Genomic DNA, 53,953 nt, shown 5'->3' on the forward strand with positions numbered 1-53,953 from the left:
CTCGCCCTGGCCTGCCGGGACGCCGACGCGGTGCAGTTCGGCTACCGCACCCGCGCCGGTGAGACCGCGGACCGGACGGTCCACCCGCACCACATCGTCCGGGTCGAGAACCGCCTGTACCTCATCGCGTGGGACCTCGACCGGGCCGACTGGCGCACGTTCCGCGTCGACCGCCTCGGGGAGGTGAGCCGTACCGGCACGACGTTCGCCCGCCGTCCCCTCCCGGCCGACGACCCCGTCGAGTACGTGCGCGGCCGGATCAGGGCGATGCCGGTCAGGTACTCCGTGCGCGCCACCGTCTGGGCCCCCGTCGAACGGGTGCGGGCGGAGCTCGCGCACTACGGGACGGCCGAACCGATCGACGACACCTCGTGCCGGGTGGAGATCGCCACCGACACCCTGGACTGGGCCACCTTCTGCCTCGGCGCGATCGAGGCCCCCGTGGTGATCCACGGCCCGCCGGAAGCCATCGCGTACATGCGGGCCTGGGGCCGGCGCCTCATCACCGGAACCCAGGACCCGGCGGCGTCAGCGCCCGGCGAGGGGCTGCATGGCCGGTGAGGGGTAGACGGCGAACACCCGCTGGCCGTCGAGCCACGCGGTGAGCCGTCGCGCCTCGGCCGCCAACGCCTCGCGAGCCTGCGGGGCGATGTCGTCTTCGAGCAGGCGCAGCTCGACCACCCCGCCGGGATCCTGCACCCACACCCCCACCACGCGGCCGTCGACCCAGACGGTGGTCCCGGCGTTGCCGGCGCTGTCGAACAACTGGGGCGCGTGCGCGCCGAGGAAGAAGCCGCGCGCCTTCCAGCCCATCACGGTGGGATCGAGCAACGGCAGGAGCGCGACCCACGGCTCGGTGGCGACGACCGGGTCGAGATCGTCCGCGCGCAGCCACGCGGCCGAGCCGTCCTCCAGCGACACCCGCTGCGCGCCGAGGTCCTCCAGCGCGGTGCGGACCGCGGTCTTGGTGCCGCCGAGCCACCAGGCGAGGTCGTCGACGGTGCCGGGGCCGTAGGACCACAGCCACCGGGACACCAGCTCGGCGTAACCCTCCCGCGAGGTGAGCGCCTTCGGCACCTCGTCCCTCCACCACGCCCGAGTAGTCGTCCAGGTCGGGCGGCTGGTGTACCAGGGTCCGGCGTTGGCTGCGCGCGCCACCACGGCGTCCAGGCTGAGCTGCGTGAGCACGCGCGGCGCGATCGCGGCCCGTCCGCCCCAGGGCTTGTCCGGGGCCGTCTCGATGACGCCGGCGGCCTCGGGCACCTCCTGGCGGATCTGCTTCGACGTGCGCGGCACGCCGTCGGCCAGGCAGGCCAGCACCGCCTCCTCCGCGTGCGCGAGCCAGGCGCCTCCCTGCCCCTCGGCCGCCGGCCCCCAGCGTTCGAGGTCCTTGACCAGCCGGTTGCGATGGACCGCGGCCACCCGCGCCGAGGCGCTGCCCCACACCGCCGGCACGAGATCGCGGGGGAAGACGAACAGGGTCTCGCGCATCGACTGCTGCCGGACGAGGGAGCGGGTGTCGTAGAGCGCCCGCTCGACGTCCGCGGCGGTCAGCGCGCCGGCCCGGGCCCAGCAGGACAGATGCACGCTCGGCGGGTCGGTGGCGTGCAGGCACACCACCGCGCGGGCGGCCTCCTCGGCGGAGGCCGCCTTGGCCGTGGGCGTGAGCGCGTGCCGTACGCCCAGGCGGGCGCGGCGCTCCTCATCGGTTACCAGGCGCATGGGGATCATCCTGGCGCAGGGCACCGACAGTTCGAGCCGCGTCCCCGAAGGCGCCTCCCGCACCCGGGGGACGTTGTGTGAGACAACGGTGTATACGGGATTGGTGTTACAGAGGGGGCATGCCATGGCCTGGCTGGTACTGATCGCTTCGGGTCTGCTGGAGGCCGTCTGGGCCACCGCGCTCAGCGCCTCGAAGGGGTTCCGGCGCATCGTGCCCACCGTGGTGTTCGTCGTCGCCATGGCGTTGAGCATGCTGGGGCTGGCCTTCGCGATGACCGAGGTGCCGGTGGGCACGGCCTACGCCGTGTGGGTCGGCATCGGCGCGGCGCTCACCGTGCTCATCGCCGTGGCGCGCGGCCAGGAGAAGCTGTCGGTGGTGCGGGCCGCACTGCTGGCGGGGCTGATCGCCTGCGTCGTGGGCCTGAAGGCGGTGAGCTGAGATGGCGTGGGTGGTTCTCCTGCTCAGCGCGGTGCTGGAAGCGGTCTGGGCCACCGCCCTGGGCGCGAGCGAGGGGTTCACCCGGCCGGTCGCGACCGCGGTGTTCCTGGTCGCGGTCACGCTGAGCATGCTCGGGCTGGGATGGGCCGCCAAGAAGATCCCGATCAGCACCGCCTACGCCGTCTGGACCGGCGTGGGCGCCGCGCTGACCGTCGCCTGGGCGATGCTCACCGGCGGCGAGGCCGTGTCCGCGCTCAAGGTGCTCTTCCTCGCCGGGATCGTGGGGTGCGTGATCGGCCTCAAGCTCATCGAGCCGAAGCCGGCTCCCTGACCGCCCGTCCTCGTGTCGGCGAGCTCGATGCTGAGCCGGCGCGGCCCGTGTCTTCTTCCGGGGCAGGCCGCCGCGGCGTGTCGTCGGGCTTTACGGCTGGCCGGGGCCGCTGCGGATGCGGGCGAGGAGGGCGTCGTGGTCCATGCGGCGTTCGTGCAGGTGCTCCAGCCACCAGTCCACGCCCGCCTCGGCGTAGGCGGCCAGCGACTGGCCGGGGTCGGAGGTGCCGATGAGGGCCAGGCAGCCGGAATGGCCGGGCACCCGGTCGGGCGTCATCGTCATGCCGCCGTCCTCGCCGTCGCCGGCGATGATCCAGCCGTCCCAGCGTTCTGCCCGGCGGACCGCGGCAGGACTCGTGCCGCCGATCCAGATCGGGACCCGCGGCCGTTGCACCGGAAGCGGCGCCAGCCGTACCCCGTCGATGGCGTAGTGGGCCCCGGCATGCCGCACCTCCTCCCCCGCCAGCAGCGCGCCCAGCACGTCGAGGGCCTCGTCGAACTGGGCACCGGAGGGGTACGGCGTGCCGAAGGCGGTGAACTCGGCCTGCACCCCACCCAGCCCCGCGCCGAGGACGACGCGGCCCCCGCTGAGCCGGTCGAGCGTGGCGACGGTCTGGGCGAGCTGCTCGGGCCGGTGCCGGGCGATCGGCGTGACCGCGGTGCCGAGCCGGATCCGGGACGTGGCCCGCGCCGCCCCCGCCAGCACGACGAACGGGTCGGCCGAGGGCACACCCCAGGCGAAGGCGAGGTGGTCCCAGACGAACATGGCCTCCCAGCCGGCCCGCTCGGCCTCCTGCGCGAACTCGATCACGCGTCCGGGCTCCGCGAGGCCACCGAGGATGGCGACATTGATTCCGTAGCGCATGCTTCCACCCTGTCACGCGCCACCGACATTCCCGCCGGCTCCCGCACGGTCTGGCCCGCGGTGAAACCTGCTCGCGGTCAGCCGGGGTGGACGAGGCGCGACTCGTAGGCGAACACCACCGCCTGCACCCGGTCACGAAGCTGCAGCTTGTCCAGGACCCGCCCCAGGTGGGTCTTCACCGTCGCCTCGGCCAGGTGCAGCGCCGTGGCGATCTCCGCGTTGGACAGCCCGCGCCCCACCAGCATCAGCACCTCCCGCTCCCGCGCGGTCAGCAGGTCCAGCCGTCCGTCCCCTCCCCCGCCGCTTCCGTTGAGCAGTTGCGGGGCGAAGGTGTCCAGCAGCCGGCGGGTGATCCGCGGCGACACCACCGCGTCATCGGCCGCGATGGTGCGGATCGCGGCGAGCAGGTCGTCCGGCCGGGAGTTCTTCAGCAGGAAGCCCGACGCGCCCGCCTTGAGCGCGGCGAAGGCGTACTCGTCCAGGTCGAAGGTGGTCAGGATGAGCACTCTCGTCCCCGGGCAGTCCCGGACGATGCGCCGGGTGGCCTCGATCCCGTCCGTCACGGGCATCCGGACGTCCATCAGGACCACGTCGGGGCGCAACCGCCCGGCCAGCACCGCCGCCTCGGCCCCGTCCGCCGCCTCGCCGACGACGGACAGGCCGGGCTGGGTGTCCAGGATCATCGTGAAGGCCATGCGCAGCAGCGCCTCGTCATCGGCCAGCACGACCCGGATGGTCACGCCCGCCCCGCCCTCGCTGAAACACCCGCGTCGTCGGGACGGCCCACGTCTTCCGGGTCGCCCGTGCGGAGGTCCAGCCGGGCCGTCACCTGCCACCCGCCTGCCGCGCGCGGACCGGCCCGGAACGTCCCGCCATAGGCGGCCACCCGATCACGCATCCCCTTGAGCCCGTATCCCCCACCAGCCCCCGGTCTTTGCCCAGCCGGCCCGTCGTCCACGATGTCGACGGTCACCGCTCCCGGGCTCAGCCCGATCCGGATCTCGGCCCGGGTCTGCGGCGGGGCGTGCTTGAGGGTGTTCGTGAGCGCCTCCTGGACCAGCCGATAGACGGTCAGCTGCGCACCTGCCGGAACCTGCCCCGCCGGACCGCGCACCTGAAGATCGACAGCCAGCCCGGCGCCCCGCACCCGATCGGCCAGACCGGGAAGCTCGGCCAGTCCAGGCGCCGGCCGCAGCTCCTCCCGCCCCGGTCCACTCGCGCCCGCCCGCTCCCCGGCTTCCCCGGGTGCGAGGCTGCGGCGCATGTCGGCGAGGGCCTGCCGGCCGGTCTCCGCGATCTGGCTGACCGCCGCGGCCGCCCGTTGGGGAGCACTGTCCCGGACATAGTGCGCGCTGTCCGCCAAGGCCACCATGACCGACAGGTTGTGCGTGACGATGTCGTGCAGGTCCCGCGCCATCCGCGCCCGGTCCTCGGCCACCGCCAGCCGCGCCCGCTGGTCGCGGTCACGTTCCAGGGCGGTCAAGTAGCCCCGCCTGGTCCGCTGGTGCAGCCCGGCGGCCACCGCCGCCCCGGCCATCGCCGCCAGCGCCACCACCGACAGGAGCACCCGCCCCTCCGGCGCCCACCGCACCGAGGCCAGGACCACCCCCACCCCGGTCACCGCCGACGCCACGAGCGGGTACGGCCAGGCGGCCGTCGCCGCGACCGTGTAGAGCGCGACCAGCAAAGCCACGTCGGCCGGCAGTCGCACCCCGGCCAGCCACTGCACCGCCGCCACCGCCGCGATCACCCCGAACACCGCGACCGGCGCCCGCCGCCGCCACGCCAGCGGCACGGTCAGCCCGGCCTGCAGCGCCAGCACGCCCGGCCCGCCGGGCAGCACCTGTCCGGGACCGAGGGTGAGCAGGCAGATCGCGGCGGCCAGCAGGGCGTCCACCGCCCAGGACCGAGCGTTCATGCCGCCACCCTAGGTCACCCGCCTGCGGCGATCGGCTCCTCCTCTAGGAGGAGGGTCAGCTCCAAGTCGTACGGGCGGCTCAGTCCGTGGCCGCTCGTACGAACCTCGTCGCCGCTGCGAGGCTCCGTTTTCACCGACCAGAACGGAGCCCACCCATGCCGACTTCCACCCACACCCACCGCACGGCTGCCCCGTTGGTTGCCGGCCGTACCGGCGCCCCTGTTCTTGCTCGCCGTACGGCTGCCGCCGCCCTCGGCCTGGCAGCCGCGCTCCTCCCCTTGGCAGCGACCTCCGCCACCGCGACGACCGGCGCGACGACCGGCGTGACCGCCAAGCCCCGCGAGCTCACCCTGCCCGCCCCCACCGGTGCCCACCGGATCGGCACCCGCTCGGTCCGCCTGGTGGACGCCTCCCGCCGCGACCCCCTGGTCAAGGCCAAGCCGTACCGTGAACTGATGGTGAGCCTCTGGTACCCCGCCGCCGACTCCCCCGACCCCCTCGCCCCGCACATGGCCCCGAAGGCGGCGGCCGACTGGGACACCCGCTCGGCCCCCGGCATGGGGATCAGGCCGGGCACCCTGGACTGGTCCGGCACCCGGACCCACGCCCGCCGGAACGCCCCCTTCGACCCCACCGCCGGCCGCCTCCCGGTCGTGCTGTTCACCCCCGGCGACGGCGGCCCCCGCACGCTGGGCACCGCCCTGGTCGAGGACCTCGCCAGCCGCGGCTACCTGGTGGTCACCGTGGACCACACCTACGAGGCCGACCAGGTCGAGTTCCCCGGCGGCCGGGTCGAGCGCGCGGTCCCGCTGCCGGACAAGCTCACCCCGGCCGTGATCGCGAAGCTGCTCCGCAGCCATGCCAGGATCCGCCTCGCCGACCTGCGCTTCGTCCTCGACCGGCTCCCGGCCGTCGAGGGGCTGAGCGGGGCGGCGGACCTGTCGAAGGTCGGCGTCCTCGGCCAGTCCATCGGCGGCTCGGTCGCCGCCCACCTCACCCGCGCCGACGACCGCGTGGACGCCGCCGTCAACCTGGACGGCTCCTACGTCGGCCCCGTGGCCCGCACCGGCGCGCGCAAGCCCTTCCTCCAGTTCACCGCGCAGGACCACACCCGGGCCGGCGACCCGACCTGGAAGACCTTCTGGTCCGCCACCACCGGCTGGAAGCGTGAGGTACGGCTGGCCGGTGCGGCCCACGGTTCCTTCACCGACCTCCAGGCGCTCGTCCCCGAGCTGACCGACTTCGTCGGCACCATCGACCCGTCCCGTTCGGTGGCCGCGCAACGGGCTTACGTGGGGGCCTTCTTCGACCTGCACCTCAAGGGCCGGACGACCACGCTGTTCGACGGCCCGGACCCGCGCTACCCGGAGGCCACCGTGTCCCGCTGACCAGCTCTTCGCGGTGCTGGCTCACCCAGTCGTGGTCCGCCTTGACCTGCTCGGCTCACCTACGCCCGAGATCGTGGTGGACGACGGCGCCCGGCCACAGATCGTTGTGACACACGACCTCGCTCGCTCCGGCGAGAGCCGTACCGGCGGTGAGGTCATGAGGCGCCGGGCGAGACCAGGCCGCTCTCGTAGGCCAGGACGACGGCCTGGACACGGTCGCGCAGGCCGAGCTTGGCCAGGATGCGGGCCACGTGGGTCTTGACCGTGGTGGAGCTGAGGGTGAGCCGTTCGGCCAGCTCGGCGTTGCTGAGGCCGGTGGCGAGCAGGCGCAGCACCTCCAGTTCGCGCGGCGTCAGCTCGGCCAGGTCGCGGTGCAGCCCTGACCGGGCGTCGTCGCGGAGGGCGAAGCGTTCGACCAGGCGGCGGGTGATGGCCGGGGCGAGCAGGGCGTCGCCGGTGCGGACCAGGCGGACCGCGCTGACCAGGTGCTCGGGTCTGACGTCCTTGAGCAGGAACCCGCTGGCCCCGGCGCGGAGGGCGGCGTAGACGTAGCGGTCGAGGTCGTAGGTGGTCAGGATCAGCACCTTGGTCTCCTGCGACCCGGCCTCGGTGATCCGGCGGGTGGCTTCGATGCCGTCCATGCGCGGCATCCGGATGTCCATCAGCACCACGTCCGGGCGGGTACGGCGGACGGCGGCGATCGCTTCCTCGCCGTCGGCCGCCTCGGCGACCACGTCGATGCCGTCGGCGCCGAGGATCATGCTGAAGCCGGTCCTGACCAGCGCCTGGTCGTCGGCGATGACGGCACGTAGGGTCTCGCTCACGCGCTCCTCCACGGGATGCGGGCGAGGAGCCGGAAGCCGCCGCCGTGGCGGGCCGCCTCCAGGGTCCCGCCGTAGAGCGCGAGCCGCTCGCGCAGCCCGATGAGGCCTCTGCCGTTCCCGCTCACGGCCCGCGCCGGATCGCCGCCGGTGTCGGTGACCTCGATCCGCAGGTGCTCGCCGTCGTGGCCGACCACCACCGCCGCCGCGGCCCCGGCGGCGTGCTTCATGGTGTTGGTCAGTGCCTCCTGCACCACCCGGTAGGCGGCCAGGCCCACCCCGTCGGGCAGGGGTTCGCGGGGTGGCGTGAGGCTCAGCTCGACGTCGGTTCCCGCGGCGCGCACCCGTTCGACCAGGTCCTCGATCTCGCCCAGGCCCGGTTGCGGTTCCAGCCCGTCGGGCCGCGCCCGGTCCTCGTCGCCGGCCAGCAGGCCCATGACGTTGCGCAGTTCGGCCATGGCCGCCCGGCCGCTGGCCTCGATCGCCTCCAGTGCCCGGCGCGTCTGTTCCGGGTGCGCGTCCATCACCTTGCGCGCCGCCCCGGCCTGGATCACCATCACGCTCACATTGTGGGTCACCACGTCGTGCAGCTCGCCGGCGATCCTGGAGCGCTCGGCCTGGACGGCCTCGCGCATCGCGCTCTCCCGCTCCCGGCCGAGCGCGGCCAGCCGCTCGCGGTTCTGCCGCCACACCTGCACGAGCCCGGCCAGGGCGCCGGCGCTGATCAGGATGACGTACGGCCCCAGCCAGACGGGCAGGCTCGGCACGAGGTCGCGCTCCAGCGCCCCGGCGACGATCGCGCCGGCCAGCAGCGCGGCCACCGCCACGGCCCGGCTGCGGCTGTGCGCGACGGCGCTGTAGGCGGCGATCGCCGCGGCCAGCACGGTGATCCAGGTCTCGCCGCCGTCCATGATGAGCACCGCGAGCAGGACGACGCCGAAGGCGCCCACCGGGTGGCGGCGCCGGTAGGCCAGGGGCAGCGTGGTCAGCGCGACCAGGGGGAGCGGCGCTTCGCTCTGATCCGCCGGAAGGGTGATCGGCCCGGTGCCGGTGGACGGCAAGGACGGCAGGGGTGGCGGCGGGGGCGCCAGCCGTACTAGCTCGGCGACGGGGCTCGGCTGCTCGCCGCCGGGGTGGCGAGGCCCGGAGCCGTCGGCCGTCAGCAGCGCGAGGGCGGTCAGGACGAGGGCGAGCACCAGGTCGGCGCGGTGCGAGGGGCGCAGCAGGCCGGCCAGGCGCTGCCATCGGGATCGAGGTGCCGCGAGCATCAGGACATTGTGCCGTTCGGGCGATATGTCGTGCATCGTGCTCGATGACCGTCCGGAGTACATCGCAGGGATGACCCGGCGGCGGGTCGTCCTCCAGGACGACCCGATTTCGGCGCAGCGACCGACGTGCCCGGACCGCGGGTTCTCTTAGCGTCGGGCCGGCCAGAACGTCTGCTGAGAGGACCGATATCCGTGCGCCGAATGGCCATCGTCACCGGGGTGCTCACCCTCACGGCCGCCCTCACGGCCCAGCCCGCCTCGGCGGAGGGACGCCTGCCGTACCTGGAGAGACCGACGGGAGCGCGCAGCGTCGGCACCACCGCCCTGCACCTGACCGACACCTCCCGCCCCGATCCGTGGAAGGCCGGAGCCGACACGCGTGAGCTGATGGTGTCCCTGTGGTACCCGGCGAAGGGGAAGGGGCGCGAGCGGGCGCGCTACATGACGCCGAAGGAGTCCGAGCTGCTGCTGAAGGACGAGAAGGTGCCCGGCGTGGCCCCCGACCTGCTGAGCCGGACGCGCACCAACGCCTTCACCGACGTACGGCCCGCAGGCCGCGGCCTGCCGCTCGTGGTGCTCTCCCCCGGCTTCTCCAAGCCGCGCAGCACGCTGACCGCGCTGGCCGAGGACCTGGCCAGCAAGGGGTACGTGGTCGCCGCCATCGACCACACCTACGAGAGCGTCGCCACGACCTTCCCCGACGGCCGGGTCACCACCTGCATCCCGTGCGAGGGCCCGCGCACCCCCGCGCTCTTCGTCAAGCTGCAGCGGGGCCGCGCGGCCGACGTCTCCTTCGTGCTCGACGAGCTGACCAGGCGCTACCCCACCCTGATCGACCCCGCCAGGATGGCCATGGCCGGGCACTCGGTCGGCGGCGCCAGCACCATCGCCGCCCTGGTCAAGGACTCCCGGCTGCGCGCCGGGATCGACCTCGACGGCACCACCGACGCCGAGATCCTGACCGGCGCCCTGGCGCGTCCCTTCCTGTTCCTCGGCAAGCCGTCCACCTACACCCCCGGCACCGGGCCCGAGGCGGCGAGCTGGGAGCGCGACTGGAAGCTGATGACCGGCTGGAAGCGGTGGCTGCTGGTGGACGGCACTGTGCACGCGTCGTTCAACGACATCGGGCCGCTGGCCGAGCAGCTCGGGCTCGACGTGGGCGCGAAGCTGCCCGGCAAGCGCGCGCTGGCGATCACCCGCGCCTACGTGAGCGCCTTCTTCGACACCCACCTGCGCGGCAAGAAGCGGCCGCTGCTCGACCAGCCGTCCGCGCGCTACCCCGAGGTGCGCTTCTGCGCGCCGGACCGCGGGCGCTGCTGAGCGGGTGGCGGGAATCGGGCGGACCTTGACCGGACCGGCCCTGTCCGCGGCGGGCGGTTCGCGGCGAGAATCACCCGAGTACGGCTGTGGCGTTCCATTCGTTCTGGAGGGTGCACCGTGGTGCTGCGTGATCTGCCGGGGACGGCAGCGGGAGCTCGCGTATGAGGGCCGCGTTCGAGGTGGCGCGGGTGTTCGACGGCGAGCGCCTGCTCGACGGGCCGCACGTGGTGCTCGTCGAGGAGGGGCGGATCGTCTCGGTCGAGCCGGGCGTCCGGGCTCCGGACGGCTGGCCGGCCCACCGCCACGACGGCACGTTGCTGCCGGGGCTGATCGACGCCCACGTGCACCTGTGCGCGGACAGCGGTCCCGGCGCGCTCGACCGGCTGGCGGACAGCGACGCCGAGCAGGTGGCGGCGACCATCGAGGCGTCGCTCCGCACGCACCTCGCGGCCGGCGTCACCACCGTCCGCGACCTCGGCGACCTGCGTGACGCGGTGCTGCACTGGCGAGGCGGCGGCGCGCCCGGCCTGCCGTACGTCGTGGCCTCGGGCCGGCCGCTCACCAGCGCCGGAGGGCACTGCTGGACGCTCGGCGGCGCGGTGAACGGCGTGGACGAGCTGCTTCAGGCGGTGCGGGAGCGGGCCGCGCTCGGCGCCGACGTGATCAAGATCATGGCCAGCGGCGGCGTGCTCACGCCGGGGACCGACACCACCAAGGCGCAGTTCAGCGGGCACGAGCTGCGCCAGGCCGTGGACGAGGCGCACCGCCTCGGCGTCCCGGTCACCGCGCACGCGCACGCCCTGGAGGCGGTACGGCTGGCCACCGACGCGGGCGTGGACGGCATCGAGCACTGCACCTGCCTCACCGCCGACGGCGTCCGCCTCGACGACGAGCTCGTGGACCGCCTGGCCGGTTCGGGGATCGCGGTCTGCGCGACGCTGGGCTCCGACCCCGCCATCGTCGTCCCGCCCGAGGTCATCGCCTACGCGGCCCGGGCCGGCATCACCGAGGCGGCGCTCCAGGAGACGGCCGCCCGGCTGCGGGCGGGCGGAGTGCGCATGGTGGCCGGGTCCGACGGCGGCATCGGCCCGGCCAAGCCGCACGGCCTGCTCCCCCGCACTTTGGAGGAGTACGTGCGCTCCGGCTGGCCGGCGGAGGCCGCGCTGGCGGCGGCCACCTCCGTGGCGGCGCACGCCCTCGGGCTGGCCGGACGGAAGGGCCGCATCCAGCCCGGCCGGGACGCCGATCTCCTGATCGTCGCCGGGGATCCGACGCGCGACATCACGACCCTCCTGGAACCGGTCGCGGTCCACCTCGGCGGGGCGTGACCGTCAGTCGAGCAGGTCGCGCCGGGCGGCGCGGTCGCGGAAGACGTGGCGGTAGGTCTTCGGGGACTGCCCGGTGAGGCGGCGGAAGTGGTGCCGGAAGTTGGCGGCGGCGCCGAACCCGGTCCGCCTGGCGATCCGGTCGATCGTCTCGTCGGAGGTCTCCAGCAGCTCCTGCGCCAGCCGTACCCGCTGCTGCAGGAGCCACTGCTTCGGGGTGAGGCCGACGACGTCGCGGAAGCGGCGGGCGAGGGTGCGCTCGCTCATCCGGGCCGCCTGGGCGAAGTCGGCGACGGTGAGCGGCTGGTCGAGGTGCTCCCTCGCCCAGTTCAGCACCGGCGCGAGGGCGTCACCGGTGCCGGGCCGTACCAGCAGCCTGGCCACCTGCGCCTCGGCCGCCTCGCGCGGCGGCGGGACGACCATCCGGCGGGCGACCTCGGCGGCCACCGCGGCGCCGTGGTCGAGCCGGACGAGATGAAGGCACAGATCGATGGCCGCGGCCGTCCCGGCCGAGGTCAGGACGTCGCCGTCGTCGGTGTAGAGCGCTCGGGGATCGACCTCGACCGCCGGGAAGCGGCGGGCGAAGTCGCCGGCGTTCATCCAGTGGGTGGTGACCTTGCGCCCGTCGAGCAGCCCGGCGGCGGCGAGCACGTACGCGCCGGTGCACAGCGAGACGACCCGGCGGCCGTGCTCGTGCGCCGCCCGGACCGCCTTGACCAGGAGCTGGGGCGGGTTGAGCTGGATGCCGCGCGCGAGCGCCGGGACGATGACCGTGTCGGCCTCGACCAGGTCGTCGAGGCCGTGTCCGGAGGCGATCCGGAGCCCGGCCGCGGTCCGCACCTCGCCCGGCTCCACCGCGCACAGGCGCAGGTCGTACCACGGGTCGGCGAGGTCGGCGCGGTCCACGCCGAACACCTCGCACGGCACCGCGAGCTCGAAGGCCGGCACGAGGTCGGTCACGGCGACCGCGACCACGTGCGGGCGGCGGCGGCCGGAGGAACTGGGCATGACGCCATCCTCCCCTTCCGCGGCCGGTCCGGGATCAGCCCGCCTGGACGAACTGGCAGAGGATCGGGCCGCCGGGCGTCCACCCCGGCTCGTTCGCCAGGATCCTCTCCGTGTGCGCCTCGATCGCCGGCCGCCACCGCCCGTTCCCGGTCGGCCGGAAGACCTTCACGACGTCCGGCGACCTGACCGGGGATGCGTAGCCGCCCCGGCGAACGGCACGGCCGACCGGTGGTCCAGCCAGGCCGTGAAGGTGAGCGTGCGGGCTGTTCACCATTCGCGGTTCTCGGTCCCTCCACCGGTGATGCGCACGCTGTCGGCCGAGCTCGGCAGCGCGGTGACGGTGGCGAGACCGGCGGCCAGGGTTCCGGCGGTCAGCAGGATCGTGATGAGGCGTCGCATGATTCCTCCGCTCGTTGGGCGATGACGGATTCATGCTGGCAGCCGTGCCTGGGCGGCGATGAGACCGAGAACTGCCGTTCTGCGACGACTATCCGCCACTCCGATGTGCTTGCCGGGAACGAGCATGAATGTTCAAGCCTCACCGGCACCCGGCTTCCCAGACTGGAGCACGTAAGCACCGCTCGACATGGGAAGAGGCGATGGACATGCGGATCACGCGCGACTCCACCTGGCACACCGCGGAAGTGATCTGGGGTGCTCCCGACGTCATCTGGGGGTAGGCCGGTAGGGCGCGGCTCCGTGAGCCGCGCCCTAGCGGGTGGCGGCGCAGAGGCTGCGGACCCGCTGGTCCAGTTCGACGACCACCGGCTTCCGCCACCCGTCCGGGTAGCTCTCGAGGTTCACCGCCCCCAACGCCTCGGCCAGCGCCTCGTAGCGGGCGTCGGCCTCGGCCGCCGCGTCCGCGAGCCGCTCGGCGCCGATGCGCCGGGGCGCGTCACCGTTGTCGGTGCGCCAGCTCGGCGACCGGTGCAGGCTCTCGCACGCGGTCCCGGCCAGGGAGTCGAGCGGGCGGGCCGCCCCGCAGTGGCCGGTGACCGCGGCCAGGGCCTCGTTGATCGCTGGAGCGTCCGGGGCCGAGGAGCCGGTGACCGCCTTGGCCAGCCGTACGAAGGCCTCGGCCAGCGGGCGGTGCTCCGGGTCGGTCGCCGCGGCGGCGGAGGCGAACTCCATCCCGGCCAGGATGCGGTTGGCCGAACCCGAGGTGCCGGCGACGAGGCCGCACGCGATCTCGGCGTCCCGATCCACAACGGACGTGCGGCCGACGGCGAACCACGCCGCCAGCGCGGCGGCGACGACGAGCGCCGCGATGACGGCCTTCTTCGGCGCTGACAAACCGGCCTCCGCAGGACGAGGGAAAGGGGCTACGTCATGGTCGGCCGTCGAGGGTGGCGCCGGCTTGAAGATTCATGCTCAGTTCCCGCCGCAACTCGCTGGGCGTACGGCCGGCGTACTGCTTGACCACCCGGCACAGGTGGGCCTGGTCGGCGAAGCCGTACGCCGCCGCGAGCGTGCTGAGCCCGGCCGTGCACCCCTCGGACAGGTCCTGCAGCACCCGCCGGACCCGCAGCTCGTTGCGGTAGTCGGTGAGCGTGCGGCCGGTGACCTGCCGGAAGACCCGGCTGAGGTGGTGCGCCGACGCGCCCACCCGAGCGGCCAGCTCGTCCAGTCCGGCGGACAGGTGCTCCGTCGCGAGCGCCTCCTGCACCGAGGCGACGAGCCGGCCGTGCGCCTCCCGCGTGGCCGGACGCCGGGACGCGGCGGCCTCGGGGGCCGGGCCCAGCGAGCCCAGCAGGCGCAGCACCCGTTCTGCGGCCTCGAAGCCGTCCACGCCCCGCGTCGTGGCGGCCAGCAGGCTCCGGTGGCGCAGGTCGAACCGGGTCGGCGGCGCGAGCAACCAGTCCGAGGCCGCGGCCAGCGCGTGCGCGTCGTACAGTTCGGCGGTCAGCCCGATCACGGTGCAACGCTGGCCGCCGCCGGCGGTGAAGGCGAACCGCTCCTCCGTGCCTTCCCTGCTGAGGTAGCCCCGGCTGGGGTCGAGGAAGGCCGCGCGGCCGTCCGCTTCGCGGCGGAAGGCCCCCGCCCGGACCAGAACCACGGCCCAGCCCTCGTCGGGCTCGACCGGCGACCACCGGGCCGAACCGCCGACGCAGGTGACATCGTCCAGGACCAGGTCACCGATCCGGGCCAGCCGTCGCCGCCGCAGGATCCGCTGCCACTCCATCAGACCCGCCTCCAGCCCACCTCGCCGCCGGTGCCCGGCCGACGGCAAGGATAGGCGGACGGAGAGGGGCTAGTCCCAGGGCGGGTCCACCCGGTCGTGCGTGCGCAGGTTGTCCGCCCTGGCCAGCGCCCGGGTCTCGGGCGTCACGCAGACCTTGTCGCCGATGAACGCCTCCCGCCACACGTACCCAGGGACGCAGGTCTGCGGGCCGTACGGTCCGTCGACCCAGCGGGAGGCGGCGAGGCCGTTGTCGACGAGGATCTGCTCCCGGGTCGAGACCGGCACGCAGACCTGGTCGCTCTCGTCGGCGCCCCGCCAGACGAACCCGGCCTTGCAGGCGTTCGGCCCCCACAGGTTCTTGATCGGGTTCCGCCGGCTCTCCGCGGCCTTGTTGTCGTTGGCCACCTGGCCCCGGGTGAGCGGCGTCACGCAGACGAGGTCGCCGGGGACCGCGAGCCGCCGGACCCGGCCGAAGGTGCAGTTGCCGTACTCGTCCACGTACTCCGCCGCGTTGCGGTTGTCCATGGCGGTCTGGTCGCGGACCGCGGTGCTGACGCAGGTCACGTCGTGGGGCATGGCCTTGCGGTGCACCCAGTCGCCCAGGCAGGTCTCGATGAGCGTCTTGCTGACCGAGACGGTGACGATGGCCGAATTGGCGCCCACCTCGTCGACCTTGATGGTGACGCCGTTGGCCGACACCCGTTGGATCGGGTCACGGTTCGGCAGGCTCATGTCGCGCATCAGCCGGGGCAGCCCGCCCTCGACCGAGTGGATGAGGACGGTGTCCTTCGGGATGCCTTCGCTCAGGCCGGTCTTCTTCCTGAACTCGACCGTGTTAGCGGTTGAGGTTCTTCACGTCGTACGGCACGCGCACCATGAGCGTGCCGGGCAGGTCCTGCCGTTCGATCGGGGCGAGCTGCACACTCGTGGTCACCTGGCCGTCCTTGCCCGCGGTGAGCACGCGGTTCTGCGGCAGCCAGCCCACCTCGTCCAGGCGCGGGGCGTTGAAGCCGATGGCGCCCTGCCCGAACTTGTCGCTCCAGCGCGAGTGGTGGATGTGGTCGACGCTCATGACGTCCCAGTGATCGTCGTACTCGCCCGGCTGCGACCAGTCGTAGCGCTTGAGCGTCAGGTCGTCGGAGAAGCCGTGACCGACGCCGAGGGTGTGCATGGCCTCGTGCACGGCCCAGGCCGAGTTCCAGCCATGGGCGTCCAGCAGGAAGGCGGTGCCGTAGGCGCCGGAGTCGATGTCGCCGGCGTTGAGCATGACCGCGATGCGGTGCTCGGGCGGCGGCGTGTAGCCCGCGGCCCTGACCGTGCGGACGCACTGGTCGATGCGTTCGGCGCGAGGGGCCTCCTTGGACTGCTGCCAGGTGTAGGGCATGGTGAACCAGCCCTTGACCACCGTTCCCCCGGTGGTGGCGCGTCCGCGTGACTGGGACGCGATGAAGTCGTGCAGGCCGCGCTGACCCGCGCCGACCGGCGTGAAGAGCTCCTCGAAGAACAGCCGGTCCCGCGGCTCCCCGGGCCGGTCGGCGAACTTGCACATCAGGACGGACCAGTTGAGATACCCCTGCACCGGCGTGGCTTCCGCCGGATGCAGGGGTAACAGGAACAGGACGAGGAAGGCGAGCAGGATTCGTTTCACGATCTCGATGGAGCCATCCCGTACTTGGAGGCCGCTTGTGCCTCAGTGGGGAGCGGCGCGCGGCTCACGGGTGCAGATTTCGGTCACTCTGGGTAAGGCAGATGTCACCGTCCCGGAGCGTCCCGGGGTGTCCACAGGCGCGGCCTGCAAGGCCGCATGACACGGAGTGACCATGACCGAGATCCCACCGCCGATCACGCCCTACCTCGAACCGGCCGCCAAGGAGCTGGCCGAGGCGACCGACCCGCATCCGCGCATCTACGAGGTCCCGCCGGAACAGGGCCGCCAGATCCTGCTCGACCTGCAGAGCGGCCCCGGCGTGCCCCGCCCGGAGGTGGACGAGGAATGGGTGAAGGTGGACACCGGGCAGTGGGGGACGATCCGGGTCCGCATCATCCGGCCCAAGGGGGCGAGCGGGCCGCTGCCGGTGGTGTTCTACATCCACGGCGCCGGCTGGGTCTTCGGCGACGACCAGACCCACGACCGCCTGTTCCGCGAACTGGCCGTCGGCGCGGGCGCGGCCGGGGTGTTCCCGGTCTACGACCGGGCGCCCGAGGCGAAGTACCCCACCCAGGTCGAGCAGAACTACGCCGTGGGCCAGTGGGTCATGAAGCACGGCGCCGACCACGGCCTGGACACCTCACGGATCGCGGTCACCGGCGAGTCGGTCGGCGGCTGCATGTCGGCGGTGTTCGCGCTGATGAACAAGGAGCGCGGCGGGATCGACCTCAAGGCCCAGGTGCTGCTCTACCCGGTGACCAACGCCGACTTCGACACCCCGTCCTACCTCCAGTTCGCCGAGGGCTACTACCTCACCCGCGACGGCATGAAGTGGTTCTGGGACGCCTACACCACCGACCCGGCCCAGCGCGCCGAGGTGTACGCCTCCCCGCTCCAGGCCTCGCTGGAGCAGCTTCGCGGGCTGCCCACGACGCTGGTCATCACCGACGAGGCCGACGTGCTGCGCGACGAGGGCGAGCAGTACGCCAACAAGCTGCGCGAAGCCGGCGTGGACGTGACCTCGGTCCGGGTGGCCGGCATGGTCCACGACTTCCTGCTGCTGGACAGCCTGCGTGACACCCGCGCCGCCAACGTCGCCCGCAAGCTCGCCGTCGACGCCCTGAAGACCGCGCTGCACCCGCGGTAGGCGATCCGTGCCGCTGCCCAGTGTTGACACCGCTCACATGTCGCGCCTACTCTCATGTGTGCACCGCTAACATCGGATTGGAGGAGGTCGAACCATGCCATCGGCACCGACCGACACCGTCGAGGTCAAGCTGGGCAGCCGTACGGTCACCGTCCCCAAGGGCGGCCTGTACGACCGCTACCGGATGGACACCGACCTCGACGAGGTGGCCCGCGACCCGCGCGTCAGCAGCGTGGACTTCTTCCGGCGCCTGCCCAAGACCAGGGCCGACTCCCCCATCGGGCCCACACTGACCCCGAACTTCTACTACCGCGCCTCGACCGCCCGGCTGACGATGCTGGCCCCGTCCCGCGCGATCCGCGACCGGCTGCCGGCCGAGCTGGCGCCGCTGGAGATCGCGCCGGGAGTGGGCCTGGTGTCGGCCATGTTCTTCCGTTACGACGTCTGCGACATCGACTTCTACACCGAGGCCGCCGTCGGCATCGCCGTCCGGCCCGCCCGGCACGGCCGGCTCGGTTTCGTGGACCTGCTCGCCGCCCTGAAGAACGACAGCCTCGACTCTTACGTGCTGTCCCTGCCGGTCAGCACCGAGATCGCCCAGGTGCGCGGGCACGACGGCTACGGCTTTCCCAAGTGGGTCACCGAGCTGGACGTCGACATCGACGCCCGGCGGACCACCGCCCGGGTCGCCAACGACGCCGGCGGCACCGACCTGGCGCTCAGCGCCCCCACCCCCCGGCAGCGCGCCCACCCGAGCGGAGCCAGGGTCTCCACGCTCACCTCCTACACCCGGATCGGCGACGCCTGGCACTCCACGCTGAGCCAGACCAACCTGCTCTCCGCCGGAAGCGCCCGCCTGCCCCGCGACCTCGGCCTCCGGCTCGGCCGGGGGCGCCTGTCCGACGACCTGCGTTCGCTGCGGCCGATCAGGACCATCCAGTTCGACGTCGTCACCGAGGGCCAGATCGCCCTGCACCTGCCGGTCCCGTTCTCGGTGCCGAGCCGTACCCGGAAGCCAGGAACCCCTACATGACCACCGATCGAGCCCTCCAGCCCGCCGCCGCCCTGCCCGCCACGCTCGCCCCGGCCCTCCTCGGCCGGCTGAGCGCCCGGGTCGCCGCCGCTCCGGACGCCGCGCGGGTCACCACGCAGGCCCCCTACACCGGTCTCCCGCTCGCCGACCTCCCGGTCTCCACACCCGCCGACGTCGAGAACGCCTTCATCAGGGCCCGCGCCGCCCAGGCCGCCTGGGCTCGCACCCCGATCGCCGAGCGCAGGGCCGTCCTGCTGCGCTTCCACGACCTGGTGCTGGCCCGTCAGGAGCAGGCCCTCGACCTGATGCAGGCCGAGAGCGGCAAGACCCGCCGCGACGCCTTCCTCGAAGTGATGGACACCGCGATCACCGCCCGCTACTACGCGCGCAGCGCCGCCAAGCTCCTCGCGCCCCGCCGCCGCCGCGGCGCGATCCCCGTGCTCACCCACACCACCGAACTGCGCCACCCCAAGGGCGTCGTCACGATCATCTCGCCGTGGAACTACCCGCTGAGCATGGCCGCCGGCGACGCCATCCCGGCGCTCATGGCCGGCAACGCCGTCGTCCAGAAACCCGACACCCAGACCGCGCTCACCGCGTTGTGGGCGCTCGACCTGATGACCGAGGCCGGTCTGCCCGCCGGGGTGTGGCAGCTGGTGGTCGGGCGCGGCAGTTCCCTCGGGGACGCGCTCATGGACGGCGGCGACTACCTGATGTTCACCGGCTCCACCGCCAGCGGCCGCCGGATCGCCCGCGAGGCCGGCGAACGGCTCATCGGCGCGTCCCTGGAGCTCGGCGGCAAGAACGCCATGATCGTCTGCGACGACGCCGACCTCGACCGGGCCGCCGACGGCGCCGTCGCCGCCTGCTTCCCGTCCGCCGGGCAGCTCTGCGTCTCCGTGGAGCGGCTGTACGTCGCCGAGCCGGTCCATGACCGGTTCGTCGCCGCGTTCGTCGCCCGGACGGAGCGGCTCGAGCTGGGCGCCGCCTACGACTACACGGTCGACGTGGGCAGCCTCACCACCCCGGCGCAGCTCGCCACCGTCACCGCGCACGTCGAGGACGCCGTCGCCAAGGGCGCTACCGTCCTGGCCGGAGGCCGGGCGCGGCCCGACCTGGGGCCGCTGTTCTACGAACCGACCATCCTCACCGGCGTCACCCGGACATGACGTTGCACGCGCACGAGACCTTCGGGCCGGTGGTCGCGATCTACTCCGTCCGCGACGACGAGGAGGCCATCGCGCTGGCCAACGCCTCGCCGTACGGGCTGAACGCCAGCGTCTGGTCCCGCAGCGCGGCCCGCGGCCGGGCGGTCGCCGCCCGCGTGCACGCCGGGACCGTCAACGTCAACGAGGCCTTCGCCGCCGCCTGGGGCAGCATCGACGCGCCGATGGGCGGCATGGGCGACTCGGGCCTCGGCCGCCGCCACGGCGCCGACGGCCTGCTCAAGTACACCGAGCCCCAGACCGTGGCGCACCAGCGCCTGCTGGGCTTCTCCCCGCCCGGCCGCGTCTCCCCCGAGACCTGGGCCGGCCTGCTGACCGGCGCGCTGCGGATCTTGAAGGCGGTCGGCAGCCGCTGACAGAACGGGGCAGCTCACGTCTAGTCTGTCGGAGGTGAACCAACCCCCGCTCCCCCACCATCCGCCGCCCAAGCGGAAGCCGGGCCTGTTCGCCCTCGTCATCGCCGCGACCTGCCTCGCCCTGGTCGTCGCGGGCGTCGGCGGATACCTGGTCCTCCGGGCCGTGACCCAGCCAGGTCCCGACCGCCTGATCGCGGTGGTGCAGGATCCGGCCATCCCGACGTCGGTGTCGGAGGAGATCGTGCGGACCGTGGTGGCGATGCCGCAGGTCGACGTGGTCTACGAGGCTTCCCCGGAGGAACTGCCCCGATGGTTCCCCGATCACCGCCCGTGGGGCGACCTCAACCCCGGGGCGTTCCTGGTGAAGCTGAAGCCGGACGCCGACCGCTCCGCCGTACAGGCGAAGCTTCGCGCCATGCCGGGCGTGCACATGGTCGTCGACGTGCCCGACACCGGTAAGACCATCGGCGCGAGCGGGCCCGGCTGAACCGCCGTCAGTTCGGGTGCCGGGCCAGGCGGGCCGTGTCGAGCAAGAGCCTGAGCCCGTGCGGCAGCTTGTCCCTGATCCTCGCGGCATGACCCTCGGCGGCGGTGATCAGCAGCTCCCGTGCGCTCCGCCCGGCCCGGTCGGCGTCGGGAAGCAGCTCCGCGGGCAGGAGCGGATCCGCGCCCGACACCTGCGCGAACTCGACGACGGTGATCAGGGCGTCACGCAGCAAGGCCGCCGGCTCGACTCGCTCCCCTCGGTCGAGGTCCCGCACCCGCCGGCGCAGCCCCGCCTCGAACCCCGCCCCTCGCCATCATCGGCGCCGGATTGCTCCTCGGCCCCAACACCGGACTGGGCCACAACTCCGTCATCTTCGTGATCGAAGTACAGATCCAGCACATCCTGAGCTGCCTGCGCCTGCTCCGGGACGCGGACGCCGCCACCGTCGAGGTCACCCCGTCCGCCATGCACCGCTACACCGCCCGCATCCACCCGCGGCTCCGAAAGGCGGTCTGGAGCCAGGGCGGCTGCCAGAGCTGGCACCTGGACGGGCGCGGGGTCAACACCACCCTGTAGCCGGGCTCCACCTTCGAATACTGGGCCGGCACCCGCACCGCCGACCCCGCCCACTACACCGTCTCACCCCGAATCGAGCACCGATCAGGGCCTGCCTAGACTGGCCTGGTGTTGCCTGCCGGGATGCCCTCTGACCAGGTGTGGGTGGACATCGCCGTCCCACGCTCGCCGGTTCGGCTGCCGGGGGTCAGCATGGCCGGGTTCAGCCATCGTGCCCCGGCCTCGGTGGACATCTCCATGATCGTCCACCCGTCCGTCACCCTGCTCGTCGATCTGGGCGAGGGAGAAGGCGTCGCCTACGAGACCTCCGGCCGGCACAAGCGCGGCAGCGTCGTCGTCGGGCTGCTCCCCGGCGATCTCCAGGCCACCGGCCGGGGAACCGGGCAGTTGCTCCAGATCCGGCTGGATCCGGTCGCGGCTGCCGCGTTGCTGGGCGGCGCATCGGCCGAGCTCAGCGGGACGGTGGCAACCCTTGAGGACATCTGGGGCCGCGACGCCGGCGAGGCCGAGGACAGGCTGCGCTCCGCCACGTCGTGGGACGAACGCTTCGCGGAAGCGGTGGACCTCCTGGGGCGGCGGCTGAGCGACCACCCGCCCGTCGACCCCCAGGTCGCCCACGCCTGGCGGCGAACCCTGTCCAGCCGGGGCCAGGTCCGGGTCGACGGCCTGGCGGACGAGGTCGGCTGGAGCCGCAAGCGCCTGTGGTCCCGCTTCCGGTCCCAGCTCGGCATCACCCCCAAGTGCGCCGCCCGGCTGGTGCGCTTCGACCACACCGCCCACCTTCTCGCGGCCGGCCACGCCGCCGCCCGCGTAGCCGCCGAGAACGGCTACGCCGACCAGTCCCACCTGCACCGCGAGGTCGCGACGTTCGCCGGGCTCACCCCCACGGCCCTGGCGGCCGCACCGTGGCTCGCCGTCGACGAGGTCGCCTGGCCGGCCCTCGGATCCATCGCAGAGCCATCCTCGGCAGCCCAGCGGGTCAGACGCCGAACCCCATGATCGAGCCCCCACTGCCCATGGTGTTGGCCTCTTCGGACCATCTCGGTCGGGGGTTGTTTCGGACAAGCGGGCGTCGAGCCGGAGACGGCTCGACGCCCGGTCCGGGTCAGCCGCAGTTGCCCCACGTGGAGCGCCCGCCGATGGCGCGGGCACCGCTGGGGGCCTCGATGACGGCCGAGTACTTCACACACGCGCCCCGGGCGCTGGCGTAGACCGGGCCACCGTAGTACTTCACGGTCTCACTGAGGCCGTAGCTGCTGCCGCCCTGGACCGTGAGGGTGACGTTGGTCCAGGTGTCGACGCCGACGTAGTTGCTCTTGACGACAGTGGCGCAGTTCTTGCCGGTGCTGCTGTTGTAGGTCAGGTACACCGTGCCCCAGACCTTGGTGTAGTTGTACACCTCGCTCTTGTGCACGACGTTGTATCCAGCGCCGCAGTAGACGTCCGCGTTCGCGGCCGTCGGGCTCGCCACCAGCGGGGTGGCGGCAAGGAGGGTGAACGCGGCGGTCGTCAGGGTCTTCCTGAGCACGTGGGTCCTTCAATCTGTTGCATATTTCGGTCAGCTCTTAACTCCTTTTATTTACCATATGTTCGAAATCTTCAAGATCGCCGGGTCACGTGGCGGCGGTAGGAGTGCGCTCGAGGTTCATGGAAGCCGCGGGTGCGGGGTCACAGCCGCTGGAGCGGACAGGCCCACCTCGCTGGACGTAGCGAATGAGGTCGGCCCGCCCGACGTGTTCCATGTGCCGGTGGAAGTGGCCCCGACCGGCCGCAACCCCCACCTACTCACGCCGCAGGCTCAAGCGTGTCGACCAGAATTCAACCGGCCGACCAGACAGTCAAGGATTGAGGCTGGTCCGGCGCCCACACTCGGGCCCAGGCGTGACGTCACAGCTTTGTGGCTGGCGAAGCATGTCTCAGGAAAGCCGGCACTCCTGCCCTTCCTCGAGTAGGGACGGCCCCGGGGTCTGGCCGCGACCGTCGTCGTCGGGAGCAACGGTCTACTCGAAGACGTCAGGCATCGGGCCGAGTCATGGAGAAGAGCGGATTCAACCCGGTGCTCGCGTTCCCACTCCGGGCGACCCCCGGCGCGACGCTGACAGCGAGAACCTTGCCGGACACCCGACCTGATCAGAGGCGGCCGCCCGGCGGGGAACCCCTCCCGCCGGGCGGCTCGCTGCTACAGGGACCTGGTCTCGACCCGGTAGCTGCCGCGATAGGGGTAGGAGCCGTCGCAGTAGCTGTAGGAGGTCCGGCCGACCCCCACCCACGGGCCCGGATCGTTGATCTTCTTGTTGTAGTCGTTCCAGCACTCGACGACCACGCGCACCCAGCCGGCGCCGTACTGACACCTGGCTCCCGCCCCGTCGCTACCAACGGCCCAGGTGGTGCAGCCGCCGGGCGGTGCCGGGTCGGCGTTCGCCGTTCCGGGCAGCGTCAGCGCCCCGAACGCGGCCAGCCCCGCGATCGTCACTGCCAGCTTGCGTGTCATGCGTCTCTCCTTGCCGTCTGGCCAGTCAGCCGAGACGTTAGGAGCGGCCGCTTTGGCGACGCTGTGCATCCGTTGTACGGCCGGGCTCAACCGAGGCGGGCTGTCGCGAACCACGGAGTAGGACGCAGCTTCAAGCACCGCCGACGCGCACCCAAGCCACCTGGCCAGGGATCTGACCGCCCCACCTCCCTCCGCTGATGCTCGCCGGCGCATCACGCGCCGCGACGCCGCCAACAGGTTCTCCGCACGGGCCAACCGGTTCAGCAACCGCGGCGGGCGCAGTCGGCGGCGGCGGTCCGAGCCCAGGAGCTATCGAGCTATATCGCGTTAAGGTGGAATTCTGAGGCCGGTCGAGGCACGTCAGAAAGGACGACCACGATGGATGCACCTGCGGCACGCGTCTCGAACTCCGTGACCTCCTCGGACGGAACCGCCATCAGCTACCAGCAACAAGGCAACCGCGGTCCGGCCGTCATCCTCGTTCACGCGGCATGGAGACGGCGGAAAGCCACGTGCAACTGGCCGAGGAACTGTCCGGCGAGTTCACCGTCTACCTTCCCGACCGGCGCGGCCGCGGGGCGAGCGGCCCTCACGGAGCCGGCTACCGCCTACGCAAGGAGGTCGAGGACCTCGAAGCGCTGATCACCGCAACCGACGCCCACGCCCTGTTCGGACTCAGCTCAGGCGCCATCATCTGCCTGCAGGCGGCCCTCGAACTGCCGACGGTACGCAAGGTGGCCATCTACGAGCCCCCTCTGTCGATCAACGGCTCGCTGGCCACTGATTGGCTGCCCCGCTTCGACCGGGAGATCGAGGCGGGCAACCTCGCCGAAGCACTGGTCATCGCGACAAAGGCGACTCAGATGTTCGGGCACGCCCTGCCCGGGTGGCTGCTCAAACCCCTCGTCCGGCTCATGCTCGGGGACATGCTGCGACTCGTCCCCACCTTCCACTACGACGTCGAACTCCTCATCGAGACGACGGACCAGGCGCAGCGCTTCGCCGGCATCGAGGCCGATGTCCTCCTCATGGGCGGCGGCAGGAGCCCGGCCTACCTGAAGACCGCGCTCGACGAGCTGGAGCGCCTGCTGCCCGACGCGCAGCGCGTCGAGTTCGCCACGCTCAACCATGGCGGCTCAGGCAACAGGAACAGAGGTGGGAACCCACCCCTGGTGGCCAGGGAGCTGCGCCGCTTCTTCGCGAGCACACAGTGACCGCGCAGCGGCGGACGCTGATCACGATCAATCCGGTACGGCAGGCGTCATCACTACCTGGGCGGTAGTCCGCCGATGTGCGGTTGCGGCCCGCCGACATCCGCCCAGGCGGCCGTTCCCAAACGAACAACACCTCCGTCACCGCGGCTCTCTACGGATGGCTCGGGCATCGGCACCCCTTGCACCCCCTCGAAACAGGGCCGCAGATCTTCTCTCGACTGCCGGCGGACCCGGGAAGTGCACCCGCACCCGCTCCTTGGAGTGCCGGTAAGAAACCTGCCATGAGCCGGCACCCCTCGGATTCAGGCGGAGCCGCTGTTCCCCAGAGTCGGGCGTCAGAGTGTGGCTGTACGGAAAACGTGCCTCCTACGTCATCGGGTGAACTCGTCCGCGCCTGCGGGAGTCGGCCGGTTCTTCATGGTCAGGGCCAGGAGGATTGCGCCGGCGGTGAAGACGGCTGCGACGGTGAAGGCCGCGGTGACTCCCTCGGTGAGGACCTGATGGGCCGGTCCAACTGAAGCGCGCGTGGCTGCGCCGTACACCGTGACTAGGATGGCCAGCCCCAGCGCACCACCGATCTGCTGCATGACGTTGAGCAGGCCGGAGGCGGCGCCGGCATCCTCGGCCCGGATCCCGGAGGACAACACCGTGGTGGCTCCGACCAGCAAGACGCCCATGCCAAGACCGGCGATCATCATCGGGCCGAGTAGCGCCGTGGCGTAGTCGGCCTGGGGCGTCAGCTGCGTCAGCCACAGGAGGGCCAGGCTGATCGCCCCGGCGCCGAAGCCGATCAGCGTCTTGGCACCCAGGCGCGGAAGCAGCCGGGCCGCCACTCCGGAAGACGCCAGGATCACGAGGGCCAGCGGCACGAAGGCGAATCCCGCCTGCAGCGGGCTGTACCCGCGGACCTGCTGCAGGAACTGGGTGAGAAAGAAGAACATGCCGTTGCCGGCGGCGAGCACGAACAGCAGCACGACGTAGCCGCCGGCGCGGTTGCGGTCGGCGAACAGCCGCAGCGGGACGATCGGCTGCCGGGCACGGGACTCGACGGCCACGAACAGAACCAGCAGGAGGACGGCCACGCCGAGCGCGCCGAGCGTGACCACGTCGCCGAAGCCCTGCTCAGCGGCGCGGATGAAGCCATAGACGAGGGCGGTCATGCCGAGCGTCGAGGTCAGCGAACCCGCCAGATCGAAGCGGCCCGGGTGGCGATCGGTCTCGGTGATGAACAGCGGGGCCAGGACCAGCAGGACGACGCCGATCGGCACGTTGATGAACAGCACCCACCGCCAGGAGATCCAGTCGGTGAGCATGCCACCGGCGATGAGGCCGATCGCCGCGCCGGAGCCGGAGACCGCCGCGTAGGCCCCCAGTGCCCGGGCCCTGCGTGCAGGGTCCGGAAAGCCTATGGTGATGAGGGCGAGCACGGTCGGTGCGGCGACGGCAGCGCCGATCCCTTGACCGGCACGGGCCGCCAGCAGCATCCCCGCCGACGTGGCCAGCCCTCCGGCCAGTGAGGCGAGGGTGAAGATGGCGACCCCGCCGATGAGGGCCCGCCGCTGGCCGACGATGTCGCCCACGCGACCGCCGAGCAGCAGTAGACCGCCGAAGGCCAGCATGTAGGCATTGAGCACCCAGGACAGGCCGGCCGCGGAGAAGCCCAGCTCGTGCTGGATGTCGGGGAGGGCGATGTTCACCACGTTGGTGTCCAGGATCAACATCGTCTGGCAGATCAGAACGATGGCCAGCGCCGGGCCGGGGTGGCGGGCTCCAGCGGGTACGGCTCCCGCTGTCGCCACGTGCGTGCTCTGTTCGGTCATGGCACTCCTCAGGATGGTACGCAATAAAACGAGGAGGCTCCTCGCTTTATGGTGAGCTAAGATATGAGGAGGCTCCTCGTTTTGGCAAATGTGTGGAGGGTTGCCATGGTGGATCGATCAACGCAGGCCCGGCCCGCAGGGCGCAAAGACGCGCGACGTAATTACGAGCGGCTCCTGACGACCGCCCGGACGGCTTTCGCCGAGCACGGCGTCGGCGCCTCCTTGAACGACATCGCACGCACCGCCGGTGTCGGCAACGTGACCCTCTACCGGCACTTCCCGACCCGCCAGGCACTCTTGGAGGCATTGCTGGGCGAAAGCCTGCGCGGTCTGAAAGCCCGCTCAGATGAGCTGCTGGCTTCCCCATCCCCGCACCAGGCCCTGGCCACCTGGCTGACGGCTGCGGTCGAGCACGCCATGGCCTACCGCGGCCTGGTCGATGCCCTCGTCGAGAGCCTCGCCGACCCCGCCTCCGAGCTCCACGCCACCTGCCAAGCCGTCAAGTCCGCTGGGGCGCAACTGCTGGCCAGAGCCCAGCAGACAGGGACGATCCGGCCCGATATCGACGCGTCCGCTCTTTTCTCCTTGATCGCTTCAGTCGCCTGGGCGGCGGAGCGGATCCCCGCACATCGTGATCAGCTTCTGGCCGTCATGGTCGACGGGCTTCAGCGCCGGGTGGACGAGCCGGCCTGAACCCGCTGCTCAAGATCGGTCGTCAGGATTGCCTCGGTTGCGGGCTGCAGTCCGGCTGGGTGCGTTCATCCACGGTGGCGGTGTTGTGCTCGGATCCGGCGCGGGCTCAGGGGACAGTGGGTTCGGCCCTGAGCCGGTGGACGCCGAGCAGGGCGTAGCCGAGCACCACGAAGACGGCCAGCGCGGCGAGCGACGCCGACGCGACGGCCGGCCAGCCCAGTCGCTCCACGTTCAGGAACGGGTAGACGTAGCGGCGCGGCAGATCGGGGCCGGCAAGAAACACGAAGGCGCCGTACAGAAGCGGGTAGCCCAGCCAGGCGAACGGCGCCGCCCATCGGACTCGGCGCGACCGGTCGAAGGCGGTCCAGTCCACCAGCGCCATGACGGGCGTCACGTAGTGCAGCAGGAAGTTGCCCAGCCCGCGTGTCCCGCCGGCCAGCAGTACCAGCGGGTTGGCCAGGTCCCGCGAGACGTAGTTGACCAGGCAGGTGACCAGCAGGTACAGGGTCACCGCACCTTTGACCTCGGCGGAGGCCGGTTTCCTGCGGCCGTTGACCAGCCGCCAGCCGTAGTAGAGCGCGAGCATGACGTTGCTCTGCACCGTGAAGTACGCCCACGGGCGGCCGATCGACGTCGCCAGGCACACCAGGCCCGCGACGGCCGCCGTGACCAGCAGGATCCGCCACGCCGTCATCCGGCTCTCCGAAACCAGCGCGGGGGCTCGGCGGACCAGAAGGGGTGAGGCGGGCCGGGCAACGGCCGCCGCACGACCGGCCGGGCGGGCAAGCGGAACATCGTGATCACGTTAGCGCCAAACACCCGTCAACTCGGTCCATTGCGTGATGCTCGCTGCCGACCACGACCAAGCCGTCAAATACGTCACCGCGATCCAGACGGGCACCGCTTGCACGCCAGAGTTCATCAGCCGCGCAGCGGGTACCGCCGTCAGGCTGATGTGGCGATTCGCCAGTGGTAGCCGTCGGGGTCGGTGAAGTGCCCGGCGTAGCGCTTCGCCCGTGACCTGGCCGCCAGCGGAGCCTGCGGCGGCGAGCAGGCCGTCGACGTCGTCACGGGAAGCGGCGATGTGCGTGAGGACGAGGGCGGAGAAGCCGTCGCCGCGCTCGTCCACGCCGACGTCCTTGGCGAGGGCCTTGCATGGCAGCAGGCCCAGCCGGCACCCGCCGTCGGCGACGGTGAACTGGTCACCTGCTCGCTCCGACGAGCGGTGTCAGGCGGTTTCCGCGGTGCGGGCCAGCCACGCCGTGACACCCAGCAGCGCAGCCGTCGCGACGGCGATCGCCGTCAAACCCGCCACATCGGTGAACCACGACGGCCTGACGGCGACGAGAAGAAAGGGCGTCAGGACGGCAGTCGTCCGGCGGCCCACAGAGGAGCGCAGCGCCATCACCGCCACCGTGCCGAGGGCGGCCAGCATCAGGACGACTCCGAAGGCCCCGCCCACCAGAATGCCCACAAGGCGGGCCGCCAGCACCCCGCCCGTCCAAGCCGCGAGCCGCCGGGAACCAACCGGGCCGGGGCCCGGAGACGGCGTGAGGGTGAGCATCGCCGCGCACATGCACGCCGGGAGGGCCGACAGCAGCACGCTGGCGGCGATCAACGGCCGCCCTGAGACCTGCAGCACGTCGCCCACCACGATGGTCCCTTCAGGCAGGGACAGCAGCTCGGCCGTCGTCATTCCCGCTGCCAGGGCTGCCATGGCCCAGGCGCAGGCGATCGCCGCCCGGCGCCGCCCCAGCCACGCCAGCAGCGCGATCAGCCCGTACGGCAGGGCATGGGCGAGCGCCGGGAGGGCCAGGTCGAAGGCGGACCGGCCGGCGTACGCGGTGGCCTGGGACAGGCTGACGCCGAACAGCGTGAGCGGCGCGAGCAGGGCGGCCAGATCGGTGGCGGCTCGCCAGCGTCGCCGCGAGGCGGTCGGCACGATCCGGCGCAGCCGAATCGCTAGGCCGCCGCGCAGCACGTCGAGGGCGTCCCGCCAGGCGGGGCGCGACTGGCCCGGACTCGAGGCGGCCAGCAGTACGGCGAGCATCTCCTCCTCGTGCTGCGCCCGGTGATCTTTCGGGTACCAGGCCAGCAACCGGCGGTAGCGCCGTTCCAGCGCGCTCACGAAGCGCCACCGAAAGCCGGGCCGTGACGCAGTCGCGCGCTGGCGGTGTCGGCGTTGCGGCGCAGCCGTTCGGCTTCGGCCGACAGCCGGGCCGCGCCCTCGCCGGTGAGCCGGTAGTAGCGCCGGGCCCGGCCGTCCACGACTTCCTCGCGGTCGGTCTCGATCAGTTGCTCGCCCTGGAGCCGGTCGAGCGCGGCGTACAGGGTGCCGGCGCGTAGCCGTACCCGCTCGCCGGAGATCTGCAGGACATCGGTGATGATGCCGTAGCCGTGCTGCGGCCCGGCCGCCAAGGCCGTCAGTATCAGGAACGTCGGTTCTTGCATCGATCTGTCACTCATATCATCGATATATATCGAAGATCTTTATATGGTGCAATCCGGACCCCCGCGTTGCGCATCCGCCGGCCACCCCCGGACGTGATCAGCTCCGACATGGGCTCGTCCGGCGTGGCATTGCCACGTTCCGAGCCGCGGCGCCTGGCCGTGCAGCGGAAAACCTTGGCGCGCGCTCTCCTGGCCCCAGGGGGTCCGTCGGTCCATCCGTGCTGCAGGCGAAGCCGTAGCTCTTCCAATCCAGCGTGCGGGAAGTGACCATGAATCTCGCTCCCCCAGGGATCTTCTCCACCTCGCCCACCCAGCACAGGCCCTACCACCGACGGCCGGCATGGAGCAGGTGGATTCAAGGGCCGGTGCCGACGCGTGCGCGCCAGAGGTCGTCCTGGGTGCCGGACTTGGCCCAGAGCCGGGCGACGCCGTCCCGCCCGAGGTCGTCGAGCGGCACCAGGAACTGGGTGGAGAGCGTTGCGGCGAACTCGTCCACATCGCCTATCGTCCGGGACGTCCTGGCATCGGGCCCGAGCCGGCGCAGCGTGCGGGACAGCAGGAGCAGGGTGTGACCGGCGATCGGCCGGGCGGCCATGAGAGTGGTGACATAGGCCGAGTCGGCGGAGGTGGACAGCTCCCGGGAGCGGGCGGCGAAGTCGGCGATCTCGCGCGGCTGCAGCCGGAAGTCGTAGGAGGCGATCGTCCCGCCGGGGTGGTGGTGGAAGCGCCAGGTGTCCGGATCGAGGCGTTCCAGCCGGTAGGTCAGGTTCCCCTGGACCTGCGGGCCTTCCCGCAGGGGCAGCGGTTCGAGGAAGCCGTCCCCGATGCCCGCGTCGGCCAGCCAGCGGCGGCCGTCGAGGTCGACCAGCAGCGCGTTGTGGTTGCCCCACATCGCCTCGCCACGCGCCGCGCGCATGACGGCGGCTTCGACCATCGTCACCCCGAAGCCGGCCAGGCGCAGCAGCAGGGCCAGGCCGGCGTTCTGCTCGAAGCAGTAGCCGCCGCGGCGCCGCCGTACCAGCTTGTCGAACAGCGCGTCCGGATCGAGGCTGATCGTTCTGCCGAGCTGGATGTCGAGGTTCTCGTACGGCACAGCCGTCCGCCACGAGCGGTGCAGGGCGGACAGCGTCTCCGGGCCGGCGTCGACGGGCCCGTGGTGCCCGATCCGGTGGAGTATCGCGTCGAGGGTGATCTCTGCCGCCATCCAGGCCTCCTAAGTGATACAAGATTCGCCACTTATCAAAGCTATATGAGAGACATGAATCCGTATACTGCTGGCGTGGGAAACGACAGTTCCGGACGCCGGCTCCGGGCCGACGCCAGGCTCAACCGCGAGCAGATCATCGAGGCGGCCCGCGCCCTCATCGCCGAACGTGGCGCCGAGGTGCCGATGGACGAGGTGGCCCGCCGCGCCGGCGTCGGGACCGCCACCCTGTACCGCCGCTTCCCCGACCGCGAGGCGCTGGTGCGCGGGGTCGCCCTGGACGGCTTCCACCGCGTGGTGGCCATCGCGCGCGACGCCGAGGACGAGGAGCCGGACGCCTGGGGGGCACTGTCGCGCTTCGTCCGCCGGGCCGCCGCCGAACTCCGGCTGGCGACCTGGCTGTCGATCTGGTTCACCAGCACCTGGGAACAGCTCCACGCCGAGCCCGAGGAAGCGCGGCTGCGCCAGACCCTGCTGAAGATCCTCGACCGGCTCGTCCGCCGCGCCCAGGCCGACGGCGACCTGCGCCAGGACGTGGACGCCGGCGACGTGACGCTGATGATGGCCCTGCTGCTGCGCCCGATGCCCGGCTTGCGCACCGAACTCACCCAGCACAGCGTGAACCGCTACCTGGCGCTGATGCTCGACGGGCTGCGCGCCCGGCCGGACCTCCAGCAGCTCCCCGACGCCGAGATCAGCCTCGCCGACCTGGGCGGCGCCTGATCCGAGAGAAGCAACAGACCCGGCACACCGCCACCCCACGGGGCTGACCAGGGTGTCATCAGAAGGCGGCGATCCGTTACGCGCTGCCCACTGGTCATGATCGGCCCGGCTTCGCAGGCTGGCGTCAAGACCGATCGAAAGGGTCACCCCCCATGGCACGAACCTCCTCCCTGCGCGCGCTCCAGCGCCTGGCCGCCGAGCACCGCGACGCCGACCGCCTCGGCTTACCGGTCGCCGAGCTGCGTGGACTGCGCGCCGCCGCTCCGGACGACCGGCTCGCGCGACGCGAACTGCTCAAGCGGGCCGGGCTCACCGCGCTCGCCGCCGCGGCGATCCCGGCGCTACCGCGCCGAGCCGCCGCGGACACCGCACCCGCCGCGAAGCCGCCCAGGGCCGCCAGGGTCGCGGTGGTCGGCGCCGGCATCGCGGGCCTGACCGCCGCCCTCACCCTGCGCGACGCCGGAGCCACCCCGGTGCTGTACGAGGCCAACCCGGCCCGGGTCGGCGGCCGGATCTACTCCCAGCGCTCGCACTGGCTCGGCGGCCAGACCTCCGAGATCGGCGGCGAGCTCATCGACGTCGAGCACAAGAAGATGCTCGCGCTGTGCCGCCGGTTCGACCTGTCCACGATCAACTTCGCCGGCGCGGGGCCGAACGGCAGCGAGGAGATCCTCCACTTCAACGGCCACTACTACCCGCGTCACCAGGCCGACCTCGATTTCAAGGAGATGTACCAGGCGCTCCACCAGGACCTCATGGCAGCGGGTGAGGTCAAATGGAACGACGCCACCCCCGAGGGCATCGCGCTCGACAACCTCTCCCTGCGCGAGTGGATCGAGCTGCGGGTCCCCGGCGGCTACGCCTCCGACCTCGGCCGCTTCCTCGACGTCGCGTACAACGTCGAATACGGCGCCGACACCGCCCAGCAGTCGTCGCTCGCGCTCATCCTGCTCCTCGGCTACCAGCCGAATCCCGGGAACTTCAACGTCTGGGGGCTGTCGGACGAGCGCTACCACATCGTCGGCGGCAACGACCAGCTCCCGAGGGCCATGGCGGCGGCCCTGCCCGCGGGATCGCTGCAGCCCGGCTGGCGGCTGCTCGCCGTACGAGCCAACAGCGACGGCACGCAGACGCTGACCTTCGACGAAGGCGGCACGCTCAGGACGGTCACCGCCGACCACACCGTGCTCGCGCTGCCGCTGCCCGTGCTGCAACGCGTCGATCTGTCCCGCGCCGGGTTCGACACGCGGATGACGAACCTGCTGCGCGACGCGCGAATGGGGCACGTGACGAAGCTGAACATGCAGTTCTCCAGCCGCACCTGGCTCGGCACCGGCCCGTGGCCCGGCGTCTCGGCCGGGGACTGCTTCACCGACCTGCCCTTCCAGCAGTGCTGGGACACCACCAAGGGGCAGCCGGGCACCGGTGGCGTCCTGATCCAGTACCACGGCGGGTCGCGCGCGCTCGCGCTCAACCCCTCGACGCCCTTCCCGACCGAGTCCGACGCCTACGTCCGCTCGCTGGCGGCGGCGACGCTCGGCCACATCGACACCGTCTTCCCCGGCACGAAGGCGCGCTGGAACGGCCGCGCCCAGTTGTCGGCCTGGCACAAGGACCCGAACGCGCTCGGCGCCTACTCCTACTGGCCGGTCTCCTACCTGCACCGTTACGCGGGGTACGAGGGAGTGGCGCAGGGCAATGTGCACCTCGCGGGCGAGCACTGCTCCTACGACTTCCAGGGCTTCATGAACGGCGGCGCCACCGAGGGCGAGCGAGCCGCGAACGAGGTGCTCGCCGCCCTGCGCGCCTAGGAGTGCCGGCTCTACCCTCAGGTCAGGCCGGGTCGCCGGGGACTCCGGCCGGGCCTGAGGGATGGACGTCTACCGGGACTCCGTGGGCGGAGAGGTGGCGAACCGGCACCCGAGAGCCGCCGCGACACTGCCGAGCATCATGCAGCCACCGCCGACGATGAGCAGGAAGGGCTTGCTGAGGAGCACCAGGGCATACGAAGTCGGCGTGTCGTAGAGCCGCGGCTGGTCGAAGAGCGTCAGAAGTATCCCCGCACCCACGCACAGGATCCCGAGAGCAAGGGTGGTGAAGAGCATCGCCTTCAAGATGATGAGCGATGCGTGCCCCTGTCGCATGACGATCCCTTCCTGAGGGCTCGGCTCACCGAACAACGCGAACCTAGGAGAGGGCTGGGAGAGCGGTCAAGGCTGAGATGAGTTCGGGTTCTCATCCCGGCGGCGCACCCCGTTTCAAGGGCGTTCGGCGGCCTTGCGCCGCTGGTGATGCCTGGCCACTCTGACCCGGTTGCCGCACAGCGTGGGCGAGCACCAGCGCCGTCGTGGGTGCGCGGGCAGGAACAGCATCCGGCAGTGCGGGCCCTCACAGGCGCGCACTCTCTCGACGTCCGGGCTGGACAGCAGGTCCACCGCGGCCTCGGCCAACTGGGCGAGCAGGCAGGTGAGGGCGTCGCCGTCTCGGCGGGTCTCGGCGGTGCCGTCGCCGGCCAGGATCCGGTACGGCGGAGCGGCCCGCACAGCCTGATTGATGGCCGCGACCGCGTCGGGGGCGGTTCCGCCCTGCCGTACAGCGTCCAGGGCTTGGCGGACGTGTTCGCGCAAGGCCCGGACGGCGGGGAGGTCGTCGCGGGTCATCGCCGGCAGCGGCGAGAGGCGGTGGGCCTGCAGCGCGAGCCACACCGTGAAGCCGGCGGCGTCGTCGAGCGCGTCGGCCTCGCCGTCGGAGGTGGCGGCCCGCGTGTTGACCAGGTCCAACGCCAGAAGCTCACCCGTGAACAGATCCATGCATCTAATGCTACAACAACGGGTTGACGCATTAGCCAGCAAGCCGCTACAACTAACGCATCAACCAACGAAAGAGGCATTAGCAATGGATCTCCCCACGATCACCCACGGCTTCGCCGACGTGAACGACGTACGCGTCTTCTACCGCGAGACCGGCCCCAAGGACGGACTGCCCGTCCTGCTGCTGCACGGCTTCCCCTCCGCCTCCCACCAATACCGGCGACTCATGGACGCCCTGGGCAGCCGCCACCGCCTCATCGCCCCCGACTACCCCGGCTTCGGCCACACCGAGGCCCCCGCGGACTTCACCTACACCTTCGACCGGCTCGCAGACGTCATGGAAGGCTTCGTCCAGAAGCTCGGCCTCGACAGATTCGTGCTCTACGCCTTCGACTTCGGCGGCCCCGTCGGGTTCCGGCTGGCGACCCGCACCCCCGAACGGATCGCCGGACTCATCGTGCAGAACGCCAACGCCTACCAAGAAGGCCTGTCGGAACTGGCCAAGCACACCATCCAGACACCACCCGACGACCTGTTCACCCTCACCGTGACCCGCAGCCAATACGAAAACGGAACCACCGACCCCAGCCTGATCGCCCCCGACGGCTGGACACTCGACCAGCACTTCCTCGACCTGCCAGGCCGCAAGCAAGCCCAAACGGCGCTCGCCCTCGACTACCGCAGCAACCTCCAGCTCTACCCCGCATGGCAACAATGGCTGCGCGAGCACCGGCCGCCGACACTGATCGTCTGGGGACGCGGGGACGCCTTCTTCCCCGAACCCGGCGCGCACGCCTACCTGCGCGACCTACCCGACGCCGACCTGCACGTGCTCGACACCGGCCACTTCGCCCTGGAAGACAAACTGCCCGAGATCGCCCCCCTCATCGACCGGTTCCTCCAGCAGATCACCAACCGAACCACCAGCCCGATCACCAGCCGCATCGCCGTCATCGGCGCCTCAGGCCACCTCGGCAGCGCCATCGCCCACGAGGCGACCATCCGCGGCCACCGAGTCACCCCACTGTCGAGCACCGACGTCGACGTCCGCGACCCCGCCTCCATCAGAAAGGCAGTCGCCGGACACGACGCCGTCGTCGTCTCGGTGAAAGGCCCCGACCGCCTGGTACCCAAAGCAGCCGCCGCACTGATCGAGGCCGGCGTCGGCCGGGTCCTGTTCGTCGGCGGCGGCGGAAGCCTGCTCACACCCGACGGACACAGATTCGTCGACTCCCCACACTTCCCCGCCCAATACCTGCAAACCGCACTGGACCAAGCCGACGCCCTGACCATCCTGCGCACCACCGGCCACACCCTCGACTGGACCTACCTCAGCCCTCCCCCGATGCACCTGGTTCCCGGCGAACGCACCGGCGTCTACCGCACCGCCGCCGGGGACCAGCCGGTCCTCGACGATCAGGGAGTCAGCCGCATCACGGTCGCAGACTTCGCCGCCGCCGCAGTGGACGCCCTCGAACACGGCACCTTCGTACGGGAACGCTTCACCGTCGGCTACTGACCACGATCCCCCGGGAAACGTGTCCGCCGCGGTGGTCAGCCGGCAAGGACGTGTTCGGCCAGTTCCCGCGCGGCGGACGCCGCGTCGGTGCCGGGGCGGGTCGCTCCGGCGGCGAGGGTGCCGTCGATGAGGAGCAAGAGCTGGTGGGCGGCGTGCTCGGGCCGCGGGTGTCGAAGCGCCACCAGCTCGCGCTTCAGGAGTTCGTGGACCTGCGACCGGTAGTCGCGGCTGACCTGGTGCGCGGGATGGTCGGGGTCGGTCAGGGCGAGGTCGGCGGCCAGGTAGCGGCAGCCGTGGAACCCGGGCCTCGCGATGATCTCGCCGAGCCGGTCGAACACGGCCAGCAGGCGCTCGCGAGGGTGGTCGCCGGCGCGGTCCATGGTGTTCCGGTAGTCGGCGGCGTCGTCGGCGGCGGCGGAGCTGAGGACTTCGACGATCAGGCCGTCCTTGCCGCCGAAGTGCTCGTACAGGGATCGTCTGGCCACGTTCGCCGCCTTGAGGAGGGCGTCCACGCCGACGTTCACGCCCTGGCTGTAGATCAGCTCGTGGGCGGCCCGCAGGAGTCGCTCTCGCGGGCCTGGCTGGGTGCGAACGCTCATGAAGGCCAGGCTGCCATGGATTGACAAGTAGATCAACCGGTCGATATACGTAGACCGATCGATCTATCTACTTGGAGTCCTGATGTCTTTCCGTTCCACCGCCGAGGTCATCGACCGCTTCAACCGCGCCTTCGTCGAAAGCGACCGCGACCTGCTCACCGACCTGATCGCCGAGGACTGCGTGATGGAGTCCGTCCAGCCGGCTCCCACCGGGGAACGCGTCACCGGCCGCCAGGCCTGCCTGGAGTGGTGGGGTGCGCTCGTGGACGATCACACCAGCCAGTTCGAGCCGCAGGAGGTCGTGATCGCCGGAGAACGCGCCACGATCCGCTGGAACTACCGCTACGGCCCCGGCCCCTCGGACTGGGTCAGCGGGGTGAACCTCATGCACGTGCGCGACGGCCGGATCATCGAGGCCCTCGGCTACAGCAAGACCGCAGGCGAAGTCCCGCTGGCCACCGACAACTGAAGGGTCGACCCCCTCATGCGCAGCTACCACGTCAACAGCGGGGCCGGGATCGCCGGCTTGACGATCAAAGACCACCCCGACCCCAGGCCGGGTCCCGGACAGGTGCTCGTCGCGGTGCGCGCCGTGTCGCTCAGCTACCGCGAGCTGATGATCCTGCGCGGCGACTACGTGCTCCCGGTGAAACCGGACGTGGTGCCGGTCTCCGACGGGGCCGGCGAGGTCGTCGCGGTCGGCCCTGGAGTCCGTACGGCGAAGCCCGGCGATAGGGTGACGGCCACCCTGTTCCCGAGCTGGCAGGACGGCCCGTTCGGCCTCCAGCACCTGCCACAGTTGGGCGGCTCGCTGGACGGCCTGCTCACCGAACTCGCGCTGCTCGACGCGAACGCGCTCGTGCCGATCCCCGATCACCTGTCCTACGAGGAGGCGGCGACCCTCCCCTGCGCCGCCGTCACCGCCTGGAACGCCCTGACCGGCGACGGTTCCGGTTCGCTGTCCGGGCAGACCGTCGTCACCCAGGGCTCCGGAGGGGTGTCCCTGTTCGCGCTGCAGTTCGCCAAGGCGCTCGGCGCCCGGGTGATCGCCACCACCAGCAGCCCGGCCAAGGCGGAGCGCCTGTCCGCCCTCGGCGCCGACGAGATCATCGACTCCCGGGCCACGCCCGACTGGGCGGCCGGAGTCCGGGAGCTGACCTCGGGGCAGGGCGCCGAGCGCGTCGTCGACGTCGTCGGTGACCTGGGGCAGTCGCTCAGGGCGGTCGCGATCGGGGGTCACGTCGCCAGCGTCGGGTTCGTCTCCGGCCAGCCGCCGCTCCTGGATCCCCGGGCGATCTTCGCCGCCGGAGCCGTCGTCCGCGGCATCGCCGTCGGCAGCCGGGCCCAGTTCCTGGCCATGAACCAGCTCATCGAGGCGCACCGGCTCCGGCCGGTCATCGACCGCGTCTTCCCCTTCGACCAGGCGCCCGACGCCTACCGCCACTACGCCTCGTCCTCGGGTGAGACCTTCGGCAAGATCGTCATCACCGTGTGAGCGGCTCGCCTGCCGTACCAGGCGACCATGACCGCTCCCCCGAGGTTGACCGCCTGTGCCCGGCGATGCCGTAGACGGCACCGGCCCGCGACAAGAAGTCCCCGCCCTCGATTCCCCGCCCGACTGGTCGACGACGCCCACACGGTCGCGGACCTCGAGGACGGCTCGCGGGTGCGAGCCGTCGGCGTCCACTAGCCGCCGCGCAGGAAGGTCGCCACCAGCAGCCGGTACTCGTCGGGCCGGTCGTGAGCGAGCTCGTGACCGGCTCCGTCGATCGTGCGCAGCCGGGCGCCGGGCAGCACCTCGGCGTACTCGCCGGCGACCTCGGGCACCAGGTAGTCGCACGAGCCGCGCACCACCAGCACGGGTACGGTCACCCGGCGCAGCGCGGGCCGGGGATCGGCGACCTCGGCGGCGTCACGCACCGACATGGCGTTGGCCCAGAATCCGTACCCCGACCCCCACCTGGGCACCCGGGACGGCTGTCCGGCACACCCCGCCCGCATGTCGAGGTCGCCGACCATGGCCTCGTACTCGCCGTCCATCGCCTCGTCCGGCAACAGCACGTGGGCGACGCGCGGCCCCGCGATCCCGGCGACGAGGTGCGCCGCCAGGAAGCGCGGATGCCGTTCCCAGAGCACCGCGTTCTGGTCGCGCGAACCGCCCTCGGTCAGTTGCCGGTTGTCGGCGTAAGCGGCGGGCCACAGGGTTCCCGGCGAGGCCACGACCGCACGGGCCACCCGGTCCGGGTGCGCGGCCAGGTAGGCGGCGACGAGCTGCCCGCCCCAGGAGACGCCGGCCAGCACCACGCGGTCGGCGCCGAGGGTGACCCTGATGGCGTCGAGATCGGCGACGTGCCTGGCGACGGTGTATCCGCTCACGTCGGGCAGGCGGCTGGACAGTCCAGCGCCGACCTGGTGGTAGTCGTACACGTCGAAGCCCTCGGCCGCGAGCGCGGGTGCGAGGGGCGAGGGCTCGGGGCTCGGCGCGCCGGGACCGCCGTGCACGAGGATCACCGGGGTCGCCCGGCGGTCGCCCTGCGCGGGGGTGCGCGTGTAGGCGATGCGCGAGCCGGTCGGCAGGTCCCAGTGTGCGATGCCGGGCCCGTACGCCGTCGGCCGCAGCGCCGGGCCGCCGAAGAGCAGCTCCGCGACGGGGATCGCCACGACCGTCAGCACCGCCCCGGCGACCACGATCGGCGTCCAGCGACGCACCCCCGCGCCTCCCGCCCGCCGCAGCGCCGCCCGGCACAGCCACCAGACCACGCCCGCCAGCGCCAGGCCGCCAGCCGCCAGGGCCAGAGGCCGATGGCCGGTCAGGGCCGCGGCTCCCCACAGTGCTCCCAGCCCGGCCGCCAGCCCGGCGGGAACCGCGACGATGAAGAGCGATGCCGTTCGTAACCACCCGGGTCCGCTGCTCATACCTGGGCAACGAGTGATCTAGCCCCTTTTCTCCGCCGATGAGACACATATCGTGGTGGCGGGAATACCCCATAGGGGTATTGTGTTCCTGGCTGTCGACCGACGCGATCACACCTGGAGCACACCATGAGGACCCACGACATGACCCACCACGCCGCTGCCCAGCTCGGCGGGCTCGCCGTCTCGGAGAGCGGATACACCCTGGAGTTCGACGGCGCGATCCTCCCCGCCGGCACGCAGCCGGTGTCCTTCCGGATCATCGGCCCCGACGGCCGTCCCGTGACCGACTTCGTCACCGAGCACGAGAAGGAGCTCCACCTCATCGTCGTCAGGCGCGACACCACCGGCTTCCAGCACGTCCACCCGGTCATGGACGCCGAGGGCACGTGGCGGGTGGACGTCCGGCTGGAGCCCGGCGTGTGGAGGTTCTTCGCCGACATCCACCCGGCCGCCCACCACGGCAGCCTGACGCTGGGCGTCGACGTCTCGGTCGCCGGGCCGTACGAGCCGGAGGCGATCCCCGCCGAGCGGCGCGAGGCGCGGGTCGGCGCGTACACGGTCACGCTCGACGGCGGCCTGGCCCACGGCGAACTGGCGTTCACCGTCCGCAAGGACGGCGAGACGGTCACCGACCTGCAGCCCTACCTGGGCGCGCACGGCCACCTGGTGGCGCTGCGCGTCGGCGACCTGGGCTACCTGCACGTGCACCCCGAGGAGCGCACCGGCCCCGAGGTCGCCTTCGCGGCCCACGCGCCCGCAGGCGGTCTCTACCGCCTCTACCTCGACTTCCAGCACGACGACGTGGTCAGGACCGCCGAGTTCACCATGCGTGCCGCACACCGCTAGCCGCGAGACCGCGCTCGCGGAAGGGACCCCGTCATGAGCCTCTTCGCCATCCGCGACTACCGCCACCTGTTCGCCGCCCAGATCATCTCCCTCTTCGGCACCGGACTGGCCACCGTGGCGCTCGGCCTGCTCGCCTACGAGCTGGCCGGGCCGAGCGCCGGCACCGTCCTCGGCACCGCCCTGACCGTGAAAATGGTCATGTACGTGCTCATCGCGCCCCTCGCCGCCGCCTACATCCACCGCCTTCCCCGGCGCGCCTTCCTGATCCTGCTCGACGTGGTCCGGGCCGGGGTCGTCCTGGCGCTTCCCTTCGTGACCGAGATCTGGCACGTCTACGTGCTGATCGGTCTGCTCCAGGCGGCGTCGGCCGCGTTCACCCCGACGTTCCAGGCGGTCATCCCGGCGATCGTCGCCGACGTGACCGACTACACCCGCGCCCTGTCCGCCTCGCAGGTGGCCTCCACCATGGAGAGCCTGCTCAGCCCGGTCCTGGCCGCGGTCGCGCTGGCGTTCATCGACTTCTCCTGGCTCTTCCTCGGCACCTCCGCCGGGTTCCTGCTGTCGGCCCTGCTCATCGCGCCCACCCGCATCCCGGACGCCGCGCCCAGCGCCCACGCCGGAGCATGGGCCAAGGCGGCGGCCGGGATCCGGACCTTCCTCACGACACCGCAACTGCGCGGCGTCCTGGCGCTCAACCTCGTGGTCGCCGCCGCGGGCTCGATCGTCATCGTCAGCACCGTCAACTACGTCCGCGACGAGCTCGGCGGCTCGCAGCAGGACGTCGGCTGGATGCTCGCCGCCTCCGGCGCGGGCACCCTGCTGGCCGCGCTGGTGCTGCCCCGCGTGCTCCGCCGCGTCGCCGCCCGCGCCGTGATGATGGCCGGCGCGGGCACCCTGGTCGCGGCGTCCGCGACCGCGGTCACCCTGGTCGCCGCCGGGCCGGACACCTGGGCGGGTACGGCAGGCCTCTGGGCCGGTACGGCAGGCGTCTGGGCCGTGATCGGCGCGGGCATGGCGTTGGTCATCACGCCGACCGGCGCCATCCTGCGGGCCTCCGTCGCCCCGGCCGCGGTTCCCGAGGTGTTCGCCGCCCAGTTCTCCCTGTCGCACCTGGCCTGGCTGATCACCTACCCGATCGCGGGCTGGCTCGGCACTGCCGCGGGCTTCACCCTCACCTGGTCGCTCCTCGCGACACTGGCGGCCGTGGGCGGCGTCGGCGCCGTCCTCCTGTGGCCGCGGTCGATCGCGGCCCCGATGCGGGCAAGTCTGGCCAAGGCCGCGTGAGCGGGCCTGCTCGAGGTCGACCCGCTCCAGCGGCTCCGTCGCGGGCCCCTGGAGCGGGGAGCCGAGCCGGGGCCGTGGCAGGACACTCCCGCCGTCGTGGGTCCCGGCCCGGTAGGTTCCCGGCGGCTCCCGGCCTGGACGGGCGGTGTGCCTGGCGCGGCGGCCGTCGGATGGGCGATCCTGTTCCCCAGGGCCGCCGTCGTCCGCCGTGGCGGGCACCACCACCCCTGCCCGCTCGGTCGCCAAGGCGTTCGAGCGCGTCACCTAAGGACCAGGGAGGCGGGATGACCGAGGGCACGCTCAAACACGGCCTGCCGTACTACACCGTCGGCGCGGGAAGGCCGCTGGTGGTGTTGCGATGGTTCACGCCGGAGCACACCAACCCCACGAAATGGGAGCGCAAGGCCGAGAGCAAGGTGATGGAGCCGCTCGGGCGGCACTTCCTCGTGTACGCGGTCAACCGCGCACCCGGCCTGCCTGCGGGCACGACCATGGCCGACCTCGCCGCCCAGCACGCCGAGGCGCTGGCCGACCGGTTCGGCGAGCCCGTGGACGTGCTGGGCATGTCGTCAGGCGGCTCCCTGGCACTCCAGCTGGCGGCCGACCACCCGGAAAGTGTCCGGCGACTGGTGGTGGCCGGGGCGGCGTACACGCTGACCCCGCGCACCCGCGAGGCCCAGCGACGCTACACCGAAGCGGTGGCCGCCGGTCGGCGCGGCGCGCACCACCAGACGCCGCTGGTCGGCAGGACCCCGCTGTCCAGGGCTGTGATCCGGCCCTTGATGTGGCTCGCCGACCCTGTGATGCGGCCGTCCAACCCGCTCGACATGCTGCACTTCGCCCAGGCCGAGGACACCTTCGACGTACGCGACCGGCTGGCCGGCATCACGGCGCCCACGCTGGTCGTCGGTGGCGAGCGCGACCTGGCCTACTCTGTCGAGCTGTTCAGGGAGACGGCCGAGCTGCTACCGGACGCGCGCCTGATCGTCTACCCGGGCACAGGCCACCTCGGGACCTTCCGGCACCCGCGATTCGCCGCCGACGTGGCCGGGTTCCTCGGCCCCTAGCAGCAGCGTGTGCGGCCCAGCCGTACGGTCAGCCGCTGTTCTGCATGAAGAAGTCCCAGATGACCGGCGGCGCGTCGAGGTCATGCGTCGTCGGGCCGAGTTGGCTCGGGGCTTCGAAGACCTGGTTGGGGACGACGTGGCCGCCGTTGTTGACGGTGTACTGGGTGACCGGGGGCTTGCCGGGCTCGGCGTAGCTTCTGACGGCGACCGAGGTGGATCCGGAGTCGGCCTGGTGCGGGAGCGTGGTGTCCTTCGGCGTCGCGGTGTTGTCGTTGAGCTTGGCGAAGTGGGCGGCGGTGTCGGGAGAGGACAGCACCTTGCCGTAGGAGGTGCCGGCCACGACCACGTCACCGCCGTTGTACGGGTCGAGGGGGTCCTTGGTGCCGGTGATCATGAGCATGGGCATCGGGCTCTTGATCGCCGGGCAGACGTTGTTGTCCGGCCCGGGGAAGTTCGCCGCGACGGGCGCGATCGCCTTGATCTGGCCGCCCATCTCCGAGGCCAGCCGATAGGTCATGTGGCCGCCGTTGGAGTAGCCCATGGCAAAGATCCGGTTCGGGTCGATGTCGTCGGACTCGCGGTACTTGTCGATGATCGCGCGGGTGAATCCCACGTCGTCGACGTTCTCGGTGCGGGCCGGGTACTTGGCGTCCTTGCGGCAGTCGTTCCAGTGCCGTCCGTATCCGCTGGGGTAGACGACGACGAACTTCTTGGAGTCGGCGAGCTGGTCGAACTCGTATCCCGTGTAGGCCCGCATGAGCTCGCCGTTCATGCCCGTGCCGTGGAAGGCCAGCAGCAGCGGGGCGTTCTTGGGCAGGTCCTTGGGGACGAAGGCGACGTAGGAGCGGGTCATGCCGCCGACCCGCACCGTGGAGTTCTGGACCGGCGCGCTCAACTGGGGAGCCTTGGGCGGGTTCGGGCCCAGCAGCTCCCTGTCGAGTTTGGCCTCATCGGCGGCGGTGCTCGTCGGGCTGGGCCGAGCCGCGAACATCGCCGCGGGAGCACCACTGGAGCAAGCCACCGTGACGATGGACAGACCTGCTACGGCGACTGCCAGCCGGGATGCTCTCATTTTCCGCACCTCTCCTGTCGGATATATCCCCCATAGAGCTCCCCGCCTCGTGGTCACCCCAAATTGCACATTCCACCAACGGTCTTCCAGGAGATGACCGCAAGACCCAGATCAGCGACGCTGTCCAGACCTCGCTCGACCGTCGCGACGCTCACCGCTACGCCACGTTGCCCGTATGCCTCTACCAGTTGCCGGCCACGACGGCGATCCGACGTTGACGGCCCGATCCGGCTGCTGTCACTCTCCCCGCATGGGCTCAGGGGAACGCGTTCGCTACCAGACCTCCTTCACGGACTCGGCCCGCTGGGACGACTTCGTGTTCCGCCCCGGCGACATTGTGATCAGCACCCCGGCGAAGTGCGGCACGACCTGGCTGCAGATGATCTGCGCCCTGGAGATCTTCAAGAGCACGACGTTCGACCGGCCGCTCGACCAGATCTCGCCCTGGCTGGACGTCCTGCTGCGCCCGCTCGCCGAAGTGCTGGCCGACCTCGAGGCACAAACGCACCGGCGGTTCATCAAGACCCACACGCCCCTCGACGGACTGCCCTTCGACGACCGGGTCACCTACCTGTGCGCAAGCCGGGACCCTAGGGATGTGGCCGTGTCCCTGGACAACCATGCCGGCAACACCGACCGGGCCGTGTCCCTCGCCTTGCGGAAGGAGACCGTGGGCGCCGTGGTCCTGGACGAGCTGCTGGCCGCCGCTCCGCCTCTGCCGAGCGGGACCGCGCGCGAGCGCTTCTGGTCCTGGGTCGATCCGGCCGCGCCCGGGAAGGCCGTGTCCGACCTGGAGATCATGCTTCACCACCTGGACACGTTCTGGCAGGTCCGCGACCGGCCGAACATCGTGCTGCTGCGCTACGAGGACCTCCTTGACGACCTCGAAGGGCAGATGCGCTACCTGGCAGCCCGGCTCGGGATCGCCATCGCCGAGACAGCCTGGCCGGACCTGGTCCAGGCCGCCACGTTCTCGGCCATGAAGGGCCGGGCCCGAGACCTCGCGCCCGAGGCCAGCCACGACGGCTTTTATCACGACCACAGCGAGTTCTTCCACAGCGGGTCAACGGGCCAGTGGCGGCAGGTCCTGAGCGAGGAGGAGCTTCCCCGGTACGCGGCCAGAATCGCCGAATGCGCGCCCGCGGACCTTGCCGCCTGGATCCACCGGCCCGCACTGCCGGCGACAGGCGACCTCCGGGGGCGCGGTGCATGAGTGAGGACGCACCGGCGCTGACCGCGGAAGTGGCGCCGACCGGTGATCTCGCACGACGGGCGCCGGGGGCCTACGCCGTCGCTTCCGCCGTCTGCGGGTGGAACGAGGATTAGCGGTGGACGCTGGCGCGCGTCACCAGCCTGGTCGGCAGGTTGTTCCACGTGTCTTACCCCGCGCGGGATCTCCTACCTCCTGCACCGCCTCGGTCCGTGCCCACAGATCCCCCAGCGTCGCTGGGATTGGCTGGTGAACGGCCTGTGCTGGTTCATCGCTGTCCCGCCGTGCCGGAGTACTGGCACCAGATCCCTGAGACTTGTCGCCCTCTTGAGAAACCCGGTCTCTTCCACGACCAGCACGCGGATCATCACGCACCGCATAGGCACCCCACCGAGCGGCAGTCAGCAGCCGCTCCATCCTGACCGACTCCCTCAGGCTGAGCCTGATCACCGACGCGACCCTTTGCCATGGCGGGGTTGGACTGCTGGGCGTCAACCTACTGGTTATGACGATCACTCGCTCGATCAGGAATGAAGAAGCGCAGCCCAGCCGGCTGCCATTAGCGTGCCGGAAATGACGAGAACACGAAAGGTCGTTTACTGGGGAACCACCCTGGTGCTCGCATCGGGCCTGATCGGCTCCGGCATCCAGCAACTGCTGAGAATAGAAGGCGAGGGGGCGCTGGCGCCTCCTTACGCTTGGGGCATTGTCCAGCTCGGCTACCCCGTCTACATCCTCACGCTCCTCGGCATATGGAAACTCCTGGGAGCGGTGGCGATTCTTGTCCCCAAGCGGCCGCTCATCAAGGAATGGGCGTACGCGGGCATCTTCTTCCTGCTGACAGGAGGGATGTTCTCGCACATCGCCTCCGGCGATGCCTGGTATCAATCGCTCACGGCGCTTTTCCTGCTCGTTCTCACGATCGCGTCATGGCATTTCAGGCCGGCCGACAGAAGGCTGTTGCCCGCAGCCCGGACGAGGGGAGCTTTTGATGCGTAACCCCCTCGATTCCACGTATCGGGAGAAGTTATCGCGCCCTGCCAGCGGGCGGTCAGTCCTAGCTCGGAATCACTGCTTCAGGCCGACGAAGAAGCCCGGGACGCGGTGGACCTCCACCGCTCCGAGCAGGCGCTCGTAACACGTCCGCAGCCGGACCAGGTCGGGTGTGGTGATGAGACACGTCAGGGCCGGGTCGCAACTGCCGGAACGTAGGCGAGCCGTTCTCCGCAGTCGGGACGAGGCGCGCGCCTGCACAGGCCGCTTGGGTACCGAGTAGCGCCTGCCTGATCGGTCACGGCCGCGAAGCCACCAGGAGAAGGGCGGCATCGACAACGTGGCATCCTCATGCAGCAGAGCCACGAGCGCGGAGATGTCGTGACGCTCGAACGCGCTGCAGTATCGGGCGAACAGCTCCCGCCGCGCGGGATCGAACGGCCACAACGGTTCGCCGGGTGTGACGCCCACCGCCTTCAGTGCCGAACGAACGGGCTGCAGACGCCCGCGAGAACATGCGGGAGACTGGTGGAGCCATGGCGGCGGGCAGGATCGAGACCGCCGAGGACTCGACCGGCGAATACGTCCCGGCTGAGTCAGTGCTCGCTATGACTGGCCGAGGATCGTGGCGAGGGCATCGCGGAGGGCGCCGGCTGGGTCGGTGGTGCCGGGCTCGGCGCGCCAGGCCACGTAGCCGTCCGGCCGAACCAGCACCGCGCCGTCGGTTCCCAGGTCGTACCGGTGGGCGAACTCCGACTCGACGTCCACCAGCTCCACGTTCTCGCCTGCCGTGCCGATGCGGCACACCTCGACGTTGTCCGCGGCGCCCAGCCAGGCCTTGCCGTACACGCCGGTGAGCAGTACGAACGAGCGGGCGAACAGGTCGTGCACCGCGATGCGCTCGCCGTCCCGCTCCAGCCACAGGTGCGGTGCCCGCGTACCGGGCTGGCCGTGCAGGTCGAGGACGTCGCCGAATACGGTGTCGTACCGCGCGCCGAGCACCGCCGGCGAGGTGTAGCGCTGGCCGAGCGCCCAGTGGAGGTCGTCGATCTCATCATGCTCCGGGTTGCGGCCGGAGCGCCTGGCCTGCCGCAGCTCGGTCAGTTCGGCGAGGGCCTGGGCGATCGGACGGCGTTCGGGCTCGTAGCTGTCCAGCAGGGCGGGCGCGGCCGAGCCGTTCAGCACCGCGGCGAGCTTCCAGGCGAGGTTGTGACCATCCTGGACGCCGGTGTTGGCGCCGATGCCGCCGGCCGGCGACCAGGTGTGCGCGGCATCGCCGGCGAGGAAGACGCGCCCCCGCCGGGACGTCTCGGCGACCGACACCTCCTGCGTCCACGGGGTCACGTCCTTCACGACGACGGGGATGTCATCGCGGCCGAGGCACCGTGGATGATCTCGGCGCAGCGCTCCGCGGTGAGGTCGCCAGGCGATTGCGTGGCCGGGTCGTAGCCGATGCCGAGCCCCCAGCGGCCGTGCTTGGCGGTCGTGGTGAGAAGGGTGACGCCGATCTTCTCGTTCACGATGAGCCACAGGATCGCGCGCCGCTCGATGAGCTGGTCGAGGTCGGCCTCGAAGATGACGCTGACGAAGTTCAGCGTCTCCCCTCGGAGGGGCTTGGCGATGCCGAGCTGTTCCCGGATCGGGCTCCGCCGCCCGTCGGCTGCCACCATGTAGTCGGCGCGGAGTGTCCTTGCTTCATCGGTTCTCCGGTCGCGGATAGTGGCGGTGACGCCGTCGTCGTCCTGCTCGAAGGCGGTCAGCTCGGTCTCGAAGCGCTGCTCGGCGCCGTTGCGCTGAGCGGCCTCGATGAGGACCGGCTCGACGGCGTTCTGGTCGGCCAGGTTGAACGTTCCGGCCGTGTGCTCGGGCCATGCCCGCGGCAGCTCCGGCGGGAACAGCCACTGCCACTCACCGGCCACGGTCTCACAGCGCACGCCGCCGGCATCGTCAGCGAACGGCGTGCCCGCCTCGTTCACGGCGTCGGCGACTCCGAAGGCGCGGTAGATCTCCATCGTGCGTGGGTTGATGCCCCGCGCCCGGCCCTGCAGCGTGACCTCGGGGTGCTTGTCGACGAGCAGATGGCGCACGCCGTGCTGGGACAAGAACATCGAGGTGGCCAGGCCGACGAGGCCGCCCCCGACGATGAGAACCGGTACGTGCTCGTGGGTGGTGGTCATGACGCGGTCCCCTCCCGATCGTCGATCTGGGAGTTGTACTTGGCCGCCATCTCCATCAGCCACTGGTCGGTCCAGCTGATGCGCTTGGCACGTAGGTCGTCGAGCACGGACCCGAGCCAGCCGAGTTCGGTCCTGACGCTCGCGCGGCGGAGCTCCTCCTCGAGCATGAAGACGCGTGGAACGTCGCCGGCCTGCTGGAACGCCGCGTCGAGCGCGTCGAGTTCTGTTTGCAGGCGCTCGGCGCGTTTGGCCAACTCCTGTTGGACCTCTTCAGGCGTAAGCACGGTGAGGAAGGAGACGCCGACGAGGAATTCCGGGAACTCGTTGCCGGTCTCGGTGAGCATCTCCTTCAACCAGTGGCCGGTGGCCTTGCGGCCCTGTTCGGTGATCTCGTAGACCCGGCGTTCGGGCCGCTTGTCGACGCTGCCGCTCTCGCGAACGGCGATGAGCCCGAGTCGTTGCAGCCGATCGATGGCCTGGTAGATGCTCGCCCGGCCGCGAACGTTGACGAGCCGGTCCTTGCCGCGGGCCTTGGTGAGCGCGTGGATGCGGTAGGCGTGCATCGGCTCCTCGAGGAGTGACCGCGGGGGTTGAATCTGGTCGCACGGATGAGCCGTCTGTCGCGTTGCAGCCAAGCCGTCGCCCAGGAACCTTCTCCATTGGGTGCTCGACGAGGGCGAGACCGGGATGCTGGCACGTCAGGCCTGAACCAACCCCGGCCGGCATTCTCCAGTCACGCCCCAGTCGTCTCGCCGGCCCGCTGGCAGCACAGCCAGAATCCGGGAACTCGTCAGCGCGGATGCCGCCACAGCCCTGACGGCGCATCCAGGCACCAGACCGAAATCGTTCACATCCTGAGATGCGTGTCCGAAGCGTGACTTGACGGTTCCCGAGATCCGATTAACGATTATTCCTACTTATACAGTCGGAATAATCGGAAGGGGTTGGCGTGCGCTCCCTCATCCTGCTCGGGTTGGTCGGCTTCGCCGCTCAGCTCGTGGACGGCAGCCTGGGCATGGCCTACGGCGTCACCTCCACCACGCTGCTGCTGGCCATCGGCACCAACGCCGCCGCCGCGTCGGCGACCGTCCACCTGGCCGAGATCGGCACCACCCTCGCCTCGGGCATCTCCCACTGGCGCTTCAACAACGTCGACTGGAAGGTCGTCGCCAAGATCGGCATCCCCGGCGCCGCCGGAGCCTTCGCCGGGGCCACCTTCCTGTCCAGCCTCTCCACCGAGATCGCCGCTCCCGTGATGTCGCTGATCCTGCTGACGCTGGGTCTCTACATCCTCGTCCGCTTCACCGCCTTCGGCCTGCCACGCGGCAACCTCGGCAAGCCGCTGCGCAAGCGCTTCCTCGCCCCGCTCGGCGTGGTGGCCGGCTTCGTCGACGCCACCGGCGGCGGTGGCTGGGGGCCGGTCGGCACCCCCGCCATCCTGGCCAGCGGTCGCATCCCTCCGCGCAAGGTCATCGGCTCCATCGACGCCAGCGAGTTCCTGGTCGCCATCGCCGCCAGCATCGGCTTCTTCGTCGGCATCGGCTCGGAGAACATCAACTTCGCCTGGGTCGCCGTGCTGCTGGTCGGCGGCGTGATCGCCGCGCCGATCGCCGCCTGGCTGGTGCGGCACATCCCGCCGCGCATCCTCGGCTCGGCCGTCGGCGGCGTGATCATCCTGACCAACGTGCGCACCCTGCTGCGCAGCGACTGGATCGACGCTCCCGGCAACGTCCAGGCCATCGCCTACATCGTCATCGCCGTGATCTGGGCCGCGGCCATCGTCTACTCGGTGCGGGAGTACCGCCGGGACAAGGAGCGCGAGTCGGTCGAGGCCGTCGAGGCCGAACTGGCGCGGCGGGCGGGCGAAGAGGAGAAGACCACCGCCTGACCGGCCACCCGATCTGCGCCTGCTCGACCTTGGACTGCCGGCTCGCCACGTGTGCGGTCCCTCGGGCGGTAGCGACCCGAGACAGGGCGGCCTCGGCGAAACTGCGGTCCAGGCCGCTGGGGAGGAACCGGTGATGAAGCAAACCTGTTCTTCAGGTGGTGAGTGTCGGTGACGTCTGGCGGACCTGGCCGCCGAGCCAGTCCTGGAAGGTGAGCAAGTCAGGGAAGTCCTTCCGCAGCGTGGCGAGGTCGGCCTGGTAGCCGCTCTCGGCGAACCATTCGAACATCCTCTCCTCGATCGGCAGGGGGACGAGGCGCGTCGGCACTGCGGTGACCTGCTCGTAGATTGCGGCCACTTCGGTGAAGGTCAGCTCGTCGCCGGCGATCTCGAGCTCCACGCCCAGGTAGTCGTCGCGGTGGTCGATGACGTGCGCGGCGATGCGGCCGATGTCCTCGGTGGCGATGAGCTGCATCGGCCGGTCGGGGAGCACCGGCAGCTCCATCAGCCGTTCCCGTTCGGCGCCGGCGTAGTGCAGCAGGTTGTCCATGAAGAACACCGGCCGCAGGATGGTCGCGGGCAGCCCCAGGGCGCGGATGTACGCCTCGATCGCCGCCTTGCTCTCGAAGTGCTCGATCCCGGTACGCCGCTCGGCGCCGCCGACCGAGGTGTAGACCAGGTGCGCGACCCCGGCGCCCAGCGCGACATCGGCGACGCGCATGCCCTGCCGTACCTCGGCTTTGAGGGTTTCCGGCTCATACGCCAGGGCCTGCATGCTGAACACGGCGTCCACGCCGCGTATGGCCCGCTCCAGGGACGCGTGATCCTCCAGGTCGCCGGCCACGAGGTCGGCACCGGTCAGCCGGCCGGCGGCCGGGCTTTTCGGATCGCGGACCAGGGCACGGACCCGCCAGCCACGGCTCAGCAGGTGACGCGCGGTGGCGCCGCCCTGCCGGCCGGTGGCGCCGATGACCAGGGCGACGCTCATGCCGTCACCACCGGGGTGGTCTGGGCCAGCGCGATCCGCCAGGTGCCGTCGTCCTTGACCAGCACGAACGTCAGCGCTCCGATGCGGCCGTCGTTGACGTGCTTGATCAGGTGGGCCAGCGCCACGTCCGGTCGCAGGAACGTGACGTCGAGCAGCTCGTTCCTGGTCAGCACGTCCTTGAGCGGGGTGTCCAGTGCCTTGGCCATGACCTGCCTGACCTGGTCACGGCCGCGCAACCGGATCCCGGTGAAGTTGACCAGGGCCACCTCCTGGGTCAGCAGCCCGGTGAAACCGTCCACGTCGTTCTGCAGCTCTTCGGCGTCGCGGACGACCTGCTCGATCGCCTTGATGTCGGGGTTCATGGCACATCTCCTCAGTTTCGCGGAGCGATTCGCTCCGCACTGAGACTATGCCGGAGCGAATCACTCCGCAACTGTTAAAGTGTGTCGCGATGACCACCCGCAAAGAGCTCGCAGAACGCAACGACCGCACGTTGCTCCAGGCCGCCCGCGACGTGCTCGCCGAAGACGGCGCGCACGCGTCCGTCGCTACCATCGCCGCCCGCGCAGGGGTCGGCATCGGCAGCCTCTACCGCCGCTACAAGACCAAGGAAGAGCTGTTCCAGCGGCTCAGCCTGCTCTCCCTCGACCACTGGAACGAGGCGGCCGAGCAGGGCCTGGCCGATCCCGACCCGTGGGCAGGACTGGCGGCCTTCATCCACGACTGCGTGGCGTTCGGGCAGGGCTCGCTGGGGCCCGTCGCCGGCACCATCGAGGTGACCCAGGAGATGAGCGCCAAGTCCCGCCGCGGCGATGACCTCCTCGACCAGTTGGTACGGCGAGCACACCAGGCCGGCGTACTCCGCAGGGACGTGACCGCGGTCGACATCTCGCTGCTCATCGAGCAGTTCGGCCGCTCGCCGGTGCTCGACCAGCTTCGCAAGCAGGGCAAGGGCGAACTGCTGACCGCCGCCGCCGAGGCTCGCCGGCGGCTGGTCGCGATAGCGCTCGACGGGTTGAGGCCGGGACACAGCCCGTTGCCCGGCTCCCCGCCGGGCGAGGAGCTCTTCACCGGCCGCTGGTCAAGGGAGTAGATGAAAGGGTGAGCGCGTTCATCGGTCCTGTTCGGCGGTGTCCTGGGCGGCCAGGAAGCCGGCGATCTGGGCGGCGCCCGTCCGCTGCAGCCAGGTGCGCAGGTCCATCAGGCCGGGGTGCAGGGCGCGGGTGAAGGCGACGTCGGCGCGGTAGCCGCGGTCGTTGAGCCAGGTGTAGGCGAAGGCGAAGTTCTCACCCACCTTGGCGATCTCCTCGATCGGGATCTGCACGTACGGCAGCGGCCGGTCGATCGCCTCGGAGATGACGGCGGCGATCTGACGGGGGGTCAGTTCGTCCCCGGCCAGGTCCACTGCGCGGCCGATCCACTCGCCCGGCTGGGCGAAGGCCAGCGCGGCGAAGGCTCCGACGTCGTCGACGGCCATGATCTGCTGCGGCACGTCGGGGGCGAACGCGGTGGCCAGGGCGCCGTCGTGCAGGTAGTAGGCGCCGGTGTAGTTCTCCATGAAGGAGACCGGTCGCAAAAAGGTCACGGGCAGGCCCAGCCGGGTGATGTGCTGTTCGATCCGCCACTTGTTGATCGAGTTCTGCGGCAGTTTCTCGGTGTGGTGGCGGCTCGCTCCGGCGAGCGAGGCGTAGACCAGGTGCCGCACCCCGGCGGCGTGTGCCGCGTCGGCGACCTTGCAGCCCCAGCGGACCTCGTCCTCGGCGGAAAAGCCCGCCGGGGTGCCCGGGGAGCCGACGGTGGGCTGCACGCTGAACAGGCCGTAGGCGCCTTCGGCCGCGGCGACGAGCGAGGGGAGGTCGTCCATCTCGGCGCGGACGAGCTCGGCGCCCGCCTGCGCCAGCGTCCGGGCCGCGGGGGCGCCCGGATCGCGCGTCACCGCCCGCACCTGCCAGCCGTCGGCGAGCAGCTGCGCCGTCACGGCCCGGCCCTGCAGGCCGGTCGCCCCCACCACCACGATGGTCTTCACGATGTGTCTCCAGACGGTAGGCATGCGGCGGCCACCCGCTAACTGGGGTGGCCCTCCGGTTCTGGATGAGTACGATATGGAGGGCCACCCCGTTTTGCAAGCCCACCGGAGACCACATGCCGCCCGCCAGCCGTACGACCCCGCACCCGCGGCCGATGCGCGCGGACGCGCGCCGCAACTACGACCGCATCCTGGCCGCGGCCGCCGAGGCCATCGCCGAGCACGGAGCCGAAGCGTCCCTGGAGGAGATCGCCCGGCGCGCGGGCGTCGGCTCGGCCACCCTGCACCGGCACTTCCCCTCCCGGCAGAAACTGCTGGAGGCCGTCTTCCACGACAAGGTCGAGGTCCTGTGCGCCACCGCCGCCGAGCTGGCCGCCGACCCCGACCCCGGGCACGCGCTGGCGACGTGGCTGGGAGCCGTCGCCAGGCACGTGGTGTCCAACCGGGGTCTGGCCACGTCGCTGATGCGGGGGGCCCACGACAGCGATCCCGCCGTGGGCGCCACCTGTCACGCCATGATCACCAACGCCGGAGCGAACCTGCTGGACCGGGCCTGCCGGGCGAACGCCGCACGGCCTGACGTCTCGATCACGGACCTGCTCACCCTCGTCAACGCCATCTGCCTGGCCGTGGAGCAGGAACCCGACGGCGCGGCCCAGGTCGACCGGCTGCTCACCCTCATGCTGACCGGAGTGCGCCCAGCAGGGGAAACGGCGAACCGGCGGAGGTGATACCCGGCAGGGGCGCCGAACCACCGGTGCCGGAACGGGTGACCGGCGGGGAGGGGACGGCCCCTCCCCGCCGGTCTCAGGTCAGTTCCTGTCGAGGCAGGTGGTGAAGGTGTGGTCCCGGCTCGTGACCGACCACGGAGCGTTCAGTTCGAGCCGCCAGTCGCCCTGCTCGGAG

General features: G+C 71.3%; 59 protein-coding genes and 2 pseudogenes (2 of these 61 only partly in view). 27 read left to right on the forward strand and 34 right to left on the reverse strand.

The annotated features are described in order from the left end of the window. Positions 1-561 carry the 3' portion of a helix-turn-helix transcriptional regulator gene (locus ACIBG7_RS41500; RefSeq protein WP_397339835.1) on the forward strand. Its footprint begins 438 nt before the window's first position, so 561 of the gene's 999 nt are visible here — the last part of the coding sequence; the start codon falls outside the window, past its left edge; its stop codon occupies positions 559-561. Here ACIBG7_RS41500 and ACIBG7_RS41505 read toward each other — a convergent pair. Further along, positions 529-1,722 (reverse strand): winged helix DNA-binding domain-containing protein, encoded by a 1,194-nt coding sequence (locus tag ACIBG7_RS41505; RefSeq protein ID WP_397339836.1) that lies wholly within the window; start codon positions 1,720-1,722, stop codon positions 529-531. The two genes, ACIBG7_RS41500 and ACIBG7_RS41505, sit on opposite strands and share 33 nt — an antisense overlap. A 124-nt stretch (positions 1,723-1,846) precedes the next feature. Here ACIBG7_RS41505 and ACIBG7_RS41510 point away from each other — a divergent pair, with 124 nt between their 5' ends. Both ACIBG7_RS41510 and ACIBG7_RS41515 read left to right on the forward strand, forming a co-directional pair. Further along, positions 1,847-2,161, forward strand: coding sequence for a DMT family transporter (locus ACIBG7_RS41510; protein WP_397339837.1), 315 nt, complete (start codon positions 1,847-1,849; stop codon positions 2,159-2,161). Position 2,162: 1 nt separating this feature from the next. Further along, positions 2,163-2,492 carry a multidrug efflux SMR transporter gene (locus tag ACIBG7_RS41515; RefSeq protein ID WP_357935699.1) on the forward strand — a complete coding sequence of 110 codons (330 nt, stop codon included), beginning with the start codon at positions 2,163-2,165 and terminating at the stop codon, positions 2,490-2,492. Positions 2,493-2,582: 90 nt separating this feature from the next. On the opposite strand, the gene ACIBG7_RS41520 is transcribed toward ACIBG7_RS41515, so the two are convergent. The 3 genes from ACIBG7_RS41520 to ACIBG7_RS41530 all read right to left on the reverse strand — a co-directional run bounded on the left by ACIBG7_RS41520 (position 2,583) and on the right by ACIBG7_RS41530 (position 5,274). Beyond that, positions 2,583-3,356, reverse strand: coding sequence for an LLM class flavin-dependent oxidoreductase (locus ACIBG7_RS41520; RefSeq protein ID WP_397339838.1), 774 nt, complete (start codon positions 3,354-3,356; stop codon positions 2,583-2,585). Positions 3,357-3,433: 77 nt separating this feature from the next. Next, positions 3,434-4,096: a response regulator gene (locus ACIBG7_RS41525; RefSeq protein WP_397339839.1), complete on the reverse strand. Its 663-nt coding sequence runs from the start codon at positions 4,094-4,096 to the stop codon at positions 3,434-3,436. Continuing rightward, positions 4,093-5,274 (reverse strand): sensor histidine kinase, encoded by a 1,182-nt coding sequence (locus tag ACIBG7_RS41530; protein WP_397339840.1) that lies wholly within the window; start codon positions 5,272-5,274, stop codon positions 4,093-4,095. Before ACIBG7_RS41530 ends, ACIBG7_RS41525 begins: the two co-directional genes overlap by 4 nt. Before the next feature lie 155 nt (positions 5,275-5,429). Here ACIBG7_RS41530 and ACIBG7_RS41535 point away from each other — a divergent pair, with 155 nt between their 5' ends. Beyond that, a complete protein-coding gene (locus ACIBG7_RS41535; protein ID WP_397339841.1) occupies positions 5,430-6,662 on the forward strand; it encodes an alpha/beta hydrolase family protein in 1,233 nt (410 codons plus the stop codon). A gap of 155 nt (positions 6,663-6,817) precedes the next feature. On the opposite strand, the gene ACIBG7_RS41540 is transcribed toward ACIBG7_RS41535, so the two are convergent. Together ACIBG7_RS41540 and ACIBG7_RS41545 are read right to left on the reverse strand one after the other, a co-directional pair. Further along, positions 6,818-7,486, reverse strand: a complete 669-nt coding sequence (locus ACIBG7_RS41540) for a response regulator (protein ID WP_397339842.1) — start codon at positions 7,484-7,486, stop codon at positions 6,818-6,820. Next, positions 7,483-8,751 carry a sensor histidine kinase gene (locus ACIBG7_RS41545; RefSeq protein WP_397339843.1) on the reverse strand — a complete coding sequence of 423 codons (1,269 nt, stop codon included), beginning with the start codon at positions 8,749-8,751 and terminating at the stop codon, positions 7,483-7,485. Before ACIBG7_RS41545 ends, ACIBG7_RS41540 begins: the two co-directional genes overlap by 4 nt. A 201-nt stretch (positions 8,752-8,952) precedes the next feature. Here ACIBG7_RS41545 and ACIBG7_RS41550 point away from each other — a divergent pair, with 201 nt between their 5' ends. Together ACIBG7_RS41550 and ACIBG7_RS41555 are read left to right on the forward strand one after the other, a co-directional pair. After that, positions 8,953-10,071 (forward strand): alpha/beta hydrolase family protein, encoded by a 1,119-nt coding sequence (locus tag ACIBG7_RS41550; protein ID WP_397339900.1) that lies wholly within the window; start codon positions 8,953-8,955, stop codon positions 10,069-10,071. Positions 10,072-10,232: 161 nt separating this feature from the next. Further along, on the forward strand, positions 10,233-11,399 hold the full coding sequence (locus tag ACIBG7_RS41555; RefSeq protein ID WP_397339844.1) for an amidohydrolase family protein: 1,167 nt from the start codon (positions 10,233-10,235) through the stop codon (positions 11,397-11,399). Between the two features lie 3 nt (positions 11,400-11,402). Here the strand turns inward: ACIBG7_RS41555 and ACIBG7_RS41560 are convergent, their stop codons facing one another. From ACIBG7_RS41560 to ACIBG7_RS41590, 7 genes are all read right to left on the reverse strand, one after another. Next, positions 11,403-12,404 carry a helix-turn-helix domain-containing protein gene (locus ACIBG7_RS41560; RefSeq protein WP_357935676.1) on the reverse strand — a complete coding sequence of 334 codons (1,002 nt, stop codon included), beginning with the start codon at positions 12,402-12,404 and terminating at the stop codon, positions 11,403-11,405. A gap of 34 nt (positions 12,405-12,438) precedes the next feature. Then, entirely contained in the window at positions 12,439-12,573 is a 135-nt protein-coding gene (locus tag ACIBG7_RS41565; RefSeq protein ID WP_397339845.1) for a hypothetical protein, read from the reverse strand. A gap of 98 nt (positions 12,574-12,671) precedes the next feature. After that, positions 12,672-12,803: a hypothetical protein gene (locus tag ACIBG7_RS41570; RefSeq protein WP_357935673.1), complete on the reverse strand. Its 132-nt coding sequence runs from the start codon at positions 12,801-12,803 to the stop codon at positions 12,672-12,674. Positions 12,804-13,115: 312 nt separating this feature from the next. Beyond that, entirely contained in the window at positions 13,116-13,697 is a 582-nt protein-coding gene (locus tag ACIBG7_RS41575) for a hypothetical protein (RefSeq protein WP_397339846.1), read from the reverse strand. A gap of 34 nt (positions 13,698-13,731) precedes the next feature. Continuing rightward, the gene (locus tag ACIBG7_RS41580; protein WP_397339847.1) at positions 13,732-14,586 is read right to left on the reverse strand and encodes a helix-turn-helix transcriptional regulator; all 855 of its coding nucleotides are present in this window, start codon (positions 14,584-14,586) and stop codon (positions 13,732-13,734) included. A 69-nt stretch (positions 14,587-14,655) separates the two neighbouring features. Continuing rightward, on the reverse strand, positions 14,656-15,318 hold the full coding sequence (locus tag ACIBG7_RS41585) for a hypothetical protein (RefSeq protein ID WP_397339848.1): 663 nt from the start codon (positions 15,316-15,318) through the stop codon (positions 14,656-14,658). 103 nt (positions 15,319-15,421) lie between these two features. After that, a complete protein-coding gene (locus ACIBG7_RS41590) occupies positions 15,422-16,234 on the reverse strand; it encodes a hypothetical protein (protein ID WP_397339849.1) in 813 nt (270 codons plus the stop codon). A gap of 172 nt (positions 16,235-16,406) precedes the next feature. Between ACIBG7_RS41590 and ACIBG7_RS41595 the strand changes: the two genes are divergently transcribed. From ACIBG7_RS41595 to ACIBG7_RS41610, 4 genes and pseudogenes are all read left to right on the forward strand, one after another. Next, on the forward strand, positions 16,407-17,381 hold the full coding sequence (locus ACIBG7_RS41595) for an alpha/beta hydrolase (protein WP_397339850.1): 975 nt from the start codon (positions 16,407-16,409) through the stop codon (positions 17,379-17,381). A gap of 94 nt (positions 17,382-17,475) precedes the next feature. Continuing rightward, positions 17,476-18,414 carry an acetoacetate decarboxylase family protein gene (locus tag ACIBG7_RS41600; protein ID WP_397339851.1) on the forward strand — a complete coding sequence of 313 codons (939 nt, stop codon included), beginning with the start codon at positions 17,476-17,478 and terminating at the stop codon, positions 18,412-18,414. Then, positions 18,411-19,996: pseudogene (locus ACIBG7_RS41605) on the forward strand (succinic semialdehyde dehydrogenase). The gene ACIBG7_RS41600 and the pseudogene ACIBG7_RS41605 overlap by 4 nt, the downstream one beginning before the upstream one ends. Before the next feature lie 34 nt (positions 19,997-20,030). After that, on the forward strand, positions 20,031-20,483 hold the full coding sequence (locus ACIBG7_RS41610; RefSeq protein WP_397339852.1) for a hypothetical protein: 453 nt from the start codon (positions 20,031-20,033) through the stop codon (positions 20,481-20,483). Between the two features lie 7 nt (positions 20,484-20,490). Here ACIBG7_RS41610 and ACIBG7_RS41615 read toward each other — a convergent pair whose 3' ends face one another. After that, a complete protein-coding gene (locus ACIBG7_RS41615) occupies positions 20,491-20,769 on the reverse strand; it encodes a hypothetical protein (protein ID WP_397339901.1) in 279 nt (92 codons plus the stop codon). A gap of 89 nt (positions 20,770-20,858) precedes the next feature. On the opposite strand from ACIBG7_RS41615, the gene ACIBG7_RS41620 reads away from it, so the two are divergent. Both ACIBG7_RS41620 and ACIBG7_RS41625 read left to right on the forward strand, forming a co-directional pair. Next, positions 20,859-21,059, forward strand: a complete 201-nt coding sequence (locus ACIBG7_RS41620; protein WP_397339853.1) for a hypothetical protein — start codon at positions 20,859-20,861, stop codon at positions 21,057-21,059. 123 nt (positions 21,060-21,182) lie between these two features. Then, positions 21,183-22,058 (forward strand): helix-turn-helix domain-containing protein, encoded by an 876-nt coding sequence (locus ACIBG7_RS41625; RefSeq protein ID WP_397339854.1) that lies wholly within the window; start codon positions 21,183-21,185, stop codon positions 22,056-22,058. Between the two features lie 106 nt (positions 22,059-22,164). Here ACIBG7_RS41625 and ACIBG7_RS41630 read toward each other — a convergent pair whose 3' ends face one another. Together ACIBG7_RS41630 and ACIBG7_RS41635 are read right to left on the reverse strand one after the other, a co-directional pair. Continuing rightward, entirely contained in the window at positions 22,165-22,587 is a 423-nt protein-coding gene (locus tag ACIBG7_RS41630; protein ID WP_357936241.1) for a hypothetical protein, read from the reverse strand. 651 nt (positions 22,588-23,238) lie between these two features. Continuing rightward, complete coding sequence (locus ACIBG7_RS41635; RefSeq protein WP_397339855.1) at positions 23,239-23,550, reverse strand: hypothetical protein; 312 nt, start codon at positions 23,548-23,550, stop codon at positions 23,239-23,241. A gap of 491 nt (positions 23,551-24,041) precedes the next feature. Between ACIBG7_RS41635 and ACIBG7_RS41640 the strand changes: the two genes are divergently transcribed. Continuing rightward, positions 24,042-24,764: an alpha/beta fold hydrolase gene (locus tag ACIBG7_RS41640; protein ID WP_397339856.1), complete on the forward strand. Its 723-nt coding sequence runs from the start codon at positions 24,042-24,044 to the stop codon at positions 24,762-24,764. A gap of 371 nt (positions 24,765-25,135) precedes the next feature. On the opposite strand, the gene ACIBG7_RS41645 is transcribed toward ACIBG7_RS41640, so the two are convergent. Continuing rightward, on the reverse strand, positions 25,136-26,584 hold the full coding sequence (locus ACIBG7_RS41645; RefSeq protein WP_397339857.1) for an MFS transporter: 1,449 nt from the start codon (positions 26,582-26,584) through the stop codon (positions 25,136-25,138). 105 nt (positions 26,585-26,689) lie between these two features. Between ACIBG7_RS41645 and ACIBG7_RS41650 the strand changes: the two genes are divergently transcribed. Then, positions 26,690-27,277 (forward strand): TetR/AcrR family transcriptional regulator, encoded by a 588-nt coding sequence (locus tag ACIBG7_RS41650; protein ID WP_397339858.1) that lies wholly within the window; start codon positions 26,690-26,692, stop codon positions 27,275-27,277. A gap of 106 nt (positions 27,278-27,383) precedes the next feature. Here ACIBG7_RS41650 and ACIBG7_RS41655 read toward each other — a convergent pair whose 3' ends face one another. The 5 genes from ACIBG7_RS41655 to ACIBG7_RS41675 form a co-directional block, all read right to left on the reverse strand. Next, positions 27,384-27,971, reverse strand: a complete 588-nt coding sequence (locus ACIBG7_RS41655; RefSeq protein ID WP_397339859.1) for a Pr6Pr family membrane protein — start codon at positions 27,969-27,971, stop codon at positions 27,384-27,386. Between the two features lie 111 nt (positions 27,972-28,082). After that, positions 28,083-28,406 carry a hypothetical protein gene (locus ACIBG7_RS41660; RefSeq protein WP_397339860.1) on the reverse strand — a complete coding sequence of 108 codons (324 nt, stop codon included), beginning with the start codon at positions 28,404-28,406 and terminating at the stop codon, positions 28,083-28,085. A 99-nt stretch (positions 28,407-28,505) separates the two neighbouring features. Next, a complete protein-coding gene (locus ACIBG7_RS41665; RefSeq protein ID WP_397339861.1) occupies positions 28,506-29,405 on the reverse strand; it encodes a hypothetical protein in 900 nt (299 codons plus the stop codon). After that, complete coding sequence (locus ACIBG7_RS41670) at positions 29,402-29,728, reverse strand: PadR family transcriptional regulator (RefSeq protein WP_397339862.1); 327 nt, start codon at positions 29,726-29,728, stop codon at positions 29,402-29,404. The genes ACIBG7_RS41665 and ACIBG7_RS41670 overlap by 4 nt, the downstream gene beginning before the upstream one ends. A gap of 355 nt (positions 29,729-30,083) precedes the next feature. Then, positions 30,084-30,932, reverse strand: a complete 849-nt coding sequence (locus ACIBG7_RS41675) for an arylamine N-acetyltransferase (protein WP_397339863.1) — start codon at positions 30,930-30,932, stop codon at positions 30,084-30,086. 75 nt (positions 30,933-31,007) lie between these two features. Here ACIBG7_RS41675 and ACIBG7_RS41680 point away from each other — a divergent pair, with 75 nt between their 5' ends. Both ACIBG7_RS41680 and ACIBG7_RS41685 read left to right on the forward strand, forming a co-directional pair. Next, complete coding sequence (locus tag ACIBG7_RS41680; RefSeq protein WP_357936259.1) at positions 31,008-31,655, forward strand: TetR family transcriptional regulator; 648 nt, start codon at positions 31,008-31,010, stop codon at positions 31,653-31,655. Between the two features lie 152 nt (positions 31,656-31,807). After that, positions 31,808-33,466, forward strand: a complete 1,659-nt coding sequence (locus tag ACIBG7_RS41685) for a flavin monoamine oxidase family protein (protein WP_397339864.1) — start codon at positions 31,808-31,810, stop codon at positions 33,464-33,466. Between the two features lie 69 nt (positions 33,467-33,535). Here ACIBG7_RS41685 and ACIBG7_RS41690 read toward each other — a convergent pair whose 3' ends face one another. Both ACIBG7_RS41690 and ACIBG7_RS41695 read right to left on the reverse strand, forming a co-directional pair. Next, positions 33,536-33,760 (reverse strand): hypothetical protein, encoded by a 225-nt coding sequence (locus ACIBG7_RS41690; RefSeq protein WP_397339865.1) that lies wholly within the window; start codon positions 33,758-33,760, stop codon positions 33,536-33,538. A 153-nt stretch (positions 33,761-33,913) separates the two neighbouring features. After that, a complete protein-coding gene (locus ACIBG7_RS41695) occupies positions 33,914-34,465 on the reverse strand; it encodes a CGNR zinc finger domain-containing protein (RefSeq protein ID WP_397339866.1) in 552 nt (183 codons plus the stop codon). Between the two features lie 85 nt (positions 34,466-34,550). On the opposite strand from ACIBG7_RS41695, the gene ACIBG7_RS41700 reads away from it, so the two are divergent. Beyond that, complete coding sequence (locus tag ACIBG7_RS41700) at positions 34,551-35,984, forward strand: alpha/beta fold hydrolase (protein ID WP_397339867.1); 1,434 nt, start codon at positions 34,551-34,553, stop codon at positions 35,982-35,984. A gap of 35 nt (positions 35,985-36,019) precedes the next feature. Here the strand turns inward: ACIBG7_RS41700 and ACIBG7_RS41705 are convergent, their stop codons facing one another. After that, positions 36,020-36,583, reverse strand: coding sequence for a TetR/AcrR family transcriptional regulator (locus tag ACIBG7_RS41705; RefSeq protein WP_397339868.1), 564 nt, complete (start codon positions 36,581-36,583; stop codon positions 36,020-36,022). A gap of 82 nt (positions 36,584-36,665) precedes the next feature. Here ACIBG7_RS41705 and ACIBG7_RS41710 point away from each other — a divergent pair, with 82 nt between their 5' ends. After that, the gene (locus tag ACIBG7_RS41710; protein WP_397339869.1) at positions 36,666-37,052 is read left to right on the forward strand and encodes a nuclear transport factor 2 family protein; all 387 of its coding nucleotides are present in this window, start codon (positions 36,666-36,668) and stop codon (positions 37,050-37,052) included. 15 nt (positions 37,053-37,067) lie between these two features. Continuing rightward, complete coding sequence (locus ACIBG7_RS41715) at positions 37,068-38,078, forward strand: NAD(P)-dependent alcohol dehydrogenase (protein ID WP_397339870.1); 1,011 nt, start codon at positions 37,068-37,070, stop codon at positions 38,076-38,078. Positions 38,079-38,269: 191 nt separating this feature from the next. Here the strand turns inward: ACIBG7_RS41715 and ACIBG7_RS41720 are convergent, their stop codons facing one another. After that, complete coding sequence (locus ACIBG7_RS41720; RefSeq protein ID WP_397339871.1) at positions 38,270-39,499, reverse strand: alpha/beta fold hydrolase; 1,230 nt, start codon at positions 39,497-39,499, stop codon at positions 38,270-38,272. 126 nt (positions 39,500-39,625) lie between these two features. Between ACIBG7_RS41720 and ACIBG7_RS41725 the strand changes: the two genes are divergently transcribed. The 3 genes from ACIBG7_RS41725 (at position 39,626) to ACIBG7_RS41735 (ending at position 42,696) form a co-directional block, all read left to right on the forward strand. Next, on the forward strand, positions 39,626-40,345 hold the full coding sequence (locus ACIBG7_RS41725) for a hypothetical protein (RefSeq protein ID WP_397339872.1): 720 nt from the start codon (positions 39,626-39,628) through the stop codon (positions 40,343-40,345). Positions 40,346-40,378: 33 nt separating this feature from the next. After that, positions 40,379-41,629 (forward strand): MFS transporter, encoded by a 1,251-nt coding sequence (locus ACIBG7_RS41730; protein WP_397339873.1) that lies wholly within the window; start codon positions 40,379-40,381, stop codon positions 41,627-41,629. A gap of 284 nt (positions 41,630-41,913) precedes the next feature. Further along, positions 41,914-42,696 carry an alpha/beta hydrolase gene (locus ACIBG7_RS41735; RefSeq protein ID WP_357936281.1) on the forward strand — a complete coding sequence of 261 codons (783 nt, stop codon included), beginning with the start codon at positions 41,914-41,916 and terminating at the stop codon, positions 42,694-42,696. Between the two features lie 28 nt (positions 42,697-42,724). Here the strand turns inward: ACIBG7_RS41735 and ACIBG7_RS41740 are convergent, their stop codons facing one another. Continuing rightward, the gene (locus ACIBG7_RS41740; RefSeq protein ID WP_397339874.1) at positions 42,725-43,768 is read right to left on the reverse strand and encodes an alpha/beta hydrolase family esterase; all 1,044 of its coding nucleotides are present in this window, start codon (positions 43,766-43,768) and stop codon (positions 42,725-42,727) included. Between the two features lie 316 nt (positions 43,769-44,084). Here ACIBG7_RS41740 and ACIBG7_RS41745 point away from each other — a divergent pair, with 316 nt between their 5' ends. Both ACIBG7_RS41745 and ACIBG7_RS41750 read left to right on the forward strand, forming a co-directional pair. Continuing rightward, the gene (locus ACIBG7_RS41745) at positions 44,085-44,981 is read left to right on the forward strand and encodes a sulfotransferase domain-containing protein (protein WP_397339875.1); all 897 of its coding nucleotides are present in this window, start codon (positions 44,085-44,087) and stop codon (positions 44,979-44,981) included. A gap of 570 nt (positions 44,982-45,551) precedes the next feature. Then, positions 45,552-45,977: a DoxX family protein gene (locus tag ACIBG7_RS41750; RefSeq protein WP_397339876.1), complete on the forward strand. Its 426-nt coding sequence runs from the start codon at positions 45,552-45,554 to the stop codon at positions 45,975-45,977. A gap of 600 nt (positions 45,978-46,577) precedes the next feature. On the opposite strand, the gene ACIBG7_RS41755 is transcribed toward ACIBG7_RS41750, so the two are convergent. The 3 genes and pseudogenes from ACIBG7_RS41755 to ACIBG7_RS41765 form a co-directional block, all read right to left on the reverse strand. Further along, positions 46,578-47,156 (reverse strand): hypothetical protein, encoded by a 579-nt coding sequence (locus ACIBG7_RS41755; RefSeq protein ID WP_397339902.1) that lies wholly within the window; start codon positions 47,154-47,156, stop codon positions 46,578-46,580. Next, positions 47,136-48,148: pseudogene (locus tag ACIBG7_RS41760) on the reverse strand (FAD-dependent monooxygenase); the annotation flags it as partial. The gene ACIBG7_RS41755 and the pseudogene ACIBG7_RS41760, both read right to left, overlap by 21 nt. Beyond that, entirely contained in the window at positions 48,145-48,711 is a 567-nt protein-coding gene (locus ACIBG7_RS41765) for a PadR family transcriptional regulator (protein WP_397339877.1), read from the reverse strand. The pseudogene ACIBG7_RS41760 and the gene ACIBG7_RS41765, both read right to left, overlap by 4 nt. Before the next feature lie 386 nt (positions 48,712-49,097). On the opposite strand from ACIBG7_RS41765, the gene ACIBG7_RS41770 reads away from it, so the two are divergent. Further along, on the forward strand, positions 49,098-50,036 hold the full coding sequence (locus ACIBG7_RS41770) for a sulfite exporter TauE/SafE family protein (RefSeq protein WP_357936297.1): 939 nt from the start codon (positions 49,098-49,100) through the stop codon (positions 50,034-50,036). 151 nt (positions 50,037-50,187) lie between these two features. On the opposite strand, the gene ACIBG7_RS41775 is transcribed toward ACIBG7_RS41770, so the two are convergent. After that, positions 50,188-51,021, reverse strand: a complete 834-nt coding sequence (locus tag ACIBG7_RS41775) for an NmrA/HSCARG family protein (protein ID WP_397339878.1) — start codon at positions 51,019-51,021, stop codon at positions 50,188-50,190. After that, the gene (locus ACIBG7_RS41780; RefSeq protein WP_397339879.1) at positions 51,018-51,383 is read right to left on the reverse strand and encodes an SgcJ/EcaC family oxidoreductase; all 366 of its coding nucleotides are present in this window, start codon (positions 51,381-51,383) and stop codon (positions 51,018-51,020) included. Before ACIBG7_RS41780 ends, ACIBG7_RS41775 begins: the two co-directional genes overlap by 4 nt. A gap of 89 nt (positions 51,384-51,472) precedes the next feature. On the opposite strand from ACIBG7_RS41780, the gene ACIBG7_RS41785 reads away from it, so the two are divergent. Then, positions 51,473-52,114, forward strand: coding sequence for a TetR/AcrR family transcriptional regulator (locus tag ACIBG7_RS41785; protein ID WP_397339880.1), 642 nt, complete (start codon positions 51,473-51,475; stop codon positions 52,112-52,114). An 18-nt stretch (positions 52,115-52,132) separates the two neighbouring features. Here ACIBG7_RS41785 and ACIBG7_RS41790 read toward each other — a convergent pair whose 3' ends face one another. Further along, positions 52,133-53,047, reverse strand: a complete 915-nt coding sequence (locus ACIBG7_RS41790) for an NmrA/HSCARG family protein (RefSeq protein ID WP_397339881.1) — start codon at positions 53,045-53,047, stop codon at positions 52,133-52,135. A 116-nt stretch (positions 53,048-53,163) separates the two neighbouring features. Here ACIBG7_RS41790 and ACIBG7_RS41795 point away from each other — a divergent pair, with 116 nt between their 5' ends. After that, complete coding sequence (locus ACIBG7_RS41795) at positions 53,164-53,778, forward strand: TetR/AcrR family transcriptional regulator (RefSeq protein WP_397339882.1); 615 nt, start codon at positions 53,164-53,166, stop codon at positions 53,776-53,778. An 81-nt stretch (positions 53,779-53,859) separates the two neighbouring features. Here ACIBG7_RS41795 and ACIBG7_RS41800 read toward each other — a convergent pair whose 3' ends face one another. Beyond that, positions 53,860-53,953, reverse strand: partial view of a hypothetical protein gene (locus ACIBG7_RS41800; RefSeq protein ID WP_397339883.1) — the end only. It continues 2,225 nt past the right edge of the window; only the last 94 of its 2,319 coding nucleotides appear in the window; its start codon lies beyond the right edge, outside the window; the stop codon is at positions 53,860-53,862.

This window comes from Nonomuraea sp. NPDC050328 (genome assembly GCF_044459405.1).
Lineage (GTDB): Bacteria > Actinomycetota > Actinomycetes > Streptosporangiales > Streptosporangiaceae > Nonomuraea.

Excerpts from the sequence above, each read along its gene's own strand:
- ACIBG7_RS41505 (WP_397339836.1), bottom strand. The coding sequence starts at position 1,722 with ATGCGCCTGGTAACCGATGAGGAGCGCCGCGCCCGCCTGGGCGTACGG.
- ACIBG7_RS41510 (WP_397339837.1), top strand. The coding sequence starts at position 1,847 with ATGGCCTGGCTGGTACTGATCGCTTCGGGTCTGCTGGAGGCCGTCTGG.
- ACIBG7_RS41515 (WP_357935699.1), top strand. The coding sequence starts at position 2,163 with ATGGCGTGGGTGGTTCTCCTGCTCAGCGCGGTGCTGGAAGCGGTCTGG.
- ACIBG7_RS41520 (WP_397339838.1), bottom strand. The coding sequence starts at position 3,356 with ATGCGCTACGGAATCAATGTCGCCATCCTCGGTGGCCTCGCGGAGCCC.
- ACIBG7_RS41530 (WP_397339840.1), bottom strand. The coding sequence starts at position 5,274 with ATGAACGCTCGGTCCTGGGCGGTGGACGCCCTGCTGGCCGCCGCGATC.
- ACIBG7_RS41535 (WP_397339841.1), top strand. The coding sequence starts at position 5,430 with ATGCCGACTTCCACCCACACCCACCGCACGGCTGCCCCGTTGGTTGCC.
- ACIBG7_RS41545 (WP_397339843.1), bottom strand. The coding sequence starts at position 8,751 with ATGCTCGCGGCACCTCGATCCCGATGGCAGCGCCTGGCCGGCCTGCTG.
- ACIBG7_RS41550 (WP_397339900.1), top strand. The coding sequence starts at position 8,953 with ATGGCCATCGTCACCGGGGTGCTCACCCTCACGGCCGCCCTCACGGCC.
- ACIBG7_RS41555 (WP_397339844.1), top strand. The coding sequence starts at position 10,233 with ATGAGGGCCGCGTTCGAGGTGGCGCGGGTGTTCGACGGCGAGCGCCTG.
- ACIBG7_RS41560 (WP_357935676.1), bottom strand. The coding sequence starts at position 12,404 with ATGCCCAGTTCCTCCGGCCGCCGCCGCCCGCACGTGGTCGCGGTCGCC.
- ACIBG7_RS41570 (WP_357935673.1), bottom strand. The coding sequence starts at position 12,803 with ATGCGACGCCTCATCACGATCCTGCTGACCGCCGGAACCCTGGCCGCC.
- ACIBG7_RS41580 (WP_397339847.1), bottom strand. The coding sequence starts at position 14,586 with ATGGAGTGGCAGCGGATCCTGCGGCGGCGACGGCTGGCCCGGATCGGT.
- ACIBG7_RS41585 (WP_397339848.1), bottom strand. The coding sequence starts at position 15,318 with ATGAGCCTGCCGAACCGTGACCCGATCCAACGGGTGTCGGCCAACGGC.
- ACIBG7_RS41595 (WP_397339850.1), top strand. The coding sequence starts at position 16,407 with ATGACCGAGATCCCACCGCCGATCACGCCCTACCTCGAACCGGCCGCC.
- ACIBG7_RS41600 (WP_397339851.1), top strand. The coding sequence starts at position 17,476 with ATGCCATCGGCACCGACCGACACCGTCGAGGTCAAGCTGGGCAGCCGT.
- ACIBG7_RS41625 (WP_397339854.1), top strand. The coding sequence starts at position 21,183 with ATGCCCTCTGACCAGGTGTGGGTGGACATCGCCGTCCCACGCTCGCCG.
- ACIBG7_RS41635 (WP_397339855.1), bottom strand. The coding sequence starts at position 23,550 with ATGACACGCAAGCTGGCAGTGACGATCGCGGGGCTGGCCGCGTTCGGG.
- ACIBG7_RS41640 (WP_397339856.1), top strand. The coding sequence starts at position 24,042 with ATGGAGACGGCGGAAAGCCACGTGCAACTGGCCGAGGAACTGTCCGGC.
- ACIBG7_RS41645 (WP_397339857.1), bottom strand. The coding sequence starts at position 26,584 with ATGACCGAACAGAGCACGCACGTGGCGACAGCGGGAGCCGTACCCGCT.
- ACIBG7_RS41650 (WP_397339858.1), top strand. The coding sequence starts at position 26,690 with ATGGTGGATCGATCAACGCAGGCCCGGCCCGCAGGGCGCAAAGACGCG.
- ACIBG7_RS41655 (WP_397339859.1), bottom strand. The coding sequence starts at position 27,971 with ATGACGGCGTGGCGGATCCTGCTGGTCACGGCGGCCGTCGCGGGCCTG.
- ACIBG7_RS41670 (WP_397339862.1), bottom strand. The coding sequence starts at position 29,728 with ATGCAAGAACCGACGTTCCTGATACTGACGGCCTTGGCGGCCGGGCCG.
- ACIBG7_RS41675 (WP_397339863.1), bottom strand. The coding sequence starts at position 30,932 with ATGGCGGCAGAGATCACCCTCGACGCGATACTCCACCGGATCGGGCAC.
- ACIBG7_RS41685 (WP_397339864.1), top strand. The coding sequence starts at position 31,808 with ATGGCACGAACCTCCTCCCTGCGCGCGCTCCAGCGCCTGGCCGCCGAG.
- ACIBG7_RS41690 (WP_397339865.1), bottom strand. The coding sequence starts at position 33,760 with ATGCTCTTCACCACCCTTGCTCTCGGGATCCTGTGCGTGGGTGCGGGG.
- ACIBG7_RS41695 (WP_397339866.1), bottom strand. The coding sequence starts at position 34,465 with ATGGATCTGTTCACGGGTGAGCTTCTGGCGTTGGACCTGGTCAACACG.
- ACIBG7_RS41700 (WP_397339867.1), top strand. The coding sequence starts at position 34,551 with ATGGATCTCCCCACGATCACCCACGGCTTCGCCGACGTGAACGACGTA.
- ACIBG7_RS41705 (WP_397339868.1), bottom strand. The coding sequence starts at position 36,583 with ATGAGCGTTCGCACCCAGCCAGGCCCGCGAGAGCGACTCCTGCGGGCC.
- ACIBG7_RS41710 (WP_397339869.1), top strand. The coding sequence starts at position 36,666 with ATGTCTTTCCGTTCCACCGCCGAGGTCATCGACCGCTTCAACCGCGCC.
- ACIBG7_RS41715 (WP_397339870.1), top strand. The coding sequence starts at position 37,068 with ATGCGCAGCTACCACGTCAACAGCGGGGCCGGGATCGCCGGCTTGACG.
- ACIBG7_RS41720 (WP_397339871.1), bottom strand. The coding sequence starts at position 39,499 with ATGAGCAGCGGACCCGGGTGGTTACGAACGGCATCGCTCTTCATCGTC.
- ACIBG7_RS41725 (WP_397339872.1), top strand. The coding sequence starts at position 39,626 with ATGAGGACCCACGACATGACCCACCACGCCGCTGCCCAGCTCGGCGGG.
- ACIBG7_RS41730 (WP_397339873.1), top strand. The coding sequence starts at position 40,379 with ATGAGCCTCTTCGCCATCCGCGACTACCGCCACCTGTTCGCCGCCCAG.
- ACIBG7_RS41735 (WP_357936281.1), top strand. The coding sequence starts at position 41,914 with ATGACCGAGGGCACGCTCAAACACGGCCTGCCGTACTACACCGTCGGC.
- ACIBG7_RS41740 (WP_397339874.1), bottom strand. The coding sequence starts at position 43,768 with ATGAGAGCATCCCGGCTGGCAGTCGCCGTAGCAGGTCTGTCCATCGTC.
- ACIBG7_RS41750 (WP_397339876.1), top strand. The coding sequence starts at position 45,552 with ATGACGAGAACACGAAAGGTCGTTTACTGGGGAACCACCCTGGTGCTC.
- ACIBG7_RS41765 (WP_397339877.1), bottom strand. The coding sequence starts at position 48,711 with ATGCACGCCTACCGCATCCACGCGCTCACCAAGGCCCGCGGCAAGGAC.
- ACIBG7_RS41775 (WP_397339878.1), bottom strand. The coding sequence starts at position 51,021 with ATGAGCGTCGCCCTGGTCATCGGCGCCACCGGCCGGCAGGGCGGCGCC.
- ACIBG7_RS41780 (WP_397339879.1), bottom strand. The coding sequence starts at position 51,383 with ATGAACCCCGACATCAAGGCGATCGAGCAGGTCGTCCGCGACGCCGAA.
- ACIBG7_RS41785 (WP_397339880.1), top strand. The coding sequence starts at position 51,473 with ATGACCACCCGCAAAGAGCTCGCAGAACGCAACGACCGCACGTTGCTC.
- ACIBG7_RS41795 (WP_397339882.1), top strand. The coding sequence starts at position 53,164 with ATGCCGCCCGCCAGCCGTACGACCCCGCACCCGCGGCCGATGCGCGCG.